Here is a 57,086-nt window from a genome sequence, read left to right on the forward strand (position 1 = left end):
GTCCAACTCGTCCTCCAACGTTGACTTGGCTCACGATGTCACCGGCCGCTTCTACTACATGAATCTCGGCCTCAGCTTCTAAGCCGCGAACAATCGCTGCAAAGTGATTGTGAAATCTGACCCCGCCTCATCGAGGCGGGGTTTTTCACATCTGGCGTGGATTAGTTTCTCTTGGCGAGGCCAATCGTGGGAAACTTCATCCGCCCTTAGAGACTGCAAGCAACCTCGTTCATGACCAGCAATGACCTAGATCGCAAATGTGCGGCGCTCGCTGCAACCTGGCATAGCTATCAGGTTCAGCCGCAATTCGAGCAGTTTGTGGAATTTGCCGTAACGCTTTCAAGCTTTGCGGAATTTCTCAACGGCAGAGGCATCTCCGGCTTGCATCAAAGGGCACACGAGCTGGAACAGCAGGCCCTTGCTGCCTTTGGCGATCAGGATACGCACCCTGTTCCGCCTCAGCTGATGCAGGAGCTAGGAGACCGCCTGGGGCATCTGGTCGCACGTGTGGGTGCCTATGTGGAGAGCGAGCCAGAACCCCTTGAGGATCGCCGCATGGGCACGGATGTCGCCCAAGCCATCAGCTTGCTACAGAGCCGCCGCGTCTGGTTTGTGGGCGGCGCCACACAGGGCTGGCAGGCGCTGATCGGCCAGCTTGGCTACTTTGGCATTGCGGCTGAAACCTACAACTGGCATGAGCTGCCTCCCCCGCCAGCCGAGCCCGGCGTGCTGCTGCTGGATACGCGCCAGCAGCCTGCCGAACAACTGACCAGTTCGATTGCGGTGCTGCGTGCGCGCTTTGAGGCTGCCACCCTGATCGCGGTGGATGTGGCCCCGGCCTTCCGCAATCTGCAACAATTGCTCGCAGCCGGCTGTGACCAGTGTCTGGTGGCGGGTACGCCAGCAGCCAACCTGCTGGGCCGTATCATTGAGCTATCGGGCAGCGAGGACGAGGACACCTATCGTGTACTGGTGGTCGAAGATTCCATTACCGCCAGCAAATTGATCCAGCGCACGCTGCGCGAAAACGGTATCGACAGTGAGGCCATCATCAACCCGGCCGAAGTGCTCGGGGCGTTGCAGCGTTACCAGCCCGATCTGATTCTCATGGATATGTACATGCCCGACTGCACGGGTGTGGAAGCGGCACGCGTGGTGCGCCAGCACCCAGAATTCCTGTCGATCCCGATCATTTATCTATCTGGCGAGACGGACGTTGCCTTGCAGATTGATGCACTGCGTCTCGGCGGCGACCAGTTCCTGACCAAACCGTTCAACCCGGTCATCCTGAATGCCGTTGTCAAGAGCAAGATCGAGCGTTACCGGCTCCTGCGCAGATCGATGTTCCACGACAGCCTGACCGGCCTGCTCAATCACACCAGTTCCAAGCAGCGCCTGGATGCGGCAGTGGCCATGGCGAGCGCGGCGGAAACCCCGCTGGCCGTGGCCATGATCGATATCGATCACTTCAAGCAGGTCAATGATCGCTATGGCCACCCTATCGGCGACCAGATCATCCGCAGCCTGGCGTGGCTGCTCAAGCAACGCTTGCGTAACAGCGATGTGATCGGCCGTTACGGTGGTGAGGAGTTTCTGGTGGGCTTGCCCGGTGCCACCACCGAGCAGGCGTTTGATGTGCTTGATCGTATCCGCCGCGACTTTGCGCAGATCCGCCATGCTTTTGGCGACAGCACGTTTACCTCCAGCTTTTCTGCCGGGGTTGCCGGATTCCCCAACCTGAACACAGGAGAAGCCTTGGTCAAAGACGCGGATGTGGCGCTTTACGAGGCCAAGCGTGGCGGTCGCAATCGCGTGGTTGCACATGGCTGAATGCGGGTAACCCTCGCCGACCCATTTCACCCGCGCAGTCAGGCAGGCCACGCCACAGTCATCGAGATGGATGGCTTGATCAGTCGAGCACCACCACTTCATCCCCCACACACACTTCGCCCAGCACACGGGGCACCAGATTGATGCCGAACATCGTGCCGTCCGCCGTGCGGCGGTAGTGGTTCAGCGTTGCCAGCGGCTGTCGGGCGGGGTGCAATTCGCCACTATCGGGGTTCACCGTCGTGAAGATGCACCGGGTGCAGGGCTTGAGATTCTCGAACTCGGCAGAGCCGATGCGAATACGCCTGAAACCATCTTCCATGAAAGCGGTGTGTGTCTCGATGACCAGATTGGGACGGAACTGGCGCATCTGCGCCGGCTCAGCAAGGCGCGCATTCAGATCCGCCAATGAGGCCGTGCCGATGAGCAACAGCGGATAACCATCGGCAAACGCAACAGGCACATTGGCATCGCGCCCTGTGCGTCGCGTACTTTCCGGACCCACGTAAACGAGCCGGCAGCTCATGCCCAGATAATCGGAGAACCAGAAGTCCGCTTCCATGGCGCCGGTGCGCGCACCCAGTCGGCTGCGCCAGATGCCGACCTCGATCACCTCTGTCAGCTCGGCAATCTCTACGCGTACTTCACCTGCGCCGGCAGCACGGAAAATTGCCCCCGTGTCGTCGGGCTGCACCGCAACCTGAACCAAGCGGGGCACCTGCCGACCGGTAATGAATGCACCCTGCTCGTCTACCAGCATCCAGCGGCGATCATGCTGCAGACCCATCAACTCGACCGTGGCCTGCGCCAGGCGGTTTCCCCGGCAGGATTTGAGCGGGTGCACATAGATATCGGTCAGTTGCATGGTGCGACTCCAGAGGCGGGACCATAGTCTGCTCCGCAGCCCCTGTCAGAGCAAGCCAGCGGTTCCCCGAAACCCTTATCCCCGTTAGACTTGGTGGCTAATTCGATTCAGCTGAAAGCAAGATCATGACGCAAGCCACGCAGCGCGTGCTGACCGGCATCACCACCACCGGCACGCCGCATCTGGGCAACTATGTGGGCGCCATCCGCCCGGCCATTGCCGCCAGCCGCGCGCCCAACACCGAGAGTTTTTTCTTTCTGGCCGATTACCACGCGCTGATCAAATGCGACGACCCGGCCCGCGTCGAGCGCTCGCGCATGGAAATCGCCGCGATCTGGCTGGCTGCAGGTCTCGATCCGGCCAAGGTCACCATCTACCGCCAGAGCGATGTACCTGAAGTCACGGAACTCAACTGGCTCATCACCTGTGTGACCGCCAAGGGCCTGATGAACCGCGCCCATGCCTACAAAGCAGCAACCGATATCAACGAGGCCGCAGGGGTAGATATTGATCACGGCATCACCATGGGCCTGTTCTGCTACCCGGTGCTAATGGCCGCCGACATCCTCATGTTCAACGCGCACAAGGTGCCCGTAGGCAAGGATCAGGTCCAGCACATCGAAATGGCACGCGACATCGCCCAGCGCTTCAACCACCTTTACGGCGCCGGCAAGGAACTGTTCGTGCTGCCCGAGGCGATTGTGGACGAGGATGTGCCGCTGCTGCCGGGACTCGATGGCCGCAAGATGAGCAAGAGCTACGACAATGTGATCCCGCTGTTCAACGGCGGCGCCAAGGGCCTCAAGGAAGCCGTGGCCCGCATCGTTACCGACTCGCGCCTGCCCGGCGAGCCCAAAGACCCGGACAGCAACTCGCTGATCGCCATCTTCAACGCCTTTGCCACACCAGAACAAACCGCCGCCTTCCGCGCCGAGCTGGTGGGTGGCTTGGGTTGGGGTGAGGCCAAGCAAAAGCTGCTGGCCGCCATCGAAGCCGAAATCGGCCCGATGCGTGCTGAGTACGACGCCCTGATGGCCGACCCGGCCCGTATCGAAGCCGCCATGCAAGTCGGCGCAGCGCGCGCACGGGCAATTGCCCAGCCGTTGCTGCAAGAATTGCGTGCAGCGGTGGGCCTGCGCTCGTTCCGCGCCCCGGTCGCCGCCAAGACGGTTGAATCAGCCAAGGCCGCGCTACCGGTCTTCAAGCAATACCGCGAAGCCGATGGCCGCTTCTACTTCAAGCTGACCGCCGCCGACGGCCGCGTGCTGCTGCAAAGCGAAGGCTTCGAGCAGGGCAAGGACGCGGGGCAATGGGTGGGCAAGCTCAAGCGCGAAGGGGCCGCGGCCTTGGCTGGCGCGCCGGTAACGCTGACTGACAGTGCCACACAGGATGAAGTCGCTACCGCGCTTGCTGCATTCGCGGAAGCGTGAGCCCTGTGGCCCGTTTGCTCTTGTGCCTGCTTGTCGCAGTATTTGCGACAGTCGGGTATGCGGGAGAGGTCAGTTGCGATGCCAATGCGCTGCGCTCGGATCTTGAGGCGGCATTCAAGCGCGATCAGCATGATCGCCTGTTAAGCCGGGAGTTGGCTGCCGCAGCCCGCAACAAGGAAACCGCCGTCAACGAATCCGAGCGACGCGCCCTATGGGACAAGATCAACCAGCTCGATCTTGCCAATCAGCAATTCCTAGATGAAGTCGTTGTTCGCTGTGGCTGGCCCAAATCCAGCCAAGTAGGGGCAAGGGCAGCTAGTGCTGCATTCCTGATTGTTCAGCACGCATCGCTTGGTTTCAAACTGAAGTATCTGCCGATCATGCGGGAGCTTGCGAAGGAGGGCGAGCTTCCCATGCATCAGCTTGCACTGCTGGAGGACCGGGTACGTACATCGCAGAAGCTTCCCCAGCTTTACGGATCGCAAGTCGACACCAAAGATGGAGTCACGCTACTACCTGTCGAGGACGAAGCCGGGCTCGACAAGCGTCGCGCTCAGGTTGGGTTACCGCCGATCTGCAAGTACCTTGAAGGCTTCGTCAAGTTCTACGGCTCGATACGCTACTCAAAATGCTTGGCAACGGAAAGCCGCTAGGTCGCCAACCCAGGCATCTGACAAGGACTTGGGTTCCATAATCGCTACAGAATCAGCCCCAGCAAGCCATAAGTCAGCGCAATGAACGGCAACATGATCTTGGTCAGCACACCTGTAAAGATCAGCGCGATCAGGATGAACATGCCATATGGCTCGATCCGCGAAACCGTATACGCCGCACGATTCGGCAACAGCGAGACCAGAATCCGCCCGCCATCCAGCGGCGGCAGCGGCAACAGGTTCAGCACCATCAGCACCACGTTGATCTGGATACCTGCCTGTGCCATGTAGGCCATCGGCATCTGGAAGCTGTTGCCGTCCAGACCGTGCGCCAGGTTCAGCATCAGTCCCCAAAAGAAGGCCATCGCCAGATTGGAAGCCGGGCCGGCAGCCGCCACCCACATCATGTCGCGCTTGGGTGAGCGGAGGTTGCGGAAGTCCACCGGCACGGGCTTGGCCCAGCCGAACAGGAAACCACCCAGCAGCAAAGCCAAGGCCGGCACAATGATGGTGCCGAACAGATCGATATGCCGCAGCGGATTCAGCGACAGGCGCCCTTCCATCTCGGCTGTGCGGTCACCGAAGTGCTTGGCCGCATAGCCGTGCGATGCTTCGTGCACCGTAATCGCAAACAGAACCGGGATCGCGTAGATCGCGATCTTCTGGATAATGTTCCAGTCTTCCAAAGCAACTCCTTGAACAAATCTAGGTAGGCACCAGTCCGCTGCGCTGCGCCCATTCTGTGCCCCAAGCCAGCAGATTGTGCAGCATATGCACCAGCACCACCGCTAGATAAGGCTGACCGTCCGGTTGCTCGGCGCGATACCAGTAAGCCGCGCAGAACATCAGTCCAACCACGAATGCATGCAGCATGCCCGATGCAGCCTGCTGATAGTGCAGACTGGCAAACACGCCGGCACAGATCGCAATCGGCCAGAACGGTTTGGCCGTGAGCCGGCGACCCAGCCATAGCGGAATGGCTTGATAGACCGCTGTTTCGAGGACCGGCGCCACGAGAACCGATGAAATGAAGATGGCCGTCAGGCCCACGGGGGCCAGTACATCGACATCGGGCAACGGTGCGCCGACGGCGCGGGCCGATTCGCTGATCAGCAGCATGACCACAATCTTGATGAGCAGCGAGCCGCCATAGACCGTCACCACAAAGTACCAGAACGGCAGCGCGGCCCAGCGCCGGCACAATGTGTCGATGCGCGCTGGCATATCACACCAGACCGGCGCGTGGCTCACAAGCCGAATACCGTGGCCTTGCCGGCGCCCTGGCGTAGCAGTACCGGCTCCTCGGTCAGGTCGATCACCGTGGTTGGCTCCGCACCGCAATGACCGCCATCAATGACCAGCTCGACTTCATGTTCAAGCCGGTCACGGATTTCCCAGGCTTCAGTGGGTGGCCACTCGTCACCGGGCAGCAGCAAGGTGGACGACAGCATGGGCTCGCCCAGCTCCTCCAGCAACGCCAGGGTGACCGGATGATCGGGCACGCGCAGACCGATGGTCGAACGCTTGGCCTGCATCACCCGCTTGGGTACCTCGCGCGTGGCTTGCAGGATCACCGTGTACGGGCCGGGCAACGCACTCTTGAGATAGCGGAACTGGCGGTTATCGACACGGGCATAGGTGCCCAGCTCGGAGAGATCACGGCACACCAGGGTGAAGTGATGCTTGTCATCAACCTGGCGGATGCGGCGGATGCGGTCCACCGCGTCCTTGTCGCCCAGGTGGCAACCGAGCGCATAGCAGGAGTCCGTGGGATACACGACCAGACCGCCATCGCGAATGATGGCAACGGCCTGCTTGATCAGGCGCGGCTGGGGATTATCGGGGTGGATGGCGAAAAATTGGGACATGCCGCGATTGTGCCAGCCCCCACGATGAAGGTGAACCGGCGCTTGCGCCGGACCCGTCTGCGACCAGTCCACAAACCCGGGGACTGGTCAGGCAACCTCCGCAAGCAGGTCAGCATCGGCATACCAGCGTCGCCACACCGGCACGGGTCCGGGCGGCAAATCAGGCAGGATACCCGGTTCACGGGCACCTTCACCGGTGGCGTGATAATCGCTGCCCAGCGAGGCATACAGGCCTTCGTCTTCAGCCAGCCGCGCAAAGCGGGAAACATCGATGGCTTGGTGGCTGCCGGAGACGACTTCAATCGCCTCGCCGCCCGCAGCCTTGAATTCGGCAATCAGCTCGCCCATCAGCATGCGCCCGAATTCATAGCGGCCCGGATGGGCGATGACCGCCAAACCGCCCGCCGCGCGTATCCAGCTCACCGCATCGGCGAGTGCAGCCCACTGGTGAGAGACATAACCGGGTTTGCCCTTGGCGAGGTACTTCTTGAACACGCCCTTCATGTCCTTGGCCAGACCGCGTTCGATCAGGTGGCGGGCGAAGTGGGCGCGGCCGATCATCTCGGGGTTGTCGGCAAACTTGCGCGCGCCAGCCAGCATATCGGGGATACCCAGTGCCGCCAGCGCGTCGCTCATGCGCACCGCCCGCTCGTCACGGCCCTGGCGCACGCTGGCCAAGCCTTGCTGCAGGGTCTCGTTGGCGGTGTCCACACCGAGTCCCACCACGTGGATCGTGTGCTTGCGCCAGGTGACCGATACCTCAACACCGGGCAGGAACTGCATGCCCAGCGTACGCGCCGTGTCGGCCGCGACGGCGAGGCCACGCAGATCATCATGGTCGGTCAGTGCGAACAGCTTGCAGCCGCGCTCGAAGGCGCGCGTCACCACCTCGGCGGGGGGGAGCATGCCGTCGGAGACATTGGAGTGGGCGTGGAGATCAATCGGTAACATGAACGAATAGTAGTCCCAAACGACGGGGGTTTCGACTGACTTCGCTGCGGCGCAGCAAGTGTGCTGGTCTGTCCACCTGCCCAGTTCATCGCGCCACGTCGCCTACTGTGCTTGGTGAGCCCGTCAACACTGGCTAAGCTGGCCGCTCATTCATCGTCACGACCACCGCCATGCCCGCTTTCCATCCCGATGCCGCCCTGCAAGGCTTCTTCCTCGGTGCCAGTCTGATCATGGCCATCGGCGCGCAAAATGCGTTCGTGCTGCGGCAAGGCCTACAAGGCGCGGCCCCCTTCCTCACCGCGCTGACCTGCGCCATCTGCGATGCCGTACTCATCGTTGCCGGCTTGTTGGGCTTGGGTAGCCTCATCAACGCGCACCCGGAAATCGCACGCTGGTTTGCCGTGTTCGGTGCCGTATTTCTGGCTTGGTATGGTCTGCGCGCGCTCAAAGCCGCGCTCAAGCCCGGTGCACTCAATGCCGAAGCCGGTAGCGGCGTGCGCGAATGGCGCAAGGTGGTGCTCACCACGCTGAGTTTCAGCCTGCTGAATCCGCATGTGTATCTCGATACGGTGGTACTGCTAGGCAGCGTGGGAGCCCAGTGGCCGGGACCGGCGCGGCTGTCGTTCGGCGTCGGTGCGGTCTCTGCTTCGTTTGCGTGGTTTTTTGGTCTGGCTTATGGCGCGGGCAAGCTGGCGCCGCTATTCGCCAAGCCGATTGCCTGGCGGGTGCTCGATTTCATCATCGCCGCGATCATGTTCTGGCTGGCCGTCATGCTAGCGCGGATGGCGCTCGGCGCCTGAGGCGAACAGCGCACTGTCCGGCTGCGGGGCAGCTCGCTTATCATGCGGTCCGCCGCCGATCCGGCGCCGCAAATCTCCCGGAGCACACCATGCCCCTGCGTCTTACCGCCCTGTTCGCCAGCCTGATGCTGTTTGTCGGCCATGGTGTCCATGCCCAGCCAGCCAACCAGGTCGGCACCACCACGGCGGGCAACCCGCTGCTGGACCCGAGCCCCCTGCCCTACCAGCTTCCCCCGTTCGACCAGATCCGCGATGAGCATTACGGCCCAGCCTTCGCCGCCGCCATGCGCGCCCAGCGCGACGCCGTGACACGCATCAAGGCGAATCCGGCGCGGCCCGATTTCGACAACACCATCGTGGCGCTGGAACATGCCGGCCGCCAGCTGGGCGATGTCTCGAATGTGTTCTTCAACCTGAGCGCCACCTATGGCAATCCACGCATGGATGCGCTGCGCGGCGAGCTGGCACCCAAGCTGGCCGCCCACCGCGATGCGATCATGCTCGATACGCGCCTGTACCTGCGTGTGGCCAGCGTTTACCGGCAACGCCACAAACTGAATCTGGATGCCGAATCGCTGCGGCTGGTCGAGCGCTACCATGCTGACTTCTTGCGAGCCGGTGCGCGCCTGCCTGCAGCCAGCAAGCAGCGCCTCAAGCAACTCAATGCCGAACTGGCGCGGCTGGAAAATGATTTCGGCCACAATGTGCAAAAAGACGGCGTGGCCCGAGCCCTGATCGTGGACGACAAGGCACGGCTGGCCGGTCTGAGCGAGGCCGAAGTCGCCACGGCCGCCGAGGCCGCCAAGGCCCGCGGCCTGCCGGGCAAGTACCTGCTGGCCCTGACCAACACCACTACCCAGCCCCTGGCCGAACAGCTGCAGGATCGCTCGCTGCGCGAGTCGCTGTACAAGGCCTCGATGGAGCGCGCCAGTGATGGGCTGCACGACAACCAGCCACTGATCCTCACCCTGGTCAAACTGCGTGCCGAGAAAGCTAAGCTGCTCGGCTTTGCCAACTATGCCGCCTACGCACTCAACGAGCAGATGGCCCAAACACCCGGTGCAGCCGAGGAGTTGCTGGTGGGCGTAGCCAAGGCTGCCGTGCAACGGGCCAGCGACGAGGCATCGGATCTGCAAGCCGAGATCCGCCGCGATGGTGGCAGCTTCAAACTGGCACCCTGGGACTGGGGCTACTACAGCGAAAAACTGCGCCGCCATCGTTACGACCTGGGCGAGAGCGATCTGAAGCCTTATTTCGAGCTGGATCGTGTACTCAAGGACGGTGTGTTCTACGCCGCCGAACGCCTGTTCGGCCTGCAGTTCAAGGCCCGGCCCGATCTGCCGGTCTATCAGCCCGATGTGCGCATCTATGAAGTAAGCGAGGCCGACGGCAGCCCGCTGGCCCTGGTCGTGTTCGATTTCTATGCCAGTGACAACAAGCGTGGCGGTGCATGGATGAACAGCTATGTCGAGCAGTCGACGCTGTTCGGTACCAAGCCGGTGGCCGGCTTCCACCTCAACATCCCCAAACCGCCCGCGGGTCAGCCTACGCTGCTGACGAGCGACGAGCTCGTGACCCTGTTCCACGAGTTCGGCCATGTGCTGCACGGCATCTTCTCCAACGTACGCTATCCGTACTTCTCGGGCACCAATGTGGCGCTGGACTTCGTTGAATACCCTTCGCAGCAGTTCGAGCTGTGGGCATTCTGGCCCGAGGTGCTGGATCGCTACGGTCGCCACTATCAGACCGGCGCAGCCATGCCGACCGAGCTGCGTAGCAAGCTGGTGGCCGTACGCAACTTCAACCAGGGTTTTGCCACGGCCGAATATGCCGCCGCAGCGCTGCTGGATCAGCGCTGGCATCGCCTGCCGGCCGGCTCGGCACCGGGCGATGTGCAGCGCTTCGAATCACAGGCACTGGCCTCGGCCGGATTCGCCGATAGCGCCATTCCGCCGCGTTACCGCAGCACCTACTTCCTGCATACCTTCGCCGGCGGGTACTCGGCTGGCTACTACGCCTATTTGTGGGCCGACGTGCTGGCGGCCGACACCAGCGCTTGGTTCGAATCCAGCGGAGGTCTTACCCGCGCCAATGGCGAGCGCTTCCGCAAGCACATCCTGTCTCGCGGTGGCAGCCAGGAACCTATGGCCCTGTATCGTGCCTTCCGTGGCGAGGCACCCAAGCTCGGCCATCTGCTGGAAAAACGCGGCCTGACGACCACAAGCGGCGCCTCACGGCGCCGCTTTTTTTGTCCTCCTGCATGCCGTCATGCGCGATTGCGCAGGACGCACTCGGGACTACACTCTGCCGCTACAGCCGCCGGCACAGGCGGAATAAACCACCGGCTTGACTACACTTCCAGCTGTGCTGCCCAACGCGACAGCTGTCCGATTGTTACTCAAGCCGGGGCTCGACTTGGTTCAACGCCTGCCTGACATTGCTCGCTGGTCCATCGCACTGCTGCTGATCGCGCTGCTTGCTGCCGCAATCTGGCATACGCAGCGCCAGCACCAGCGCAACCCCATCCGCATCGGCGTGCTTCACTCACTGACTGGCACCATGGTGATCAGCGAGCGGCCGCTGGTGGACGCAGTACGCATGGCGGTAGAAGAACTCAACGCAAGTGGCGGGGTGCTGGGGCGTCCGGTTGAAATGGTGGTGGTCGACGGCCGGTCCGACCCCGCCAGCTTTGCCCGTGGCGCAGAACAACTGCTCGCCCGGGAGGGGGTCAAGGCACTGTTCGGTTGCTGGACATCCGCGTCCCGCAAGGCCGTAATCCCGGTAGTGGAAAAACATGCGGGGCTGATGTTCTATCCGGTGCAATACGAAGGCATGGAACAGTCGCCTAACCTGATCTACCTCGGCTCGGCCCCTAACCAGCAGATCGTCCCTGGTGCGCGCTGGGCCATGCAACAGTTCGGCAAACGTGTTTACCTGCTGGGCTCCGACTATGTTTTCCCGCGCACGGCCAATTTGCTGATTCACGATCTGGTCCGGGCCAGTGGCGGCACGGTGGTGGGCGAGCAGTATCTGCCCCTGGGTAGCACGGATGTCGACGCTGTGCTGGCGGATATCGCTCGTCAGCAACCCGATGTGTTGCTCAACACCGTGAATGGCGACAGCAATGCCGCCGTTTTTGCCGGGCTGTTACGGCATGGGCTGGGTGCGATCCCGGTGCTGTCCTACAGCGTCACCGAGAACGAAATGCGCGCATTGGGTGGCGAAAAGCTGGGACGCCATTACGGGGTCTGGAGCTACTTTTCTTCCACGCCGGATGCGCGCAATCGCGCCTTCGTGAGCCGCTTCAAGGCACGCTTCGGCCCCGATCACAGCACCAGCGATCCCGTGGAGGCGGCCTATGTGGGCGTGCACCTCTGGGCGCAGGCCGTTGCCATGGTTGGATCGGCCGAGCCGGCGCGGGTCAATGGCCCGACCCTGCTGCGACAGAGCCTTAACGGCCCCTCATCCATCGTTTCCATCGAACCGGCCAACCGCCATGCCTGGAAAATGGTGCGTATCGGCAGGGTGACGCCCGATGGCGAGTTCGAGCAGGTCTTCTCATCAATCAGCCCGCTGCGGCCCTCGCCCTGGCCCCGGCATCGCAGCCGGGCCGAGTGGCAAGACCGGCTGGCGATGCAGCAACTGGACCCCACGCCATGATGTCACGCGGGATCTTGCCCCGGCTGCTCGCCGCATTTCTGCTGCTCTCGCCCATCCCGCTTACCGGACTGGCATGGCTGTTCCTGCAGGCCTACGAGCGCAGCCTGCAGGACACGGTGCTCGACCACCTCTCCTCGGTTGCCGACAAGAAGTCAGACCAGATCAACACCTACCTCAACGAGCGGATTGCCGATGTGCAATTGCTGGCCAATGCCCGCGAGACACACCAGGCCATGCAGCGCATGCGCGAACTGCAGCCACTGGGACTGCCTCATCCCAGCTACCTGGCCGAGGCGGCGAGATTCCGCAGCGATATGCGCAAACTGCTCGATGCCGTCAGCTACTACGATCTGCTACTGACCGATAGTGATGGCAATGTGGTGTTCTCGATCGCCGCCGAGGCCGATCTGGGCAGTAACCTCAATAGTGGCCCGTTCCATAACAGCGGACTTGCGCAGGCACACAGGGAGGCCCTGGCGGTGCTGGATGCTCAGGTCAAACTGGTGCAGACCTATACACCCTCCGCCGATCGCCCGGCCATTTTCATCGTCGCACCCGTGTTCGCCGCCGATGAGGTGATCGGCACCGTAGCACTCCAGCTCGATCTGGAAAACTTTACCCAAGTCACCAACGACAGCACCGGCCTGGGCAACACAGGCGAAACCACGCTGGCATTCCGTGATAACCAGACAGTCCTGTTCGCCAGCCCCTTGCAACGGATTCCCGACGCCGCCTTCAAGCATCGTGTCAGCCTGCGCGATGTGCCGGGCCCCATGGCCAAGGCGCTCAGTGGTGCCTACGGCGGCGGGGTGGTCAGGGATTACAGCGGCACCGAGGTCGTGGCCGCGTGGCGCTATCTGCCGGCGCTGCACTGGGGCATGGTGACCAAGATCGATGCCGCCGAAGCATTTGCGCCTGCACGCACCGTGTCACGCTATCTGCTGGCGGTGCTGGGGATCATGCTCTTGCTGGCAACCCTGGCAGCCTGGCGAATCGCCGTGGCCCTGGTCACCCCGATCCACCAGCTCACCGCCACCACCCGCCGCATCGCCGAGGGCGACCTGCATGATCGCGCGCCGCTGACCGGCTGGGCCGAACTACGCGATCTGGCACGCAGCTTCAACGAGATGCTGGAGCGTCTGGATCAGCAGCAACAGGCTCTGGATGAAACCCGACAGCAAGCCGAAGCAGCCAGTCAGGCGAAAAGCCGCTTTCTCGCCACCATGAGCCACGAACTGCGTACGCCACTCAACGCAATTCTGGGTTTTTCCAGCCTGCTGCAACGCGAGACGGGGCTCACTCCGCACCAGCAGGAACAGCTGCAGGTCATCAACCGCAGCGGGGAGCATTTGCTGGCCTTGATCAACGATGTACTCGACATGGCCAAGATCGAATCCGGTCGTCAGCAACTTCATCTGGCCGCTTTTGATTTGCCGGACCTGGTCGCCGACATCGTGGCCATGATGCAGGTCCGGGCGAACGAGCGGCAGCTGGGCTTGCTGGCCGAGCAGGAGGGACAGGTTCCCCGTTATGTGGTGGGTGATGCGGCCAAGCTGCGCCAGATCCTCATCAACCTGCTCGGCAACGCCATCAAACATACGCATGAGGGTGGCGTTGCCTTGCGGCTCGGCCTGGCCGGCGGGAACGATGACGGCAAAGTCCGGCTGCGGTTTGATATCGAAGACAGCGGTATCGGCATTCCTGAGCAGGAGCGCGAGCGGATATTCGATGCGTTCATCCAGACCGACGCAGGCGCGCAGCAAGGCGGAACCGGGCTGGGGCTCGCCATCAGCCGGGAGTTTGCCCGCATGATGGCGGGCGACATTACGGTGACCAGCACCCCGGGCCATGGCTCGACATTTCGCGTCGACATCATGGTCGGGCTGGCACAGCAGGCCGACCTGCCCATGCCCATCGGTGCACAGGCCAATCAGCCCCTGCTGGCCGCCGATGAGCCGCCGTGGCGCGTGCTGATCGTGGAAGACCAGTATGCGAATCAGGCACTGCTGGCCACGCTGTTGCGCCGCGCCGGCTTCGAGGTACGTATTGCCGCGGACGGCGAGGCGGGCGTCGCAATGTTCAGCGAATGGCAGCCCCAGTTCATCTGGATGGACCGACGCATGCCCCGACTGGATGGTCTTGCAGCCACCCGCCGCATCCGAGCCTTGCCCGGTGGCGACCAGGTCCGCATCGTCATGGTGTCTGCATCGGTATTTGGCGAGGATCGTGATGAGGTGATGACCGCAGGGCTGGATGACTTCCTGCGCAAACCCTATCGGGCTGACGAAATCTATACGCTGATGCAGCAGCATCTGGGCATCCGCTTTGTGTACCCCGAAGCGGATATCCAGACCAGCAAGCCAGACACCACCCCGCAAGATCTCGGCGCGCTGGCGAATCTGCCCGCCGATTTACAGACCACCCTGCGGCAGGCCTTGCTCAGCCTGAACGAAGACGACATCGCGCTCGCCATCACCGCAGTTGCACGCAGCGAACCCCTGCTGGCTCAACGTTTGCGCCACTTTGCAGAGCAGCTGGACTATGCTGCAATCTTGGCAGCCCTACCTACCTCATCCCTCGGGTAACGATGAACAGTCCCGGCACCATCCTGATTGTTGACGATACGCTGGCATCCTTGCAGTTGCTGGCGGACCTGCTCAAGGCAGAAGGCTACACCGTGCGTGCAGCACAAAGTGGTGAGCTGGCACTGCAAGCAGCACAGCACAACCCGCCCGAGCTGATCCTGCTGGATCTGCGCATGCCGGTCATGGATGGCTTCGAAGTCTGCCGCCGCCTCAAAGCCGACCCGGCCACCGCGGATATCCCTGTCATCTTCCTCAGTGCCGAGCACGATACCCCTGAGCGCGTACAAGGGCTGGCACTGGGTGCGGTCGACTATCTGGGTAAGCCCTTCCAGCGTGAGGAGCTGCTCGCCCGTGTGCACACTCATGTGCGCCTGCACCGCCTCAATCAGCAACTCGAAGCCATGGTGGAGGCACGCACCCGTGATCTGCGCGAGAGCGAGGCACGGGTACGCGTCCTGATCGAACATGCGCCCGAAGCCATTTTTGTCTTCGATGCAGACCAGAACTGTTATGTCGATGCCAATGCCGCGGCCGAGCAACTCACCGGGCGCACCCGCGAGCAGTTATGCGGCATGTACCCGGCCGAGCTGTACGCACTGCCCCAACCCGATGGCATGTACCCCGAAGTCAGCGTCAAGTTGAACGTGGAAAGGGCTTTGGCGGGCGAGGAAGTCATTACCGAGCGCGTCGTCCAGCGTCCTGATGGCCGCCGTGTCCGCTGCGAACTACGCATTGTGGCCCTGCCCGCATCGGGCAAGCGCCTGCTGCGATCCAGCTTTGTGGATATCAGTGACCGCAAGACCGCCGAGGAGCGCATTGCCTTCCTGGCCTACCACGACACGCTGACCGGGCTGGCCAACCAGTCGGGCATGTACGAAACCCTGCGCCGGATGATCGACGACGCCGAGCTCGACCAGCGTCGCCTCGCCGTTGTGCTGCTGGATCTCGACAACTTCAAGTTCATCAACGATGCCCATGGCCACCGTGTCGGCGACATCCTGCTGACCCAGGTCGCCGAACGGTTGAAGATGGCGCTGCCGGTGGGCACCTTCGTGGCGCGCCAGGGCGGGGACGAGTTCCTGTTTGCCGTGGAAGACTGTGGTAGCAGCGCCGATGTCCAGGCTTTGGCAGAACGCGTCGCCGCCGTCATCGCCGAGCCTTACCATATTCACGGCCAGTTACTCTCCACGTCGGCCAGCATCGGCATCAGCCTGTGCCCCGATGACGGCATCGAAACCAGCGAACTGCTGCGCTACAGCGATATGGCCATGTACAAGGCCAAAGCCAGTGGCGGCGGTGTGCGTTGCTTTGATGCGCAGATGAATCTGGCGCTGCTCAACCGCATCAGCATGGAGGCCGACCTGCGTCAGGCCATTGCCGGCGGGCAACTGCGCCTTGTGTACCAGCCTCAGCTGGATATCGCTTCCGATCAGGTTATCGGCCTGGAAGCGCTGGTGCGCTGGCAGCATCCCGACAAGGGCCTGATCTCCCCAGCCGAATTCATTCCCATTGCCGAGCAGACCGGCCTAATCGTTCCGCTGGGTCTGTGGACCCTCAAGGAAGCCTGCCGCCAGATCAAGCTGTGGCACGACGCTGGTCTGGACTGGCTACGTGTCGCCGTGAACCTTAGCGGTGCTCAATGCCAGGATGCCGGGCTAGTCCCACAGCTGCGCGACATTCTGGCCCATGCCGGCGTGGATGCACGGCACCTGGAACTCGAAATCACCGAATCGCACGCCATGGCCTCGCCCGACGAGGCGATTGCGCTGATGCATGCGCTGGTGGACCTGGGTATCTCGATCTCGATTGACGACTTCGGCACCGGCTATTCCTCCCTGGCCTACCTGAAGCGCTTCCCGATCAAGAAACTCAAGATCGACCGCTCCTTCGTCAAGGACATTGAAACCGACGAAAACGATGCTGCGCTGTGCGATATCACCACCCTGCTCGCTCACCGGCTCGGCCTCAAGGTAGTGGCCGAGGGCGTGGAAAACGAAGCCCAGCTGATCTATCTGCAAAGCACCGGTTGCGAGATGATTCAGGGCTACCACTTCTGCCGGCCGCTCTCGGCCAACGATGTGGAAGCCTTCATTCGCGGGCGTACGCCCAAACCCATCGAAACGGAAGTGACCTACTTCCCGGATACGAGCGACCACGGTCCCGTGATCTAGCGGGCAAGGCGCGCTGATCAGCGCCCTGTGTCGCCCGTGCCAACCAGGTCGTCAAGGTCCGCCACAATGCGGTTACGGCCACTTTGCTTGGCTTCGTACAGCAGCAGATCAGCCCGCTTGATGGCGGCGTCCACGCTTTCTCCAGACTGGATCACCACCAGCCCGGCACTCAACGTGATGGTCTTACCGGTCTCATCAATCCGGGCTTTCTGGGCTTCCTGGCGGATGCGTTCGGCCACGGCAGCGATCTCTTTGGCATCATCGATCATCAGCAGCACCACAAACTCCTCGCCACCCCATCGACAAACCAGATCAAACGGACGTCGTGCCTGCTGCAGATGCGCGCCGAGCTGCCTGAGTACGCTGTCGCCCACATCATGGCCGTGTACATCGTTGATCTTCTTGAAGAAATCGATATCCATCAGCATGAAGGCCACCGGGAAGTGCTTGCGCTGCCCCAGCGCCAGCAACGCCGGGACCTTGTCGTAGAATCCGCGGCGATTCAGCACCTTGGTCAGCGGGTCGATCTGGGTCATGCGCCTCACTTCGTCGCGAGAGAGCCTGAGCCGCCAGGCGGTGATCAGGGTCAGGCTGAGCAGTGCCAGACTGAGCCATTGCAAGAGGCTTTCGCGCGCCACAGCCAGATAGACCTCGCTGCGCTTGACGCGATGAACCAGCCACAACTCGTCCTCAACGATCTGGCTGCTTAGCCAGAGATCGCCGCTTTGATCAGACCGCCAGTCGATCAGCGTCGTACTCAGCGGAGGATGCAGCCTGGCCTTGGGGTCGTAAGCTGCCTTGCTGTCGATGAGGCGATCGTTTTCGCTCACCATCATGCTGTGGCCGGGCGCGTCACCCACGCGAGCCAGCTGTTGCAAGGTTTCCAGCCGGGTGTCGAGCCCGACAATACCCATCAGCCGCTCACCCGCGTAAACCGGTGCGGCAAACGTGATGATCCAGCCTTTACCGGCCATGTCCTGATACGGTCCGGCCATGACCATGCGCCGCGCGGGGTTCCGTGCTGGCTGGGCCTCAAGCCAGTAACGCTGCGTGTAGAGTTCGGGCGTGAAATGGAAGTCCTTGAAGGGTACATCCGGGGCCAGATAGATGAACTGGCTGGCCGACTGGTAATAGAGCCAGACCACCTCCGCATCAAACTGCCGAGCCGCCCGGATCTGAGCATCCATGCCAAAGGCTGCCCGGATCTCGCGGGCCTGTTCCGCACTCAGCGGCAAGGGCATCTTGCCGGTTACCGTGCCTGCCGCACCGGAAGTACCAGCACTGATGCTCCACACGTTTTCTGCCGGATGCTGCCGGATCTCGAACGCCTGCCCGCCTTGAGCCCCCTCTGCCTGATAACGTTCACTGATCAGGTTCTTCATCACCGTCACACGATCGCGATTGACGCCGATAAACCTGGTCAGCAACTCGCTGCGGCTGCGGAACGTATCCTCGATATCAGACCGGATCTGGAAGAAATGGTGGATGGTGGTCACGACGGCCAGCACCAGGGGCAGGCCGATCGCAATACCGACCACAAAAAGCAGGGACTTTCTCGACGTCATACCGGGTTCCAATGCGATACGGGGCGCCATTGCGGCTACCTTGAGCGGGTGCCTTGAGATTACACCCGGTCTTGCCTTTTACCCAGTAAGCCGGCAGCCCACCCGGACCAGCACCGCACGGGCAGCGAGGCCAGAAGCATGGCTTCAGTCGAGCGCGATATAACGGACTTCAAGTATTTCGATCTCCTCGCCACCCGCCGGGCCACGCAGGGTCACCGTGTCGCCCTCGCGGGCCTTGAGCAGACAACGCGCAAGCGGTGAAATCCAGCTGATATGGTTGAGGTCGAGATTGATCTCGTCCACCCCCACGATGCTGACGGTCTGCTCTTCGCCACTGCCGCGCAACACCGTGACGGTGGCAGAGAAAAATACCTGATCGGTCGCTTCGCGCGTGGCGGGATCGACCACCTCAGCGTTTTCAAGGCGCTTGGTCAGGAAGCGGATGCGTCGGTCAATCTCGCGCAGGCGCTTTTTGCCGTAGATGTAATCGCCGTTCTCGGAGCGGTCGCCATTGCCGGCCGCCCAGTTGATCAGCTGCGTCAGCGCAGGGCGTTCCTTGTGCACAAGCTCATGCAGCTCCACACGCATGCGGTTCCAGCCACCCGGTGTCATGTAGTTGCGGGTGGACTTGGGCAGCTGCAGGTGTTCGGGCAGATCCTCGTCTTCATCGCCGTCGCTCTCGCGGGTAAACGCCTTGTTCATGGATGCATCAACGCTCGTTGGTGCGCCCAGTCAGCCCCAGACCCGCCCACTTGAGCACGGCCAGCACCTCGGGTTCTTCGAGTTCGTAATATTGGCCACGCTTGAGACGCGAAGGCAGCGTCAGCATGCCGAAGCGCACGCGCATCAGACGCGATACGGTGAGTTCAAAGTGCTCGAACATGCGGCGCACCTCGCGATTACGGCCTTCCTTGAGGATGACGCGATACCAGTGGTTGGTACCCTCGCCGCCCTGGTCTTCGAGCATGTCGAATTTGGCGAGGCCATCCTCCAGCTCCAGGCCCGTGGTCAGCTGCTTCTTCTGCTCGTCGGTCAGCTGGCCATGCACACGCACGGCGTATTCGCGCTGGACTTCAAAGCGCGGGTGCATGAGCCGGTTGGCCAGATCGCCCGATGTCGTAAAGATCAGCAGGCCCGAGGTATTGAAGTCGAGACGCCCCACGGCCACCCAGGCCGAGCTCTGGATTTTGGGCAGACGCTCGAACACGGTGGTGCGGCCAGCCGGGTCATCGCGGCTGACCAGTTCACCTTCCTGCTTGTGATACAGCACGATGCGCGGCAGGCGGTCGGGCCATTTGATGGTGATCTGCTTGCCATCCACCAGTACGCGGTCGCCCATGGCGACACGCGCACCGGGCTGGCAGACCTGACCATTGATGCTGACGCGGCCTTCCGACACCCACAGATCACAATCACGGCGCGAACCCACGCCCGACAAGGCCAGCGCCTTCTGGATACGCAAGTCGCCAACATGGCGCGCTTCCACGCGCTTGTTGCGCAGCTCTTCGGCCACCTTCTGGTGCTTTTCGCTGCCGTGCCGCTGGCGCATCTTCTTGGCTGGCTCGACTGGCAGGCTGGAGATATCCACCGGCGGACGGCGCTGGCCGCGCGGTGCGGCCTCACCTTCAACGCGCGTGCGGTCTACCGGCTTGCGCTCGAAGACACGGTGTTCGCCCGCCTTGCTCTCTGCCGGCTTGCGTGCCGCCGGTTTGCGGGCAGTCGGCTTGTGCTCGACAGGTTTGCCATCGGCACTGCGACGCTCGGCTGGCTTGCGCGACTCGGTGGTTTGACGGGCGCCAGGGGCACGCTCATCGCGAATCACCGGCTTGCGTACGGCGGGGCGGGGGGTGGTCTTACGGGGCGGGGACGATGCCATGACAGGTACTCCAACAAAGCTCAGCACAGGGTCCGAGATTCAATGTCCAGCTCAACACCCGGCCAGGCCGGGCACTAACGGGAATAGCCATCATTGGATTATCGCTGATCTATTCCACGCCCCCCGCCCTCGCTGCCGCTCGATGTCCGGCGCACGCGGGGGTGCCTAAAAAGTAACGGCGGTGCACACACCGCCGTTGGATTAACCCTGATTATAGCGCGGCCAGCTGCTCTCCCGCCGCGACCTTTGCCAACCAGTGCCAGGCACGTTCATGCTGCATGTGCGCCATATTGAAGCGCAGCCAAGGCGAGGGCCCGTTGTCGGGGCAGAACAGCACGCCCGGCCCCAGCATCAAACCTTCGCCCAGTGCCGCTTGCGCCAAGGGCGCGGCATCGGCAATACCGGGTAACTTGGCATAGGCAAACATGCCGCCAGTGGGCTGCGCCCAGAATTCGAAGCCCAGTGATTCCAGCCGCGGCAGCGCCACATCCGCCGCCTGTTTGAGGCGCGTGCGCACGCGCTCCATATGTTTGCGGTAGGCACCTTCGGTCAGCATGGCGTGGATCACCCGCTCGCTGGCCTCAGATGTGGAGAGCCCCGTCAGCAGCTTGAGATCACACAAATCCTGCGCGCGCTTGGGATCGGCCGCAATGAAGCCAACGCGCAGATTGGCCGACAACGTCTTTGAAAAACTGCCGATGTAGATCACGCGATGCAGCTGATCCAGCGCGGCAAAACGCTCGCCAGGGCCAGTCTGGAAATCACTGTAGATATCGTCCTCGACGATGGTCAGATCGTACTTCTCGGCCAGCTGCAGGCAGCGGTGCGCGGTGGCGCGGTTCAAGCTGGTACCGGTGGGATTGTGCAGCACGCTGTTGGTGATGAAGAGCTTGGGCTTGTGTTCGGCAAGCAGCTTTTCCAGCACCACCACATCCGGGCCGTTGGCCGTTCGTGGCACGCCATAGAGCCGTGCGCCGTTGAGCTTCTGGTTGGCGAACACATTGAAGAAGCCGGGGTCATCCACCAGCACTGCGTCGCCTTCGTCCACAAAGTAGCGGGCGATCAGGTCCAGCGCCTGCATCGCGCCATGTGTCAGCACGATTTGCTCGGGTTGGGCTTCAATTTCCAGCTCAGCCAGCCGCACGCACAGCTGCTGGCGCAACGGCCGATACCCGAAGGGTTCGCCATACGCTGTCAGGCGCGGATTGGAACGTCGTGTCAGATCACGCAGCGCCTTTTCGAGTTCGGCCTGTGGCATCCAGTCGGCCGGCAACCAACCGCAACCGGGTTTGACGATATCGTTATCGGTGGTCAGTGCGTCCTGACGCAGCAACCATAAACTGTCCACGCAGCGGCGCAGCGGGGGCTCACGGCGTACCGGTGAATGGGTATGCGCTTCGAGCCGGGAGGCCACAAAAAAACCCGAACCACGGCGTGACTGCACATAGCCCAGCGCCACGAGGCGGTCATACGCCTCCACCACGGTGAACTTGGAGACATGATATTCCGCCGCAAAGCCACGTATCGACGGTAAACGGCTGCCGGCACGCAGGCTCTTGTCGCCAATGCGGGCGATGAACTGGTCGACAATCTGTTCAACCAGCGGGCGGGCGTGCTGATGATCTACCTGGAACGGGGTCACGGCGGGCTCCCGTGCGGAAAGTGTCCGCACTGTCCGGTGATTGTCTGCCGACACTTGCTGCACAGCAAGTACAAACGGCCCGTAGGGTGCGAAAGCTACGCGCATTGCACCCTACGCAAGGACAGACAGCGCGTTCAGCTATCGCGCCGCCGCACCACCGTCACACTGCACGCCGCCTCTGCGACCACGCGCGAAGAGGTACTGCCCAGATGCCGGCGCAACGCCGAGCTTTCGCGCGCGCCCATGATGAGGTGATCGACCTGATTCTGGCCGGCAAAATCAATGAGCGCCGCGGCTGGATCGGGCGAAGCCAGTACATGGAAAGTGATGCGCGCCTCGGGCAAACCGAGGCTGGCTGCCCAGTAACGCAAGGCCACCAGCCGTTTGACGCGCAGATTGCGGCCGGCTTCGTCCTCGTTGAATTCCATCGCGATGCGAGGCGTCTTGAGCACGCTCACGCAGGCGAGGCGGGCTTCGCCAGCTACCGTCATCAGCTGCTTCACCGCGCGCAGCAGGGCTTCGTTCAGCGCCTCCTGCCCCGGTGCAATCTCTACCGCCGCCATCACGATCGGCGCGCGATCGAGCCGCTCCGCCGTGTTATGCGTGACCTCCGGTTCACGGCCCAGGGCATGGAACCAGCGCTTGAACACGACCCACCGGCCATTGGCCTCGCGCTTGCGGGATAAATCCGTTAGCGCAATCTGGTCGGGGTGACGCAGCAGCATGGCCAGTTCAGCAGCCGTGGCGTAGCGCTGCTCGGGGTTCACGGCCAGGCAGCGCAGGATCACTTCCTGCAGCCAGGGTGGACAATCGGCCCGCAAGGCCAGGGGCGGCAGCGGGTCGCGCCATAGGCGGCGGCGTATGCCCACGGAGGAAGTCGGAAAACCAAAGGGCCGCTCGCCAGTCAGCAGGTAATAGAGCATCACGCCCAGCGCAAACAGGTCGGATCGCGGCTCGTTGCGATCATGCAGTACCTGCTCGGGCGATAGATACGGCCCCGTACCCAGCGGCAGGCGGAACTCCTCGGCCAGCAGATCGGGCAGGCGGTCATGTCGCGCCAGGCCAAAGTCCACCAGCACCACCGTGCCATCGGGGCGAAACAGGATGTTGCTGGGTTTGATATCGAGATGGATCACCTGCTGGCGGTGCAGATCATGCAAGGCCTCGGCCACGCGCGCGCCGATACTGGCCACCTCGTCAACGGGAAGCGGCAAGTCATCAAGTCGCTCGCGCAGCGACGGTCCGGCAATGCGCTCCATCACAAGATACGGCTGCGCGGTGAAATCACCGCTGGCAATGAAGGCCGGCACATGCACGCCATGCAGGCGCGGCAGGATCATCTGCTCGGTTTCAAAACCGACGATGGCCGTGGGGTCGTCCTCGCCGCGCAGCTTGGGCAGCTTCATCACCATCGGGCCCTTGTAGCGCGGATGGGTGACGCGCCAGATCGCGGCCATGCCGCCCTCGGCCAGCTTCTCTTCGAGCGTGAACTCGTCGATCTGCTGACCGACGACAAAATCAACGCGTGCCATGGTCAGCCGGCTCGCTCAAGGCGGCTGGCCAGCACCTCGGGCAAACCAGCCGCCCGCATGGCCGCCACCGCACCGGCCACGTCATAGGGCACGCGGCGATAAGTGAGTGTGAGCGTATCGGTATCAAACAGTGCATAGGCTGCCGCTGTATTGCCATCACGCGGCTGGCCGCAGGAGCCCGGAATCACCAGCCAGCGCCGCGGCCCGGCCAGCGGAATGCCCTGACCCGGCACAGGCAGGTAGTGGCCCAACTTTCCCACGCTGGATAGGTTGTACAGCGCAGGGTCATGCACGTGGCCACAAAAAATGACCTTATGCGGCACGCTGGCCAGCGCGTGGATCGCATCACCGCCAGTGAGCACATATTCCCAGTTCTCGGGCTGCCAAGGATTGGCGTGGGCGAAGTAGCAATCGCCCAGTTCGGCCGTCAAAGGCAGATCACGCAGGAAATCGCGCTGGATGGGCGTGAGCCGCGGGCGGGTCCAGTCGATCACGGTTTGTGCATCGGGCCGCATGCCGCTGGGGCCGTCCATCACCGCGGCGGCATCGTGGTTGCCCCGCACGGCAATCGCACCCCATTCGAGCACATGGTGCATAACGGTATCGACAACCCAGCCGGGCTCCGCACCGTAACCGACCAGATCCCCCAGGAATACGTACTGGTCCGGACTGTATTGTGCGGCGTCGTCGAGACAGGCGCTCACGGCGTGACGGTTGGCATGCAAATCGGTAATCAGGGCAAGCAGCATGATGGGCAAATCTGGCAGTAACCCTTCCAGCATAGCGCCGCGCGCGCCTACACTGTGGGCCTTTCGCGCCGAGCCAAGATCTATCGCCTATGGACTACGCCACCCGTATCGCCCACCTGCATGCTGAACTCGGCATCCCGGCCGATCATCCGCAACTGATCGCCCTGCCCTGTTGTGAGGAGGCCGTCTTACTGACCCCGCTGGGCCTGGATGCCTTTGGCCGCGACCAGTTCGCCGAGCCCGCCACGGCCCAAGCGTGGTTTGCGATGCGCGACGCAGCGGCGCTTGAGGGTATCGTGCTGCAAATTGCCTCGGCGTTTCGCGGCGTGGACTATCAGGCTGGTTTGATTCGCCGGAAACTGGCGCAGGGCCAACTGATCGATACCATCCTCACCGTCAGCGCGGCTCCGGGTCATAGCGAACATCACACTGGGCGGGCGCTGGATATCACCACGCCAGACAGCGAGGCCCTCGAAGAGGAGTTCGAAAACACCGAGGCTTTTGCCTGGCTCTTGGTGCATGCCGCCGCCTTCGGTTTCCGTCTCAGTTACCCGCGCGACAACCCGCACGGCATCATCTACGAACCCTGGCACTGGTTTCATGTACCGGCCACCGCCCCACTGACTGCCTGATAAGCCATGGCCAAAGCCAAAACCCATTATGTCTGCAGCGAATGCGGCGGCAGCAATCCCAAGTGGCAGGGGCAATGCCCCCATTGCAATGCCTGGAATTCGCTGAGCGAAACGGTCCTGGCCGAATCCCGGCCGGGCAATAGCCGCTATCAATCGCTCGCCGCAGGTGGCGGCGTACAGACGCTGGCCAGCGTGGAAACCGCCGAGGCGCCACGCATGCCCACCGGGGCCGAAGAGCTCGACCGGGTGCTCGGCGGCGGGCTCGTGCGGGGAGCCGTAGTCCTGATCGGCGGAGACCCCGGCATCGGCAAGTCCACGCTGCTGCTGCAGGCGCTCAGCCATATGGGAACAGCCCGCAAAGTGCTCTATGTCAGCGGGGAAGAATCGGCCCAGCAGATTGCCCTGCGGGCGCAGCGGCTGGCAGTGGATACCGCACCGGTGCGGCTGCTGGCTGAAATCCAGCTGGAAACGATCCTCGCCACACTGGCCCATGAAAAACCCGACGTCGTTGTCATTGACTCGATCCAGACCGTGTATTCGGATCAACTACAGTCAGCGCCGGGCAGCGTCGCGCAGGTGCGCGAATGTGCGGCACAGCTCACCCGCCACGCCAAGACCAGCGGCACCACCATCCTGCTGGTGGGCCATGTCACCAAGGAGGGCGCGCTGGCCGGCCCGCGCGTGCTGGAACATATCGTCGATGCCGTACTGTATTTCGAGGGCGATACGCATTCGAGCTTCCGCCTGATTCGCGCGCAGAAGAACCGTTTCGGGGCCGTAAACGAACTGGGCGTGTTTGCGATGACCGACAAGGGTCTGCGTGGTGTCAGCAACCCGTCCGCCCTGTTCCTGAGCCAGCATAGCGAACCCGTGCCCGGCACCTGCGTGCTGGTTACCCAGGAAGGCACGCGGCCACTGCTGGTAGAGATTCAGGCGCTCGTCGATGAGGCCCACGCCCCCAATCCCAAGCGACTGGCCGTGGGGCTGGAGCAGAACCGCCTGGCGCTGCTGCTGGCGGTGCTGCATCGCCATGCGGGCGTCGCGTGTTTTGATCAGGATGTCTTCATCAATGCGGTCGGGGGCGTGCGTATCAACGAACCCGCGGCTGATCTGGCGGTATTGCTGGCGATTGTTTCCTCGCTGCGCAACCGCGCACTGCCCGACAAGCTGGTGGTATTTGGCGAGGTCGGACTGGCCGGCGAGGTGCGCCCGGTACAGCGCGGCCAGGAACGGCTGAAGGAAGCCGCCAAACTGGGTTTTACCCGCGCCATCGTGCCCAAGGCCAATGCACCCAAAACGCCGATAGCCGGTCTGCGTATCGACGCAGTGGAGCGTCTGGACCAGGCCGTACAAGCGCTGCGCGAGACGTGAGCGTAGCGCCGGACACCTCTCGGCGTACGCCTCGCGGGCGCTGCGGAACACTTGAATCAGGCAACTATCGCCCCCATCAAAACAATCAATGGGCGTTTGCTTGGAGGGCAGCAATGCAATCGGTTAGGATTCGCCCATCGCGCCGGCCTGCCGGCATTCAGATCATCAACGGAGAATTCCCATGAGCAGCGAGCTGATCCACCACGTTTCCGATGCCGGTTTCGAAGCCGATGTACTGCAGGCCCAAGGTCCGGTACTGGTCGACTACTGGGCGGAATGGTGCGGCCCCTGCAAAATGATCGCCCCTATCCTTGATGAAGTGGCCAACGAATACAACGGCAAGCTCAAGGTCGCCAAGCTGAACATCGACGAGAACCAGGCCACCCCGCCCAAGTACGGCATCCGTGGCATCCCCACCCTGATGATCTTCAAGAATGGCGCGGTTGTCGCCACCAAGGTGGGTGCGCTGTCGAAGTCGCAGCTGACCACCTTCATCGAAGCCAATCTGTAATATTCAGGATTGATTTCGCTACAACGCCGCGCGCTTGCTACAACAAGCGCGCGGCGTTTGCATTTGCGCGTTGACATGTGCAAACGCGGCAACTAAGCTCCGCGCAACTCCTAGTTCTGTTAGTCGCCGCCCATCCTGCTTGTCTAGCACCCGGCGACCCCGGTACCAAACCGGCCTCAAGATTTCCTCCAGATACGTTTTCTCTCCTTCCCCCAGACTGGAAAGTCTAACCCCACATGCATTTGTCCGACCTCAAGCACAAGCACGTTTCCGAACTGCTGGAGATGGCGACCGATATTGAAGGCGCCAACCGGATGCGCAAGCAGGACTTGCTGTTCGCCATCCTGAAAAGTCAGGCCAAAAAAGGCGAAAGCATTTATGGCGACGGCACACTCGAAGTGCTGCCCGATGGCTTTGGCTTCTTGCGCAGCCCCGACACGAGCTACCTGGCCGGCCCGGATGACATCTATGTCAGCCCCAGCCAGATCCGCCGCTTCAACCTGCACACCGGCGATACCATTGAAGGCGAGATCCGTACGCCCAAGGATGGCGAGCGTTATTTCGCGCTGGTGAAGGTGGATCGTGTCAACAACGACACGCCCGAAGCTACCAAGAACAAGATCCTGTTCGAGAACCTGACGCCGCTGTTCCCGACCAAGCGGCTGCATCTTGAGCGCGACATCAAGGCCGAGGAAAACATCACCGGCCGCGTCATTGATCTGGTTGCACCGATCGGCAAGGGGCAGCGCGGTCTGCTGGTTGCCCCGCCCAAATCGGGCAAAACGGTGATGCTCACCCATATCGCCCACGCCATCACGGCCAATCACCCCGATGTGGTGCTGATCGTGCTGCTGATCGACGAGCGCCCCGAAGAAGTGACCGAAATGCTGCGCACGGTGCGTGGTGAAGTGGTGGCCTCGACATTTGATGAGCCGCCCACTCGCCACGTGCAGGTGGCCGAAATGGTCATTGAAAAAGCCAAGCGGCTGGTCGAGCACAAGAAGGATGTGGTGATCCTGCTCGATTCGATCACTCGTCTGGCCCGCGCCTACAACACCGTGATCCCCGCCTCGGGCAAGGTGCTCACGGGCGGTGTGGACGCCAACGCCCTGCAAAAGCCCAAGCGCTTCTTCGGTGCCGCACGGAATATCGAAGAAGGCGGCAGCCTGACCATCATCGCCACCGCGCTGACCGACACCGGCTCGCGCATGGACGATGTGATCTACGAAGAATTCAAGGGCACGGGCAATATGGAGCTGCATCTCGAACGCCGCATGGCCGAGAAGCGCATCTACCCCGCCATCAACGTCAACCGCTCGGGCACACGCCGCGAAGAGCTGCTGATCCCGCAAGACCAGCTGCAGAAAATCTGGGTGCTGCGCAAGCTGCTCTACCCGATGGACGAGCTGGAAGCGATGGACTTCCTGCTCGACAAGGTGCGTCAGACCAAGTCCAACAACGACTTCTTCGACTCGATGAGACGTTGAGGCAAGTCTGCCGCAAACCGCAACGGGTGCCTCGGCACCCGTTTTGCATGGCAAGTACGCTAAACCTGAATTTTTCCTTGCCGCATCAACCACCTATGCCGGATAATCGCGGACTTTTCTACGCAAGACCGGGTTCTGCACAATCCAGGCCCACCTTTAGCTAAGGGACCCCCGAAATGAAAGCTGACATCCATCCGCAATACCAAGGCGTGATCTTCATCGACGCCAGCGTGGACTTCAAGTTCCTGACCCGCACCACCATGGTGCCGCGCGGCGGCGAAACCATGAAGTGGACCGACGGTCAGGAGTACCCGGTTGTGCGTCTGGACGTGTCGTCCGAATCGCACCCGTTCTACACCGGCAAGCAGAAGATCGTCGACACCGCCGGCCGTATCGAGAAGTTCAACAACAAGTTCGCCATGTACAGCAAGAAGTAAGCTGCGCATCGAACCACGGAAAAGGCAGCCAAGGCTGCCTTTTTTGTTGCCCCGGCCATGTCGGCACCCATGGCGTCACCGGGACCAGCCAGGCTAGACTTCACCGATCAGACCCCAACGTGACCCGATGCTGACTTACACCCCGCCCCACGAGCAGGATCTCCCTCAAGCCACAGAAAAGCCTTGGGCGCTGCTACTGCTGTGTCTGGCATGGCTGCTCCCCGGCTTGCTGGGTCGCGAACCCCTCAAGCCCGACGAAACGCTGGTCGCCGATATCATTCGCCATATGGTCAGTGGCAATAGCTGGCTGCTGCCCAAGGTGGCGGGAGACGCTTGGGTAGACCGGATGCCGCTGTTCTACTGGGTCGCCGCCGGGCTCGGCTGGCTAGGCAGTCTGGCCGGACTAGCCCTGCATGAAGGTGCCCGGCTCGCGACCGGCGCCTTCATGGCACTCGCGTTCTGGGGCGTGGGCATGGCTGCGCGCGAGCTGATCGGGCGTCGCCATGGGCGCTCGGCGGTCATGATCATGCTGGGTTCAAGCGGCCTGCTGCTGGTGGGTCATTCGCTCACACCTTCGATTGCGGTACTTGCCGCCTGGTGTTGGGGCCTGTACGCACTGGCACTGGCACCGCGCATGCCCTTTGCCGCGGCACCGCTGCTCGGGATTGCCATTGCCGCCTGCGGTCTGGCGGGCAGTCTGGCCGAGCCCGCCTTGCTCATCACCATTGCCCTGATTCTGCCTCTGTTCCGGAGCTGGCGCTTCTACCGCTACCGCCATGTGCTGCTGATTGCGCTGGTGATTGCTCTGCCCCTGATCGTGGCCTGGCCCATGGCGCTGGCCAAGGCTTATCCGGAAGCCTATGCCCTCTGGCATGGCCACTACTCGCTGGGATTCTTCGGCGGGTTTGCACACTGGCAGGCCTGGCACCCATTTGGCTACTACCTGCGCCTGCTGCCTTGGTTTGCCTGGCCAGCCTGGTTTCTGGCCGGCGCCACCGTGTGGATGCAGCGTGACCGACTGATGCAGGCACGCTTCCAGCTGCCACTGCTGGCCGGGGGGCTGATCCTGCTTTGCCTGATTACCTCGCAAAGCGGGCGCAGCGGTTATGCCTTGCTCTTGTTGCCGCCGCTGGCGCTGATCGGCGCGGTCGGGCTGGATGTCTTGCGGCGCGGAGCCTCTGCCTTTGTAAACTGGTTTGGCGTGATGACCTTCGGCCTGCTGGCAGGCGCGTTCTGGCTGGTCTGGGTGGCCATGCAGTTCGGCGTACCCGCCAAGCTCGCCGAGCGGATCAGCACCCTCGCGCCCAGTTTCGAGTATCAGTTCAGCCTGTTCGGCCTGATGCTGTCGATCGGCCTCACGCTGGCCTGGCTGTGGGCCGTATCGCGCCGCCGCACCATGGGCAGGCAGGCGGTGACCAACTGGGCGGCTGGCATCACCCTTTGCTGGGGGCTCGCGGTGTTCATCGCCGGCGACTGGGTGGACGCCCGCACCAGCTACCGCGACTTTGCTGCGGCGATTGCCAGGGAGCTGCCACGCGAGGGTTGCGTTGCCAGCGACAATCTCCAGGCCAGCCAGCGGGCGGTACTGCACTACTATCTGGGCCTGCGTACCGAGCGTCGCGAACTACATCCGCAAACGCGCTGCGACTGGTTGCTGCGCCAATCAACCCGGCAGGCCAATGCGGTGCCTGCAGGCTGGCACGAAGTCTGGCAAGGCGCCCGACCGGGTGACCGCAATGAGCGCTACTACCTTTACCGGCGTGCACCATGAGCCAGCCCGGGAACCTTCCATCTGCATGATGCGTCCTAGGACTGCATAACCTTATCCGTCTGGGCTAAACTCTGCACATGCCAAAGCTGATTTCTTCCTTGCCACGCTGGATGCCGCTGTTCGCGCTGATGTGCCTTGTGCTCGTACCGGCTCAGGCTGAACCGCGCAATGCGCGCGCAGCAAGAGTGGATGCAGCCTCCCAGACGCGCCAGCCACAAGCCACCGACAGCAAGCTGGGTGCCTACAAAGCATTGCCCCAGGCCAAGGCCCGCCAGAGCGAGTGTGCCGGGGGCGACTGCAGCAGCAAGTGCTCGGGCCCGCAATGTGCCAAGTCCAGCCTTTTCGGTGCACTGATGGATCTATTCGACGGCCATCCCGGCTGCACGCCGCGCGCATCCGACAATCTTGGTGACAATGACGTCCCGACGCTGGATCGTCCGCCCAAGCTCATCTGAGCTGAATACCAAGCCAAGCGCAGTGCGCAGACAGTGCCCCTTACGGCATCTCGGCATCATCCCGGCCGCCAGGCCCAGCGGCCCACGCCCTCCTCATTCATCGAACGCTCATAGAATCCCCACCAACGTGCTGCCTCGATTGCCCCGCGTCATCTTGCTGGCCTGCCTGCCACTGTGCCTGAGTCTGCCGGCGCGCAGCGCCAGCGATACATCGGCCAGCCCGACCGGGGAGATCGCCGCACAGATTGCGGCGTTTGGCCGCCACACCCTCACCACCGACCAAGCCGTCCGTTTGGCACTCGTACAACATCCTGCCGCCAGAAAGCGCCTGCTGAGCTTGGGTATTTCACCGCGCTCACTGCTCGCTGCGGGCTGGCTGGAGCGGGAAACACTCGGGCTATGGGATGAACTGCTGGGCAGGCAGATACGCATGGATGACCCTCGCCTGCCGCAGGTAGACGCACTGATTCATGAGGTACAGGCAATACGCCGTAGCTGGTATGTTGCGGCCGCAGCCCGCCAGCTGGCACCCCATTACCTAGCCAGAATGGCCACGCTGGATGCTCAAGCCGAGCTGGCGCGTAGTCGGCGGGAGGCACAAACCCTCTCGCGCTTTGATGAAGCCAAGGCGCTCGCTGATATTGCCGAGGACAGGCAGGCAAGACGCGATGAACAGATCGAGACCGACCAGTCCGCCCTGGCGCTCCGACAGGCACTGGGGCTGCCGCCCGATGCCATCATGCAACTGGCCACCCTGCCGGACCCGTTATCAACAGTCAGCTCGCTGGCAGAGCTTGACGCCATTGCCCGCCAGCAACATATCGACCTGCGTCGTGCACTGGAGGCGGCGCCGTCCGAGCGCAGTGCGGTCGGCGCCCGCATGTCCAAACCCGTCAACGTGAGTCTGCCTGTACTGGAAGGCAAGGCCCCGACGACGGCGCTGGACGCACGGCTGGAAGCTCGGCTTCAGAGCGCGGAGCTGCTCCACAGGGTGTACGCGGAACTTGCCCAGCGCCGCTTTGTGCTGGCCCGAGCCTATGAGCGCTGGCATCGTCTCCAGCAAGAGATTCTGCCTCTGCGCGTTACCGCAACCGCAGAAGCCCTCAAACACTACAACGGCATGCTCAAGGGGGTGGATGTCCTGATCGATGCCAGGGCGCGCGAAGTTGCCACGCGCATTGACGAGATCAAAGCCCGTCGTGACTACTGGCTGGCGCGACTGGATCTGGAAACCACGGTTGGCGGCCAGCTCCCGGAGGGCAAGGAAAAACTGAGCGAGGCCTTGCCGCCGCTTCCGCCCACTCAGGCCCCGGCGGTGGAACAGCGCAAACACGGCCACGGCCATCCTCGGCACTGATGCGCTGACGAACCCACCAAGCAAGCTGCTCAGAGCAGAGGGCGATGTCCAAGAAAACGGGCCGGCCTGATAGCTGCCGACCCGCCTTGTAGCACTGCCTGGCTACGCTCAATGCGGCATCAAACGCACACCATAGCCACCACCCAGCACCTCCAGCGAGAACAGCCGGTCGATATTCGGGTGCTTGCCCGGGTGCTTGCGCGCATCCTCGGCGTGTTCGCCGTATAGCCACTGACCCAAGCGGGCGGCCTTGGGCGTGATCGCGCCGAAGTCGCGGAACAGTGCGTGGTACACCGCCAGCGAGCCCGCCTGACCGGGACGATTCTCGATGATGGCTTCGAGCTTGCCCTCGCGCCAGAGCTGGATGCCGCCCAGATGATCCACGCGTGGCAAGCAGGCCAGCACCTCGGCAAAGGCCAAGGCCGGTGCCTGTTGCAGCAATTGCTTGCTGGCTTCGCGGAACTGCGGCACGCGGCTGTCGCGCATCCATTCGAACAAGGCCATTTCCCGCGTCACGATCTGCACCCCGGCAGCGGCGGCGCGGGCGATGGCGGCTTGTTTGTCATCGTGGCTGCGCGAGCCGATGGCATCCTGGACCAGGAAGACCTGTTTGCCGGCAGCACGCAGCTCCAGCGCCGTCTGCAAGACGCACACATGGGCCTCCATGCCGCAAATGACCACCTGCTCGCGTACGGCGGCGGGCGTGCCCTTGAGGCAATCTGCCGCCACACAGGAGAACGAGGTTTTGTCGACGACGGGCGCATCGGGCACCACGGCACGCAAGGCGGCCACGGTATGGCCGAGACCTTGCGGGTACTGCTCGGACAGCACGATGGGTACACCATTCATGCGCGCGGCATCCATCAACCAGCGAACGGCGGCCACCAGACGCGGCGCTTCGGCCACAGCGGGGATCAGCTTGTCCTGAACATCCACCACCAGCAAGGTGCAGTTATCGGCGTGCATCAGCATGGGCAATCTCCTTATGTTTTTATGGGGTTGGCCTATGCTAACGCGGCTTGGTGTCCAGACCAAAGAGCCGAACCGCACTAAGACGGATCAGGACCGCCATAAATCCGCTTCCCCAAAGCATCAGGGACGCCGACCAGGCCCTTGCGCCCTGTCCTGCGTCCCTGCTTGCACGGCTGACCGGTTTGACCGGACAGACGACCTTACTCGGCTTCGTCGATCCAGCACATCTGGATGGCTTCGAGAATCTTCTCGCCGCAATGCTTGGGATCATCGTCGAAACCGTCGAGCGCCATCACCCACTGCATCAGGTCGGTAAAGCGCACGGCCTTGGGATCCTGATCGGGGAATTTGTCGGCCAGTTCAATGGCGATATCGCGCGAATCCGTCCACTTCATGGTTGTTGCTCCTGCTTGATGTCACATACGGGTGCGCCGGTTACGGCTTGCAGTTCGGCCGGCGTCAGGCGGAATACGCTATCGCTGGTGCCGCCGGCTGCCCAGACATGCTCGAACTGGAGCAGATCACGGTCAATCAGGATGGCCGGGGACTCCAGGTGACCCACCGGCGCCACGCCGCCAATCGCAAAGCCGGTCTTGCGGCGCACGAAATCGGCATCGGCGCGGCTGACCGGCTCGCCCAACAAGGCGGTGACTCGAGCCTCATCGACGCGATTGCTGCCGCTGGTCACCACCAGCACCACACGGTCGCTGGCCTTGGCTTGCAGCACGATGGACTTGGCGATCTCGGCCACAGTGCAACCTATCGCGGCAGCGGCATCGGCTGCAGTGCGCGTGCCCGCCGGGAAGACCTTCATCTCGATGGCAATACCGGCCGCAGCCAGTGCGGCCTCAACACGTTGCTGGCTGCTCAGTGGCTGGTTCATACATCCCAGTCCTTGTCGTAGTGCTCGCGGGCGTGGTTGATCGTGTACTTGGGGATTTCCACGGTCAGGTCTGCCTTGGCCACAATGGCCTGGCACGACAGGCGCGACACACTCGTCAGGCCCCAGGCCTTGTCGAGCAAGTCGTCTTCCTCTTCCTCGCTCGGGGTCAGGCTGTTGAAACCCTGACGCACGATCACATGGCAGGTGGTACACGCGCAGGACTTCTCGCAGGCGTGTTCGATGGCGATATCGTGTTGCAGCAACACGTCGCAGATCGATTCGCCTTCAGGTGCATCGATCTGTTTGCCCTGGGGGCAGAGTTCGGCGTGGGGAAGTACGGTGATGATGGGCATGTTTGCCTCTTGGGTTGCTTTGCTTGGGCCCACCCCTGTCCATAGGCAGTGAGCCATCTCGGGCGTACGGCGCTATGCGCCGCCCTCACCCCTCTCCCGCCTGCGGGCGAGGGGAACGGATTATCCCAGTTCGCTGAGCTTTTGCCCGGCCAACCCGCGTTTCACCGCCGCATCCATACGGCGCGCGGCAAACTCATTGCTAGCCTGGTTGAGCAGCTCGGTGGCATGGCGGATTGCAGCGGCATCATTACCCGCATGGGCCAAGCCCAGGGCGGCGATGGCGGCATCCACCTCGGCGCGTTCAGACGCATCAAGTAGCGCGCCATCGCTGGCCAGGGCGATCGCAATCGCATCCAGCAGCCCTTCGGCTTCGACACGAGCCTCGGTCAGGGCGCGGGCCTGCATGTCGGCGCTGGCGTATGTCATGCTCTCTTGCAGCATACGGGCGATTTCATCATCACCCAGGCCATAGGCCGGCTTCACGGCAATGCTGGCTTCGATGCCGGTGGACTGTTCGCGCGCAGACACGCTGAGCAGGCCATCGGCATCGACCTGGAAGGTCACACGGATACGCGCCGCGCCTGCCGCCATGGGCGGAATGCCGCGTAGCTCGAAGCGCGCGAGCGATCGGCAATCGGCCACCAGCTCGCGTTCGCCCTGCACCACGTGGATAGCCATGGCGGTCTGGCCTTCCTTGTAGGTAGTGAAATCCTGCGCCCGTGCGGTGGGAATCGTGCTGTTGCGCGGGATGACCTTTTCCGAGAGGCCGCCCATGGTTTCCAGCCCCAGCGAGAGCGGAATCACATCCAGCAGCAACCATTCATCATCGCTCTTGTTGCCGGCGAGCGCATTGGCCTGCATGGCCGCGCCAAGGGCGACCACCTTGTCGGGATCGAGATTGGTCAGCGGCTCACAGCCAAAGAACTCAGCCACGGCTCGGCGCACATGCGGCATACGGGTGGCACCGCCCACCATCACCACGCCCTTGATGTGCTCCACACCGAGGCGCGCATCTCGCAGCGCCTTGCGCACCGGGTTGATGGTTTTCTGCACCAGGGTCTTGGTGATGGTCTCGAAGGTTTCCACATCGAGTTCCAGATCAATCACCGTGCCGTTTTGCAGCTTGGCCGTAATGCGCGTGCTTTCGTGTTCGCTGAGCGCTTCCTTGGCCTCGCGCGCACGCGTGAGCAGCAGGCGCATGTCGTGGTCGCCAACCAGGCTCAGGCCGGCTTGCTCGGCAATCCAGCAATAGATGCGCTGGTCGAAGTCGTCGCCACCCAGCGCAGAATCTCCCGAAGTGGACAGCACCTCGAACACGCCGCGAGTCAGCTTGAGAATCGATACATCAAACGTGCCGCCGCCCAGGTCATACACCACATAGGTACCTTCCGCCGCATTGTCGAGCCCATAGGCCACGGCCGCTGCCGTGGGCTCATTGAGCAGGCGCAGCACGTTCAGGCCGGCCAGCGTGGCGGCGTCCTTGGTGGCCTGGCGTTGGGCGTCGTCAAAGTAAGCGGGCACGGTAATCACGGCGCCCACCAGTTCACCGCCCAGGCTGGCCTCCGCGCGCAGGCGTAGCGTACGCAGGATATCGGCCGATACTTCGACGGGGCTCTTCTCGCCCGCTACGGTTTTGAGTTTGAGCATGCCCGGCGCATCGACAAAGCGGTATGGCGTGGCTGCAGAATCTGGCAGATCCTTGACGCCGCGGCCCATGAAACGTTTGACCGAGACAATGGTATTGCGCGGGTCTTCCATCTGCCGCGCCTGGGCGCGATGACCCACGGTGATCGCGCCGTCCGCGGCGTAATGCACGACCGAGGGCAGCAGATTGCGGCCGCGCTCGTCGGGCAGTACGGTGGCAGAACCACTGCGCACGGTTGCGACCAGCGAATTGGTCGTGCCAAGGTCGATACCGACAGCAAGACGCTGCTGGTGCGGTGCGGGAGCTTCGCCGGGTTCGGCAATCTGGAACAGGGCCATAATCGAATCGAGTCTTTCAACGCCCGGTCATTGCTGCACACCGGGTCAAGCATTGCGAGGCGCGTACCGCTAGACGGTGCGCGCCGGTATACGGTGGTATCAACCGGCCTGTTTGCTGAGCAGCAAGGCCAGTGCATCGATCACTTCGGCCCAGTCGCCGTCGTCATCAAGCTCCTCGGCCAGAAAGGCGGCTTGCGAGGGGGTCCAGTAAGCGGCCTGCGCAATCGGCGTGTCGGCAGCAAGCGGGTGCGAGGCGATGAAAGCCTGTATCGCAGCCATATCGTTGGCGAGCCCGAGCTGGGCAAACAAACCGGCGAAATCGTGCTTGCTGGTATCCATTACGGCATCCTCTCCTTTAGCCCGCGCTCAATCGAGCAACACTTCTACCGCGTCGCCGATTTCCTGATCCAGCTTGGCCAGAAAGCGCAGCTTGCGCACGATAAGTGCCGCCGCAGCGTAGTCATGCCGCGTATCCAGCTCACGGGCCAGTGCGTGTTCGAGCACGCGGGTTTCGCCTGCCAGCTCGCCGGCAAGCTGATCCAGTGCGGCCATATCCTGCGCGGCGCGTGCATCCATCACCGCTTCGCGCCATTCCATCTGCTGCATCAGGAAGGCGGCGGGCATGCTGGTGTTGGTTTCTTCCTTTGTATCCACCCCGGCCAGCTGCAGCAGATAGCGCGCTCGGTTCAGTGGGGATTTCAGGGTCTGGAAGGCTTCGTTGACGCGCGTGGCGGCTTGCAGTGCCAGACGCTTGTCGGCATCGGCCAGCGCAGCGGCGCGGTCAGGGTGGTACAGGCTCTGCAGGGCGCGATATGCCGTTTCCAGTGCCGCACCATCCAGGCTGTAGCTGCGCGGCAGGCCGAACAGGGTGAAATGATCGTGGGAAAAATCAAGCATGGTGGTCAGGCACGATCAGCATCGCGGCAGCCTCAGGTATTGAAGCTCTCGCCGCAGCCGCACTCGTCCTTCACGTTCGGGTTATTGAACTTGAAGCCTTCGTTGAGGCCTTCCTTCACGAAATCCAGCTCGGTGCCGTCTAGATAGGGCAGGCTCTTCGCGTCAGTGAAGATTTTCACGCCAAAGCTCTCGAAGCTGAGGTCTTCGGCAGCGGGTACATCCACGAACTCCAGCTTGTAAGCCATACCCGAGCAACCCGAGGTGCGCACGGCCAGCCGCACGCCCACGCCCTTGCCGCGTTTGGCGATGTAGTTGCTGACGTGCTTCGCAGCGCTTTCAGAGAGAGTCAGTGCCATGTTCTACCTGCAAGACGTTAGGTTGGAGGGCTAAGGCAAAGGGGTGGCGCCAATCCGCCAGCCCCGCGTGCCTTACGCTTCGTGCTTGGCTTTGTAATCGGCCACCGCCGCCTTGATCGCGTCTTCGGCAAGGATCGAGCAGTGGATCTTCACGGGGGGCAGCGCCAGCTCTTCGGCGATCTGGGTGTTCTTGATCGCCATCGCCTCATCCAGCGTTTTGCCCTTGACCCACTCGGTGATCAGCGAGGACGAGGCAATGGCCGAGCCACAGCCGTAGGTCTTGAACTTGGCGTCCTCAATGGTGCCATCGGCGGCCACCTTGATCTGCAGCTTCATCACGTCGCCGCAGGCGGGAGCGCCCACCATGCCGGTGCCGACCGTATCGTCGCCCTTCTCGAACGAACCGACGTTGCGGGGATTTTCGTAGTGGTCGATGACCTTGTCGCTGTATGCCATTTTCGTGCTCCTTAAGCCTGTTGGCAGCCGGGCACCAGCCCGGCCTGCTTAATTAGTGTGCAGCCCACTGAACCGTGTTCAGGTCGATACCTTCCTTGAACATGTCCCACAACGGCGACAGTTCGCGCAGCTTGCCGATCTTTTCGTGGATCAGCTTGATCGCGTAATCGATGTCTTCCACCGTGGTGAAGCGGCCGATCGTGAAGCGGATCGAGCTATGCGCCAGTTCATCATTGCGGCCCAGGGCGCGCAGCACATAGCTGGGCTCGAGGCTGGCCGACGTACAGGCCGAGCCGCTGGAGACGGCCAAATCCTTGAGCGCCATGATCAGCGACTCGCCCTCGACATAATTGAAGCTGATGTTGAGGTTGTGCGGCACGCGCTGGTCCATGTCGCCGTTCAGGTACACCTCTTCCATGTTCGACACGCCGTTCCACAAACGATCACGCAGCATGCGGATGCGTTCGAGTTCGGTTGCCATGTCTTCACGGGCAATCTTGAATGCCTCGCCCATGCCGATGATCTGGTGCGTGGCCAGCGTGCCCGAACGCATGCCGCGCTCGTGGCCGCCACCGTGCATCTGCGCTTCCAGGCGCACGCGCGGCTTGCGGCGTACATACAGCGCGCCAATGCCCTTGGGCCCATAGGTCTTGTGGGCCGAGAAGCTCATCAGATCGACCTTGAGGGTGGCGAGGTCGATGGCAATCTTGCCGGTGGCTTGGGCAGCATCGACATGGAACAGGATGCCGCGTTCGCGCAGCATCTCGCCAATCTGGGCCATGGGCTGGATCACGCCGATTTCGTTGTTCACGGCCATGATGGAGACGAGGATGGTGTCGTCGCGCAGGGCGGCCTTGAGTTGATCCAGGTCGACCAGACCGTTTTCCAGCGGGCTCAGGTAGGTCACGTCGAAGCCCTCGCGCTCCAGTTCACGCATGGTGTCGAGCACGGCCTTGTGCTCGGTCTTCATGGTGATCAGGTGCTTGCCCTTGTCCTTGTAGAAGTGCGCTGCACCCTTGATGGCCAGGTTGTTCGACTCGGTCGCGCCCGATGTCCAGACGATTTCCTTGGCGTCGCAGTTGACCAGCTTGGCGACTTCTTCACGCGCGTTCTCGACCGCCTCTTCGGCTTCCCAGCCAAAGGCGTGCGAGCGGCTGGCCGGGTTGCCGAAATGTTCGGTCAGCCAGGGAATCATCGCAGCGGCTACGCGCGGGTCCACCGGCGTGGTGGCGGAGTAGTCGAGGTAGATGGGCAACTTCATGTGAGGCTCCGGTGCGGTCTTGCTGTGTCGATATTCGGTTCAGGCAACCTGTGGCTGGCGCTTTTCCAGCAACGCGCTGCACTCGATGGTGGCGCTGACGCCCTGGCAATGGCTGCGCTGCCTGGCGATCAGGGTTTCCAGCGTCACCGAGGCGAGGTATTCGTAGATGGTGCGATTGAGGTCAGTCCACAAGTCGTGCGTCATGCAGCGCTTGTTGTCCTCCAGGCAGTTTTCCTTGCCACCGCACTGGGTCGCATCCAGCGGCTCATCCACCGCCGTGATGATGTCGGCCACTGAAATCGCGTGGGTGGGACGTGCCAGGCAATAACCACCGCCAGGGCCGCGCACGCTATCCACCAAGGCATTGCGGCGCAACTTGCCGAACAATTGTTCAAGGTAGGACAAGGAAATCTGCTGCCGCTCGGAGATGCCCGCCAGCGTTACCGGGCCGTTCTGCGCGCGCAGGGCCAGATCGAGCATCGCGGTGACGGCGAATCGGCCTTTGGTGGTCAAGCGCATGGTGCGGCTCCGTGCCAGCGTGGGATCAAGAAAACGGACTCAAGGATAAAATACCCGACTTTTTTGGTCAAGATTTTACCCTACTGTTTTAGTCAACAATTCGGTTCAGATAGTTCGCATCAAAACGATCGGCGGTGGCGCGCTCCTCAGAGCAATCCACGCCCAGCTTTTCAAGCCGGCGCAGGATCAGTTCGATGCGCTCGTCGATATTGGCGCTGTGGTCCACCAGACCGTGAATTGCATGCACGATGGGGTCGTCCATCTTGGTCGAGATCGCATAGGCCGAGAAACCCATCTTCTCCGCATTGGCCTCGCGTGCCTGCGCCACATCATCAGCCACGATGCGTGCCGGGATGCCCACGGCCGTGGCATTGGGCGGCACATCTTTGACCACCACCGCGTTGGAGCCCACCTTGGCACCCGCATGCAGGGTGATGGGGCCGAGCACCTTGGCACCAGCCCCGATGATCACGCCGGCTTCGAGCGTGGGATGGCGCTTGCCCTTGTTCCAGCTGGTGCCCCCCAGCGTCACGCCGTGGTACAGCGTGCAATCGTCACCAATCACCGCGGTTTCGCCGATGACGATGCCCATGCCGTGGTCGATGAACACCCTGCGGCCTATCGTGGCGCCGGGATGGATTTCAATCCCGGTGAGGAAACGGCCGATGTGCGAGGTGAAGCGGCCCAGCCACTTGAAGTGGTGACGCCAGAAGAAGTTGGCAATCTGCTGGATGGTCAGCGCGTGCAGGCCCGGATAACAGGTGAGCACCTCCCAGGTGGAACGGGCGGCGGGGTCGCGATCAAACACGACGGCGATGTTTTCACGTAGGCGCGCAAACATGCAGGGCTCTGGGCAAATTGAAAGTCCGAGTATTTTACTCGACTACTCGTATTGACGGAATTGGCCTGGACACAAAAATGCAAAACGGCGAGTTGCCTCGCCGTTCTGTTCATGCCCAAGCCGCAAAGGCTTAGTGGTGGTGACCGTGTGCGCCGTGCACGTGGCCATGGGCAATTTCTTCCTTGCTGGCGGCACGCACTTCACCGACGGTGGCCACAAAACGCAGGCGCTTGCCGGCCAGTGGGTGGTTGCCATCGACCACGACCTTGCCATCGGCGATATCGGTAATCGTGAACAGCATCACATCGCCCGATTCAGGATCATCGGCTTCAAGCGTCATGCCGACTTCGATTTCCTTGGGGAAAATGTCCTGCGGTTCGATGCGGACGAGATCAGCATCGTATTCGCCGAAGGCATCATCGGGTTCCATGGTCACATCGATCTTGTCGCCACTCTTCTTGCCTTGCAGGGCTTCTTCAACCACCGGGAAGATGCCATCGTAGCCGCCATGCAGGTACACCATCGGCTCGTCGGCTTCGGTCTTGTCGAGCAGCTGGTTTTCCGCGTCGTACATTTCATATTGCAGGGCGACAACGGCGTTCTTGGCGATTTCCATGGGGTTTTCCTTCGGAGGGATGCGGCGGGAAATCCCTAGGCATCAAGTTGCTGAATGAGCTTGAGCACGTCGGCGGCATGGCCGCGCGGCATGACATTGTAGAGCGCGTGCCGCAGCACGCCATCTCGGTCGACAATGAATGTCGATCGGATCGTGCCGTATTTTACCACGCCGTTGCGCTCCATCTCCCGCAGTGTGCTGTAGCTGCGCGACACTTCGTAATCGGTATCCGATAACAAGCGCACCAGCAAACCATGCTTGTCGCGAAATTCCTCATGGCAGAACGGGTCATCCAGGCTCACACCCAGTACCACCGCATCCTGTTTCGCAAAGCGATCAGCCAGATCGGAAAACTCGATGGCTTCCACCGTACAGCCGGGATCATCATCACGATGATAGAAGTACAGCACTACGCGCTTCTTGCCGCGGTAATCGGAGAGTTTGACCGTTTCCATCGCGGCGTCGGGCAACTCGAAATCGGGTGCGGGTCCGCCGGGTTCCAGCATATATCGCCTCCTTCTGGGGCCAGCGGGCGTTGCTTGGCCATCGTGCGGGGATCGCGGCAAGCAAACGTCAGCAGACCCTAAACGTGCCGAGATGAGATAATCGCGGCCTTCACGATTTTCTATATAGCCCAGATGCCCAATCCGCCACTTGGCAATCTGACCGCTGAGCAGTTCCTCGCCGACTACTGGCAAAAGAAACCACTGCTGATCCGTCAGGCCGTCACCCGATTTGACTGGTTGCCCGAACTTGCCGACCTGATCGCCCTTGCGGGCGATGAGGAGGTGGAGTCGCGACTTATCGAACAACGCAAAGGCAAGTGGCTCTGCGAGTCTGGCCCCTTCAAGCCCGCTCGCTTCAAAAAACTGGGCGACAGCGACTGGACCGTGCTGGTACAGAACGTCAATCATCATCAGCGCTTCGCGGCAGAGTTGCTCTACCGATTCGACTTCATTCCGCATGTGCGGCTGGATGATCTGATGATCAGCTACGCCCCGCCCGGTGGCGGCGTCGGCCCGCACTTCGATAGTTATGACGTCTTTCTGTTACAGGTAGGCGGCAGCAAGCGCTGGCAGATTTCGGGGCAGACCGATCTGACGCTCGTCGACGGTGCGCCACTCAAGATCCTTGAGCGTTTCGAACCTGAGCAGGAATGGGTACTTGAGCACGGTGACATGCTCTACCTGCCACCCAAATATGCGCACAACGGCGTCGCCATCGAAGCGGGCCAGACCTGGTCCATCGGCTTTCGGGCGCCCACGGCCACCGAGCTGGGCGGCGCCTTTCTCGATTACCTGCGCGACCGTATCGATCTGGATGGCCTCTACGCCGACCCGGATCTGCAACGCCCGGCCGACCCCGCCAGAGTGCCCGATGATTTTATCCGTCGTGTCGCCGGCATGCTGGCGCAAATCCGCTGGGATGAAGCCGAGGTGCGCGACTTTGTCGGCCGCTACTTCAGCGAACCCAAATCGCATGTGTTCTACGACTCACCTGATGAGTTGCTGACAGAAAAGGCCTTTGCCAAGGCCGTCACCAAGCAGGGTGTGGCGCTGGATCTCAAATCGGTCATGCTGTTCGATAGCGAGCGGGTCTACATCAACGGCGACGCACTGGATGCCGACACCGCAGCCTTCCCTGCCCTGCACCAGCTTGCCAATCAGCGCAGCCTCCCCGCCGCCAGCTATCCGCCAGCGGTACTCGACGCCCTGTTTGCCTGCTACGAATACGGTTACCTGCACCTGGCAGAAGGCTGAGGGCAGCGGCCTCCCTGCCAGGCCGCCCCTTCCCCCAGCACCTTGCCCCTTACCTCAGACTCATTGCCTACCATGTCCAAACACGCCTTCCCCACCGATTGCCCCTGCGGCTCCGGCAAGCCTTACAAGGATTGCTGCTTCCTGTACCACATGGAAAAGGAAACCGCGCCAACGGCCGAAGCGCTGATGCGTTCGCGCTATGCCGCTTTTGTGCTCAAGAAGGCGGATTACCTGCTGTTCAGCTGGCACCCCGATACGCGCCCTCAGACACTGGACTTCGAGGGTGACACGGCCAAGTGGGTGGGCCTGAGCATCATCGCCACCGAAGGGGGCGGCGTACACGACAATGAAGGCACAGTGGAATACGTGGCGCGCTTCAAGATTGGCGGCAAAGCCGCCAAGGTAGCCGAGAAAAGCCGCTTCCAGCGCGTGAAGGGCTGGTGGAAATACGTGGACGGCGAGATGGAAGAGTAAGTACGCATCGCCCGGCGCCAAAGCAAGCATTTGCTTGGCACCGCATCCCCTGCTAGCTTGAAATCACCGGCCGCCGTCGCAGGTGCGGCCGGTCATCCCAACCGGAATCAAGATCGCAAGGGGAGCACCTATGGATTACGTAGCACAAGCCCGTTTTCCACAGAAGCATCCGGCCAGTCTGCTGATGGTCGGTCTGCTGCACGCAGGTATCGTGTACGGCCTGGTTTACGGCCTGCAGCATGGCAGCACGCTGGTCAGCACCGTACTTCAGCCCGTGACCCTGGTGCCGGATCAACCTAAACCCAAGGTTGAGCCCGCGCCAGTCAAGATGCCCCTGCCCACAACACGGGTCGATATCCGTATCGCACCGATTGACCCGCCACCCATCGCCCCCAGTGTACCTGTCATGCCGGACACCCTCCCGGCCACGCCGCCCGCAACCGGACAGGCCGCACCCATTGGTCAGGTCGACGCACGACCTGCCGGCCCACCGCTTACCCCTTCGGTGGCATGCAGCAATTACGGCGAGATCCAGACCATGCTTGGCGATAAGTTGCCCATCGTGGCCGACAAGGCGGATTTCGCCGCACGCGGCATCAGTCAGTTCGACATGCTGGTGCAGGTACTCGTCGGCGCCCATGGCGAGATCAAGTCCGCCCAGGTGCGCAGCACCACCCATGCCTACGCGAGCAGTGCCATGCAGGGCACGGTGCTGGCCAGCATGCGCAGACTCAAGTGCGCAGGTCAAGGCGTGGACATGAACATGCAGGTGCCGCTGAGCTTTTCGCTGATTGATTGACTTACCTTGATACCCGGTAGGACCGGTCCACGCCGTGCCTACCGGGTCTACCGCGTGATTCGCCAGAGCACACCGGGCTACGAATCGCTAAAATCCGCGCATTCCCCACCTTGCCGCAAGCCCCCCCTGATGGTCTTGCGGCCCGTCCGGACCTGCGCCATGCCCAAACTGCATATTTCCACCGCTTTTGATTCCGGTTCCATCGAGGTTGTCAGCCTTGACGATCACCGCGATATCCAGCTGCGTATCAAGCCTGATAACGCCAGCGAATTCGCCCAGTGGTTCCACTTCCGCCTGCAAGGCGCAGCCGGCCTGCCGGTGACCTTGCGTTTCCTCAATGCCGGCAGCAGTGCCTACCCGGACTGGCATGGCTACCGTGTGGTGGCCAGTTACGATCGCCAGCACTGGTTCCGCATCGATACCGAATTCGATGGCCAGGTCATGAGCGCTTCGCTCACGCCGTACACCAACAGCATTTACTTTGCGTACTTCGAGCCCTACTCCTGGGAACGCCATCTCGATCTGCTGGGCTTTGCCGCAGGTTCGGACAAGGTCGAGGTCGAGCACCTGGGCGCCACGCTCGATGGTCGCGACATGAACGTGCTGCGCATCACCAATGAAGAAAGCAGCGTGCCCGTGGAGCACCGCAAGCAGGTCTGGCTCATCGCACGCCAGCATCCTGGCGAAACCATGGCCGAGTGGTTCGTGGAAGGATTCCTCGAACGGCTGCTCGATGGCGATGATCCGGTCAGCCGCGTGTTGCTGGACAAATGTGTATTCCATGTCGTGCCCAACATGAATCCCGATGGCTCGGTGCGGGGCAATCTGCGCACCAACGCTGCTGGTGCCAACCTTAACCGCGAATGGGGTACCCCCACGCTGGCTCGCTCCCCCGAGGTCTATCTGGTACGCGAGAAGATGCGCGAGACCGGCGTCGATCTGTTTCTGGATGCCCACGGCGATGAGGCCCGTCCCTACAACTTTGTGGCAGGCTGCGAGGGCAACCCCGGCTACACGCCGCGCCTGCATCATCTGGAAGAAGCGTTCAAGGCGGCCTGGATTGCTGTCTCGCCCGATTTCCAGGACGTGCATGGTTACGACAAGGATGCACCGGGCGAAGCCAATCTGACCCTCGCGACCAACTGGGTCGGTCAGCATTTCGATTGCCTGAGCTACACCATCGAGATGCCGTTCAAGGACAACGCCAACCTGCCCGACGAGGAATACGGCTGGAGTGGCGAGCGCTCCAAGAAGCTGGGTGCAGGCGTGCTGAATGCGGTCTACAGCGTGATCGACACGGTGCGCTGACATGAGCCAGCCCAACGAAACGGTCCACTACTACCGCCATACCGATGGCGGCCTCTACAGCTTTGTGGCCCACGCAAGGTCGGCTGATACCACCGGCCCGCTGGTGGTCTACGAACATCTGTGGCCGTTTGACCAAGGCCTGTGGGTACGCGACCGCACCGAGTTCGAAACCCGCTTCACACCCTGTACCAAGGCTGAAGTCGATGCCGCCATGCAGGGCAAGCGCGACGAAGCCCAGGCAGCGGTCAATGCCGCCAAGGCCGCGCGCCGGGCAGCCAAAGGCGCATGAGCGCGTCGCTGTACCCGGCCGTTCAGGCCGCGATTGCCGAAACCGACCCCGAAGCCAAGGCAGCTGCTGCCACGGCGCTGTGGACGCAGTGGCAGCGCGGTGAGCTGAACGCCGGGCACGGCTGGTCGGCACCCGCTACGACGCCGGGCCGGCCAGCCCGGCCCGAGCTGGTGCACCCACAGCAGCTGTCGCACCGCAAACTCGGCTCGCCAGGTGGCCGCGCGGCGCTGATCCACGCGATTGCGCATATCGAGTTCAACGCCATCAATCTGGCCCTCGATCACGCCGCCCGCTTTGCCGGCATGCCCGCCGACTACTACGCAGACTGGTTGCGCGTGGCGGCCGAGGAAGCATTGCATTTCCGGCTGCTGCGCCAGCATCTGCACACACTGGATGCCGACTACGGCGACTTCCCGGCCCACAACGCGCTCTGGGAGATGGCCGAACGCACGGCGGATGATGTGCTGGCACGCATGGCGCTGGTACCGCGCCTGCTCGAAGCACGAGGACTGGATGTCACGCCCGGCATGCAGGCACGCCTGCTCGCCGCCGGGGATACCCAAGCCGCGGCCATACTCGACATCATCTTCCGCGACGAAGTCGGCCATGTGGCGGTAGGCAACCGCTGGTTCCGCCACCTTTGTCACGAACGTAACCTCGACCCGGTGGCCGAGTTCCGTCGCCTGCTGCGCAGGTACCGCGCCCCTCGGCAGATCGGGGAGCTGAATATCGAAGCCCGCCTGCGGGCGGGCTTCGAGACCAGTGAACTGGATGCACTACGGGATTACTCGGTCAACGGCTGAACCAGCGAATCCGGCGGGTCTAGCAGGGTGCCAATAAGGCTGCAGGCCGCATTGCACCAATGATGCTGGCGGCGCAATGCGCTGCGCTTATTGCACCCTAGGGGGCGGCTTGTTGCCCTACATGCAGCGCAAGTGCGCTGTTGCTGGGCAGACTCAGGCTGGCCATGCCATCGGCGGCGACGGTTACCGCTTGACCGGTACACACCCCGCTGGCCATCAGACCCGTCAGCACATCACAGTACTTGCCGGCGGGCAGCCCGGTCTGGAACGCGCGGCTCAGCGCCGAGGCTTCGCGGTTGATAGCCACAAAACCCTTGGTCCCGCGCGAGAATGCAATCGCATTGGCGCCGTTATCCCACCAGTTGGTCATTGACGTGCCGGCCACGGCACGACGGAAGCCCACCATATTGGCCACGGCGCGGTCGCGGTGCTCACACACCCATTGGCCTGTCGTCGCCGCTTCCACCGAGGCCGCACAGGCCAGCGCTCCTGCTGGCGGGCCCGCATCACGACCGGCCAGACTGCTACGGTCAAAACCGTAGCCCGACAGAATCGACGGGTAGCCATACGACTGCGCCAGCATCCAGACATTGGCCAAACGCCAGATGGCGCCATCGCGGTAACCCAAACCGGGGTTGCCCGTATCCCGCGCCGTATCGTGGTTTTCAAGGAATACCACCGCCTTGTCGGCCGGCATCAGCCCCCAGGCAGCGGCCGAGAACTGGGCGCCCGCCGGGCCGGCCGGATTGAGTTCGGCCAGTTTCTGGCTGCCCTTTTGCAGGAACTTGTCGCTGACGCCACGGAACTTGAACTCGGTAATATCCGAAGCCCCACCCGAGCCGTAGGCCAAACCAAAGTAGTCGGACTTCTGGACCGCCTCACCACCGTAATCGATCACTTCGGCAAAGTAGTACGGCAACGGCTTGCCCTCGGCCGCCAGCGTCTGGTTCACCTTGGCGAGAATCGCGTTGAGCTCCACGGGCTGGATATGCTTGGCCGCATCGATGCGGAAACCGGCCACGCCCAAACGGGCTAGCGCCAGCAGGTAATCCGCGAGCTTTTGCTGCACGCTGGCCGAGCCGGTGTCCAGGTCCGCCAGCCCGACCAGCTCGCAATCCTGCACATTGGCCACGCTCTGGTAATTGTTGACGCCACAAGTCGCGTGGAAATCTGCCTGGGCAAACAGGCCCGGATAGTTGTACTTGGTGTACGCCGTTCCCGCCGTGCCCGTTCCACTGCCCGCGGTCATATGGTTTATTACCGCATCGGCGTAGATCGCCACACCCGCCGCCTTGCACCGCCCCACCATATCGACAAACTCGGCGCGGGTACCAGAGCGGCTCTTGTCGAGGCTATGGCTGACGGGCTGGTAGCGGGTCCACCATGCACTGCCCGCAATATGTTCCTGAGGCGGAGAAATCTGTACTGCCTGGTAGCCACGCGGACCCAGCACAGTCTCGCACTCGGTGGCGATGTCCGCCCACTTCCATTCAAACAGATGCACCATCACATCACCGGCTGCAGCGTGGCCGCTGGCGCGATAGGTGGGGTCCAGTACCGGGCGGGTCGGTGGGGTCGGGTTGGGTGGCGGCGTCTGGGGCGGTGTAGTTCCACTCCCTCCAGCGCTACCTGATCCACCACCGCCTCCACAGGCGAATAGCAACGACAACAGGGCGATACTCGCCCAGCGGGTTTTGACTTGCATGGCTCACTCCGATTATCTGTAGTTTTGTTTCAAGCATCGGTTTGGCGATGATCAGCAGCTTGCACGGGGTAGTCAAACCGCATTCACTACATACGCCGCAACTGTGGCTGCTATGGTGAGTAGGGCCTCCATCGGCACCGTGGCTTGGCGTTATCCCGCGCCGACACCGTACGTTGATGCCGGGACGACCCGACGCCCAGACCCCGGCGGCCTGCGCGCCATGTTCATGACCCCTACATCGCCACGATCCCGACGCCATGCTCTATGTCATCTCACGCCTGCTGATGCTGGCCATGCTGACCGCGGTGGTTCAGGCCACCCCCATCCGGCTCTGCCACGATGACGAAACCGTCCGTAGCGACCCGTCCGCACACCTCATCCTGATGCGCGAACTCCAGCGGCAGTCGGGCCACGCTATCCAGCTGCATGGCCGCGCCTGGACCCGCTGCCTGGCAGAACTGCGCGCCGACGTCTGGGATGGCGCGGTGGGCGCCTCTTTCACGCCGGAGCGGGCGGAGATGGCGATCTACCCGATGAAGGCGGGTCAGCCCGATGCGGCGTTGAGCCTCAATATCGATAGTTACAGCCTGTATCGGCTGCGGGAGGGGACCGCCAGTTGGGATGGTCAGCGTTTCAGCGGCATCCACGGCCTGGTGGGTGTGCAGCGAGGCTATTCGATCATGAATGACCTGCAAGCCGCCCAGCTGACACTGGACCCCAGCGCCAGCTCAGCCGGGGACAATCTGCGCAAATTGCTGGCGGGCCGCCTTGTCGCGGCGGTGCTGCTATCCAGCGATGCGGAATATGCCATCCAGCAGCATCCCGATTTCCAGCAGCGCATCCTGCGCATCGACCCGCCGGTCGTCGTCAAGCCGTTCTATCTGGTTTTTTCACGCCGTTTCGCCCGCCAGCACCCTGATGTGGTCCAGCAACTCTGGCAAACCCTGCCCGCCGTGCGGGATTCGGCTGCCGTGCGCAAGGCCCAGATGGCACTGCGGCGCAAGTAGGCTCGCGGTTATAATCGACCTTCTCCTTCCGCCGCTTCCCCGGAGTCTTCCATGACCGCCATCCGTCAGCAGGATTTCATCGACAGCATTGCCGATGCGCTGCAATACATCTCCTACTACCACCCCAAGGACTACATCGACGCCTTGGGCAAGGCCTACGAGCTGGAGCAATCGCCGGCTGCCAAGGACGCCATCGCGCAGATCCTCACCAACAGCCGTATGTGCGCCGAAGGCCACCGCCCGATTTGCCAGGACACCGGCATCGTCTGCGCCTTCGTGAAGATCGGCATGGGCGTGAAGTGGGACGACGCCACGATGAGCATCGAGGACATGGTCAACGCCGGTACGCGCAAAGCCTATCTGCACCCCGACAACAAGCTGCGGGCTTCGGTGCTGGTGGACCCGGCCGGCAAGCGCCTGAATACCAAGGACAACACCCCCGCCGTCACCCATATCGAACTGGTGCCCGGCAACACGGTGGAAGTGCACATCGCCGCCAAGGGCGGTGGCTCGGAGAACAAATCCAAGTTTGCGATGCTTAACCCGTCCGACAGCATCGTGGACTGGGTGCTCAAGACCGTGCCGCTGATGGGCGCCGGCTGGTGCCCGCCAGGCATGCTGGGTATCGGCATTGGCGGCACCGCCGAGAAAGCCATGCTGCTGGCCAAGCGCTCGTTGATGGACCCGATCGACATCCAGGAACTGATCGCCCGCGGCCCCAACAACCGCGTCGAGGAGCTGCGTCTGGAGCTGTACGAGAAGGTCAATGCGCTGGGCATCGGCGCGCAGGGCTTGGGTGGTCTCGCCACCGTGCTCGACGTGAAGATCTACGACTACCCGACCCACGCCGCCAGCCTGCCGATTGCGATGATTCCGAACTGCGCGGCCACCCGCCATGTGCATTTCGAACTCGACGGCAGCGGCCCGGCCGAACTCGAAGCCCCCAAGCTCGAAGACTGGCCGCAAGTGACCTGGAAACCCGCAGCCGACGCTACCCGTGTGGACCTGAACAGCATCACCCAGGCACAGGTTGCCAGCTGGAAGCCGGGCCAGACCCTGCTGCTCAACGGCAAGCTGCTGACCGGCCGCGACGCCGCCCACAAGCGTATGGTCGACATGCTCAACAAGGGCGAAAAGCTGCCCGTCGATTTCGCTGGCCGGTTCATCTATTACGTCGGCCCGGTTGACCCGGTACGTGACGAAGTCGTCGGCCCGGCAGGCCCCACCACCGCCACGCGCATGGACAAGTTCACCGAGCAGGTGCTGGCGCAAACCGGTCTACTGGGCATGATCGGCAAGGCCGAACGCGGCCCGGCCGGCCTGGACGCCATCAAGAAACACCAGTCGGTGTACCTGATGGCCGTGGGCGGCGCGGCCTACCTGGTCTCCAAGGCCATCAAGGGCGCCAAGGTGGTGGGCTTTGAAGACCTGGGCATGGAAGCCATCTATGAGTTCGACGTGGTTGATATGCCTGTTACCGTCGCCGTCGATTCGCAAGGCACCTCGGTGCACAAGACCGGCCCTGCCGAGTGGCAGGCACGCATCGGCAAGATTCCGGTCGCCACGGTCTGATCCGGCAATGCCCCGAAAACCCGGCCTTGTGCCGGGTTTTTTTCATGCCACGCTAACGGGCACTCTGCCTTGTCTGCGCAGACCCGAGACAGATCACCAAGCAGCTAGGCCAGCCAGCCGCGCTAGTCTATAAATCAGCGGCCCGTTGGCGTTAGCACGCCACACGGCGCGCAAACGAGCCAAGTTGTCGCGTCGTGCATCGCCCATGCACTGCTACACTGGCCGCTGAGCGCGGTGTGACACAGCTGGAGGAAGCCGTGCACGCCAGAAACTCCCCGTCAGCCCGATCAAGCCACAAAGCGCCATGGACAAGAGCCCGCATATCCTGATTGCCGACGATTATCACCAGATGCGTCTGGCCGTTCAGCACGTGCTGAGCGAAATGCAATTACACAATGTACACGTTGCCACCCACGGTGCCGAAGCCCGGCAGATGCTGGAAACCGTACCGGTATCGCTGATCATTGCCGACTGGAACATGCCCGGCATGAACGGCTACGACTTGCTGTGCTGGTGCCGTAACGACCCGCATTACAAGGACATTCCGTTCATCCTGCTGACTGCGGAATCGGGACGCGAATCCCTCAAGCAAGCCATTGATGCCGGGGTCAGTGATTACCTGGTCAAGCCCTTTACGGCAGCCACCTTGCGCAGCCGGGTGTTGCGCCAGCTGGCGCCCCAGTCGCAAATGCGCCAGCGGGCTGTCATGCCCACTACGCCAGCCTCGGCCGAAGTACCAGTGCTGGGACTGGATGTGCCGCTGGATACGCGGACCCTGCGCGCCACCGTGCTGGTGGTGGATGATGTGCCGACGAATATCGAAGTGATGGCCGGCGTACTCAAGCAGGATTACGCCATCAAGGTGGCCACCAACGGTCCCAAGGCACTGGAAGTGGCACGGGGCGCGCAGCCGCCGGACATCATCCTGCTTGATGTGATGATGCCGGACATGGACGGCTACGAAGTCTGCCGCCAGCTCAAGGCTGACCGACGCACGCGGGATATTCCGGTGATTTTCCTGACCGCCAAGGATCAGACCGACGATATGGTCGATGGCTTTGCGCTGGGGGCTGTGGACTATGTGGTGAAGCCGGCGCAGCCCGAAGTCATGCGCGCACGCATCAATACCCATCTGCGGCTGAATCAGGCCTTGCACGAGTTGCGGCGGCAGAATCAGGTGCTGGCCGATAACGCCCGCCTGCGTGACGATATCGAACGCATTACCCATCACGATCTACGCAACCCGATCGCCGCCGTGGCGCAAACCGCCGAGTTGATGCAGCTGGATGCCGAGCTGCAACCGCAGCAGCGGGAGCGCCTGCAACTGATGGAGGGGGCGGCTAACCACGCCCTGGACCTGATCAACCTGTCGCTCACCCTGTACAAGATCGAGCAGGGCGACTACCAAGCCGAAACCCGGGCGACGGATTTGGGCAAGCTGCTGGAAACCGTGATCGAGGAGATTCGCCTTCAGTTCGCCTGGAAGCCCGTCGATATCCAGAGCGAGTGTCCGGTGCCGCAACAGGCGCTGGCCGAAGCCGCCTTGTTGCGCTCCGTGTTTGCCAATCTGCTCAAGAACGCCGTAGAAGCCTCGCCGGATGACGGCCTCGTCAAAGTGGCGGTATTGCGCGTCGCCGGTGAATGCGTCGTACAGGTCGTCAACCGGGGCGCCGTACCGCTGGCCATCCGGCCACGCTTTTTCGACAAGTACGCCACCCACGGCAAGGCCGATGGCACGGGGCTGGGTACCTATTCAGCGCGGCTGCTGACCGAAGCACAGGGCGGCCGGCTGGAAATGGATTGCAATGACACGCTGGACGAAACCCGCTTGACGCTTTTCTTGCCCGCAGCCTAAAAACGGCCCATGACCTCTCGTCAGCTTATCGTCCGCATCCTGATCGTCACTCTGCTGTACTGGCTGGCGGCTCAGCTCGGGCTGGCCTTCGCCAGAAACGGTTACCTGACGCCCGTTTGGCCCCCGGCCGCAGTCGCCTGTGCGGCGCTACTGATCTACGGTCCGCGCGCCCTGATCGGTGTGGTGGTGTATGTCTATCTGGACTACGCCACCGCAACCACCATTACCACCGAACGCCTGCTGCGTGGCCTGATCGAGCCCGTGTGCATCATGATCACCGCCTTCCTGCTCTATCAGGCGGGGCGACGGGCGCAGTTCGATCTGGCCTTGCGCAGCGTGCGCGCCAACCTGATGGTAACCGGCGTCGGCCTGATCTACGCGGCGCTCAACGGCTGGCTGGCAACGCTCGGTTACTGCGGTCTGGCACAGATTCCCCGCTGCGAGCAGGATGGCTGGCTGAGCCACTGGTTCCAGTTCAGCCTGGGCGATGTATTCGGTATCTGGATCTGTCTGCCGGCCCTGCTGTCCTGGACCTTGCGGCTGGACCCATACGCCCGCGCCCAGCTTCCCCACAGCGAAAACTACCGGCTGATCTCGCTGAAAATGACGCGCACCCAGCTGGTGTACATCACTTGCGGTCTGGTCTGTGCGCTGGTGGCCTGGTGGTACACCCGCCACGCCGCGTTGCCGGTGAATGTGGTGGGTTTCCTTGCCCTGCCCCTGCTGGTCTGGGCCGCTCTGCGCTTCCCGCCGCTGTTCGTGCATTCGGCCATCCTGATTACCGGCCTCATTACCATCAGCCTGCAGCTCACGGCCAACACGCCGGTGCCCACCGATCTCCCGGCGCATCTGGCGTCCCTGTGTCTGTTCCTGCTGAGTCTCTCCATGCTGACCTTGCTGGTCACCGTGGTGGTGCAGCAGCAGCGTGATCTCGCCACCACCATGGCCTATCGGGCCGAGCAGGAACGCACTGCCTTGATCCTGTCTGCAGCACCCGAGGCCATCGTCAGCATCGATGGTCGCGGCCTGATCAGTTACTGGAACCCGGCGGCCGAACGGATTTTTGGCTGGCGGGCCAGCGAAGTCATCGGCAAGCAGGTCCATGCCGTGCTGCCGCCCCCAAATCTGCGTGAAGTGGCTGACGTGGGTCTGGCGCGCTTCTTCCAGACGGGCCAGGGACCGCTGCTCGGCAATGTCGTCGAGGTCGAAGCCCGCCATCGGGATGGTCATATCGTACCCATCGAACTGGCCCTCACCGGCTACCGGGATGGCCGAGAGTGGCGGGCCACGGCCTTCGCGCGGGATATCAGCGAGCGCAAGCGCACCGAGGCCGCACTGGCCGCCGCCGAGGTCAAGGCACGCGAGCTGACCGACAGGTTGCCGCTGGCCGTATTCCAGCTTCGTTTTGTGGACGATGAGCCGCGGATTAGTTTTGCCAATGCGCAGTGGCAGGAATTCGGCCCCTCACCGGAATCCATCATCGCCGATCCGCAGCAGATTTTCGGGCTGATCGTCGACGGTGATCTGGCCAATGTGCGCGAGTCCATGCGTGCAGCCCTGCGTACCAACCACCCTTGGGAGCAGGCTTTCCGCATCCGCCGCTGCGACGGTGTACAGCGCTGGGTTTGGGGTGAGGCGCGCCCCAGCATCGGTTCGGGCGGCGAGATCGTCTGGAACGGCTTCTGGCAGGACATCACCGAGAACCAGCGCTCCGCAGCCGAGCTAGCCGCCGCCCGCGATCAGGCACAGGAATCCCGGCGGCGACTGATCGATCTGTCCGATGCCCTGCCGCTGGCCATCTACCAGCTGCGTCTGGAGCTGGATGGCCGGCTCAACTATGTGTTCGCCAGCGCCAAGGTCAAGGATATCCTCGGCGTGGATTTCCACGAGCTGCGCGATGACGTAACGGCCCGCTGGCGCAATGTGTTCGAGGGCGATCTCGAAGCCTCGCAGACCATCCTGCGCCGCGCCGTGGCCAACCGGACCGGCACCGATTTCGACCACCGGATCAAGATTGGCGACAGCATCCGCTGGGTTCATTCACGCGCGGTATGCAGCATGCAGCAGGATGGCAGCTGGGTCTGGAACGGCTTCTGGATGGATGTGACCGAAGCACGCGAACAGGCCGAAGACTTGCAGCTGGCCATGACCCAGGCCGAGGAGGCCACGCGCGCCAAATCCATGTTCCTCGCCAATATGAGCCATGAGATCCGCACCCCGATGAATGCGGTGATCGGCATGGCGCACCTGGCCCTCAAAACCGAACTGACGGCCAAGCAACGTGATTACATCGACAAGATCCACACGGCCGGCGTCTCGCTGCTGGGCATCATCAACGACATCCTCGACTTCTCCAAGATCGAGGCCGACAAACTGGATCTCGAACTGGTCGACTTCAATCTGGATGACGTGCTCGCGAATGTCTCGGTCGTCACGGCCCAGCGCGCGCAGGACAAGGGGCTGGAGTTCCTGTTCGAGATTCCGCCCAGCGTACCCCGCCGTCTCAGTGGCGATCCGCTGCGGCTGGGCCAGGTGCTGATCAATCTGGTCAATAACGCGGTGAAGTTCACCGAAGCAGGCACCGTCACCATCCGCGCCGCCTTGCTTGAACAGGATGAGCAATCCGTCCAGCTCGCTTTCAGCGTTAGCGATACCGGTATCGGCATGTCCCCCGAGCAGCAGGGCCGTCTGTTCCAGGCCTTCACGCAGGCCGATGGCACCACCACGCGGCGCTTTGGCGGCACGGGCCTTGGCCTCAGCATTTCACGCCGGCTGGTAGAGCTGATGGGTGGCCAGATCACGGTGGAAAGCACGCCGGGCCAAGGTTCATGCTTCCGCTTTACCGTGAAACTGGGACTCCCCAAGACCAGCGAACGCGGTTACATCCTCCCGACCATGCTCAACAACCTCCGCATCCTGGTGGTGGATGACAACGCAGCAGCACGCGATATGCTGGTCGGCGCACTCGATTCCATGCCCCTGCGCGTTGATGCGGTCGAATCCGGCATCCGGGCGCTGGCGGCAATCCGTCAAGCCGATGCACAGGACGACCCATACCGTATCGTGCTCACCGACTGGCAGATGCGCGATCTGGACGGCATCGAGCTGGTCCGCAAGATCAAGGTACCGGATCAGCTCGCGGTCTTGCCCCATATGGTGATGGTGACGGCATTCGGCCGCGAGGAAATCCGCCACCGCGCCGAAATGGCCGGGGTAGACGCCTTCCTGCTCAAGCCGGTCAATCGTTCCACCCTGATCGACACCCTGGTCACGCTGGTCGGCTGCGACGACGATCCGGGACACAGCGGCAATGCGCCCATCGGCGACATGCCGGCAGGCCAGCGCGTGCTGCTGGTGGAGGACAACGAAGTCAATCAGCAGATTGCCCGCGAGCTGCTGGAAAGCTTTGGTCTTGATGTCGATGTGGCCGGGAATGGCCGGGATGCCATCACCCGGCTCCACGGTGTGGCGCCCGATCATTACGCCCTGCTGTTCATGGACCTGCAGATGCCGGTCATGGATGGCCATGAGGCCACCTTGGCCATTCGTACCGATACCCGCTATGCCGCCTTGCCCATCGTGGCCATGACCGCACACGCCATGATTGAGGAGCGCGAGCGTTGCCTCGCCGAGGGCATGCAGGATCACATCAGCAAACCGATTGATCCCGAGCAGCTTCGCGCTTGCGTGCTGCGCTGGATCGGCGCCCGGCATGTCGAGACGCCGGCCACCGTGCTCCCGGCCGGCGACGAACTGAGCCATATCGCCGGACTGGATGCACGTGCCGGCATACGGCGCGTTTCGGGCAACACGGCGCTTTACCGCCGCCTGCTGGGCCAGTTCGCCAGCCGCTTTGCCACCAGTGCCGCAACAGTCCGCACCCAGTTGGCGAGCGACCGAACCGAAGCCGAGCGGGAAGCACACTCGCTGCGCGGTACTGCCGCCAATCTGGGTGCCGATGATCTGGCCGAGCTGGCCGGCGAAATCGAGGAAGCCATCCGCGACGGCGCCGCAGCTGAAGATCTGGAGGCCGGGCTGGTCAAGCTGGACTTGGCGCTATCTGCACTCTGCGGCGAAATCGCGACCCTGGATGCGCCCGATGCGGCCCAGGTCGATACCCGCGTCAGCCCAGCCAGCGCCGCCTCACGCCTGTCGCGCCTGCTGCAGGACAATGACGGC

53 protein-coding genes (2 of these 53 cut by a window edge) are annotated in these 57,086 nt (G+C 62.5%); 27 read left to right on the top strand and 26 right to left on the bottom strand.

From position 1 onward, the window contains the following. Both O9X62_RS15290 and O9X62_RS15295 read left to right on the top strand, forming a co-directional pair. Window positions 1–82, top strand: partial view of a TonB-dependent siderophore receptor gene (locus tag O9X62_RS15290; protein WP_269533818.1) — the end only. The gene continues 2,504 nt to the left of window position 1, outside the view; 82 of the gene's 2,586 nt are visible here — the last part of the coding sequence; the start codon falls outside the window, past its left edge; it ends in the stop codon at window positions 80–82. A gap of 149 nt (window positions 83–231) precedes the next feature. Beyond that, a complete protein-coding gene (locus tag O9X62_RS15295; protein ID WP_269533820.1) occupies window positions 232–1,830 on the top strand; it encodes a diguanylate cyclase in 1,599 nt (532 codons plus the stop codon). Window positions 1,831–1,909: 79 nt separating this feature from the next. On the opposite strand, the gene O9X62_RS15300 is transcribed toward O9X62_RS15295, so the two are convergent. Then, window positions 1,910–2,695: an MOSC domain-containing protein gene (locus tag O9X62_RS15300; RefSeq protein WP_269533821.1), complete on the bottom strand. Its 786-nt coding sequence runs from the start codon at window positions 2,693–2,695 to the stop codon at window positions 1,910–1,912. A gap of 125 nt (window positions 2,696–2,820) precedes the next feature. On the opposite strand from O9X62_RS15300, the gene O9X62_RS15305 reads away from it, so the two are divergent. Together O9X62_RS15305 and O9X62_RS15310 are read left to right on the top strand one after the other, a co-directional pair. Beyond that, window positions 2,821–4,125, top strand: coding sequence for a tryptophan--tRNA ligase (locus tag O9X62_RS15305; RefSeq protein WP_269533822.1), 1,305 nt, complete (start codon window positions 2,821–2,823; stop codon window positions 4,123–4,125). A 5-nt stretch (window positions 4,126–4,130) separates the two neighbouring features. Further along, the gene (locus tag O9X62_RS15310) at window positions 4,131–4,778 is read left to right on the top strand and encodes a DUF6624 domain-containing protein (RefSeq protein WP_269533823.1); all 648 of its coding nucleotides are present in this window, start codon (window positions 4,131–4,133) and stop codon (window positions 4,776–4,778) included. Window positions 4,779–4,822: 44 nt separating this feature from the next. Here O9X62_RS15310 and O9X62_RS15315 read toward each other — a convergent pair whose 3' ends face one another. From O9X62_RS15315 to O9X62_RS15330, 4 genes are all read right to left on the bottom strand, one after another. Beyond that, window positions 4,823–5,464: a site-2 protease family protein gene (locus O9X62_RS15315; protein ID WP_269533824.1), complete on the bottom strand. Its 642-nt coding sequence runs from the start codon at window positions 5,462–5,464 to the stop codon at window positions 4,823–4,825. Between the two features lie 19 nt (window positions 5,465–5,483). After that, the gene (locus tag O9X62_RS15320) at window positions 5,484–6,002 is read right to left on the bottom strand and encodes a CPBP family intramembrane glutamic endopeptidase (protein ID WP_269533825.1); all 519 of its coding nucleotides are present in this window, start codon (window positions 6,000–6,002) and stop codon (window positions 5,484–5,486) included. A gap of 23 nt (window positions 6,003–6,025) precedes the next feature. Then, on the bottom strand, window positions 6,026–6,646 hold the full coding sequence (locus O9X62_RS15325) for an L-threonylcarbamoyladenylate synthase (RefSeq protein WP_269533827.1): 621 nt from the start codon (window positions 6,644–6,646) through the stop codon (window positions 6,026–6,028). A gap of 87 nt (window positions 6,647–6,733) precedes the next feature. Then, a complete protein-coding gene (locus O9X62_RS15330; RefSeq protein WP_269533828.1) occupies window positions 6,734–7,597 on the bottom strand; it encodes a 3',5'-nucleoside bisphosphate phosphatase in 864 nt (287 codons plus the stop codon). A gap of 170 nt (window positions 7,598–7,767) precedes the next feature. Between O9X62_RS15330 and O9X62_RS15335 the strand changes: the two genes are divergently transcribed. From O9X62_RS15335 to O9X62_RS15355, 5 genes are all read left to right on the top strand, one after another. Further along, window positions 7,768–8,397: a LysE/ArgO family amino acid transporter gene (locus O9X62_RS15335; RefSeq protein ID WP_269533830.1), complete on the top strand. Its 630-nt coding sequence runs from the start codon at window positions 7,768–7,770 to the stop codon at window positions 8,395–8,397. Between the two features lie 89 nt (window positions 8,398–8,486). Then, on the top strand, window positions 8,487–10,832 hold the full coding sequence (locus tag O9X62_RS15340) for a M3 family metallopeptidase (RefSeq protein ID WP_269533831.1): 2,346 nt from the start codon (window positions 8,487–8,489) through the stop codon (window positions 10,830–10,832). After that, complete coding sequence (locus O9X62_RS15345) at window positions 10,813–12,057, top strand: urea ABC transporter substrate-binding protein (RefSeq protein ID WP_269533832.1); 1,245 nt, start codon at window positions 10,813–10,815, stop codon at window positions 12,055–12,057. The genes O9X62_RS15340 and O9X62_RS15345 overlap by 20 nt, the downstream gene beginning before the upstream one ends. Next, window positions 12,054–14,642: a hybrid sensor histidine kinase/response regulator gene (locus O9X62_RS15350; protein WP_269533833.1), complete on the top strand. Its 2,589-nt coding sequence runs from the start codon at window positions 12,054–12,056 to the stop codon at window positions 14,640–14,642. The genes O9X62_RS15345 and O9X62_RS15350 overlap by 4 nt, the downstream gene beginning before the upstream one ends. A 2-nt stretch (window positions 14,643–14,644) precedes the next feature. Beyond that, window positions 14,645–16,813: a bifunctional diguanylate cyclase/phosphodiesterase gene (locus O9X62_RS15355; protein WP_269533834.1), complete on the top strand. Its 2,169-nt coding sequence runs from the start codon at window positions 14,645–14,647 to the stop codon at window positions 16,811–16,813. A 17-nt stretch (window positions 16,814–16,830) separates the two neighbouring features. Here O9X62_RS15355 and O9X62_RS15360 read toward each other — a convergent pair whose 3' ends face one another. The 6 genes from O9X62_RS15360 to O9X62_RS15385 form a co-directional block, all read right to left on the bottom strand. Further along, entirely contained in the window at window positions 16,831–18,378 is a 1,548-nt protein-coding gene (locus O9X62_RS15360; RefSeq protein ID WP_269533835.1) for a diguanylate cyclase, read from the bottom strand. A gap of 144 nt (window positions 18,379–18,522) precedes the next feature. After that, window positions 18,523–18,990: a transcription elongation factor GreB gene (greB, locus tag O9X62_RS15365; RefSeq protein WP_374708407.1), complete on the bottom strand. Its 468-nt coding sequence runs from the start codon at window positions 18,988–18,990 to the stop codon at window positions 18,523–18,525. A gap of 97 nt (window positions 18,991–19,087) precedes the next feature. Then, on the bottom strand, window positions 19,088–20,254 hold the full coding sequence (locus tag O9X62_RS15370; RefSeq protein ID WP_269533837.1) for a pseudouridine synthase: 1,167 nt from the start codon (window positions 20,252–20,254) through the stop codon (window positions 19,088–19,090). A gap of 211 nt (window positions 20,255–20,465) precedes the next feature. Next, entirely contained in the window at window positions 20,466–21,896 is a 1,431-nt protein-coding gene (locus tag O9X62_RS15375) for a PLP-dependent aminotransferase family protein (protein WP_269533838.1), read from the bottom strand. A gap of 134 nt (window positions 21,897–22,030) precedes the next feature. Then, a complete protein-coding gene (locus tag O9X62_RS15380) occupies window positions 22,031–23,428 on the bottom strand; it encodes a bifunctional serine/threonine-protein kinase/universal stress protein (RefSeq protein ID WP_269533839.1) in 1,398 nt (465 codons plus the stop codon). 2 nt (window positions 23,429–23,430) lie between these two features. Beyond that, window positions 23,431–24,177: a metallophosphoesterase gene (locus O9X62_RS15385; protein WP_269533841.1), complete on the bottom strand. Its 747-nt coding sequence runs from the start codon at window positions 24,175–24,177 to the stop codon at window positions 23,431–23,433. Window positions 24,178–24,266: 89 nt separating this feature from the next. Here O9X62_RS15385 and O9X62_RS15390 point away from each other — a divergent pair, with 89 nt between their 5' ends. From O9X62_RS15390 to O9X62_RS15425, 8 genes are all read left to right on the top strand, one after another. After that, on the top strand, window positions 24,267–24,809 hold the full coding sequence (locus O9X62_RS15390) for a D-alanyl-D-alanine carboxypeptidase family protein (RefSeq protein WP_269533842.1): 543 nt from the start codon (window positions 24,267–24,269) through the stop codon (window positions 24,807–24,809). A 6-nt stretch (window positions 24,810–24,815) separates the two neighbouring features. Continuing rightward, window positions 24,816–26,180 carry a DNA repair protein RadA gene (radA, locus tag O9X62_RS15395; RefSeq protein WP_269533843.1) on the top strand — a complete coding sequence of 455 codons (1,365 nt, stop codon included), beginning with the start codon at window positions 24,816–24,818 and terminating at the stop codon, window positions 26,178–26,180. A gap of 181 nt (window positions 26,181–26,361) precedes the next feature. Next, window positions 26,362–26,691 (top strand): thioredoxin TrxA, encoded by a 330-nt coding sequence (gene trxA, locus O9X62_RS15400; protein WP_269533844.1) that lies wholly within the window; start codon window positions 26,362–26,364, stop codon window positions 26,689–26,691. Window positions 26,692–26,927: 236 nt separating this feature from the next. Continuing rightward, entirely contained in the window at window positions 26,928–28,178 is a 1,251-nt protein-coding gene (gene rho / locus O9X62_RS15405) for a transcription termination factor Rho (protein WP_269533845.1), read from the top strand. A gap of 176 nt (window positions 28,179–28,354) precedes the next feature. Further along, window positions 28,355–28,615 (top strand): type B 50S ribosomal protein L31, encoded by a 261-nt coding sequence (locus O9X62_RS15410; protein ID WP_269533846.1) that lies wholly within the window; start codon window positions 28,355–28,357, stop codon window positions 28,613–28,615. A 127-nt stretch (window positions 28,616–28,742) separates the two neighbouring features. Further along, window positions 28,743–30,386, top strand: a complete 1,644-nt coding sequence (locus O9X62_RS15415; protein ID WP_269533847.1) for a glycosyltransferase family 39 protein — start codon at window positions 28,743–28,745, stop codon at window positions 30,384–30,386. 77 nt (window positions 30,387–30,463) lie between these two features. Then, complete coding sequence (locus O9X62_RS15420; protein ID WP_269533849.1) at window positions 30,464–30,841, top strand: hypothetical protein; 378 nt, start codon at window positions 30,464–30,466, stop codon at window positions 30,839–30,841. A gap of 139 nt (window positions 30,842–30,980) precedes the next feature. After that, window positions 30,981–32,198 (top strand): TolC family protein, encoded by a 1,218-nt coding sequence (locus O9X62_RS15425; protein WP_269533850.1) that lies wholly within the window; start codon window positions 30,981–30,983, stop codon window positions 32,196–32,198. Window positions 32,199–32,306: 108 nt separating this feature from the next. Here O9X62_RS15425 and O9X62_RS15430 read toward each other — a convergent pair whose 3' ends face one another. The 14 genes from O9X62_RS15430 to O9X62_RS15495 form a co-directional block, all read right to left on the bottom strand. Next, window positions 32,307–33,170 carry an isochorismatase family protein gene (locus O9X62_RS15430; RefSeq protein WP_269533851.1) on the bottom strand — a complete coding sequence of 288 codons (864 nt, stop codon included), beginning with the start codon at window positions 33,168–33,170 and terminating at the stop codon, window positions 32,307–32,309. A 200-nt stretch (window positions 33,171–33,370) separates the two neighbouring features. Beyond that, complete coding sequence (iscX, locus tag O9X62_RS15435) at window positions 33,371–33,565, bottom strand: Fe-S cluster assembly protein IscX (protein ID WP_269533852.1); 195 nt, start codon at window positions 33,563–33,565, stop codon at window positions 33,371–33,373. Then, on the bottom strand, window positions 33,562–34,053 hold the full coding sequence (locus tag O9X62_RS15440) for a YbaK/EbsC family protein (RefSeq protein WP_269533853.1): 492 nt from the start codon (window positions 34,051–34,053) through the stop codon (window positions 33,562–33,564). Before O9X62_RS15440 ends, iscX begins: the two co-directional genes overlap by 4 nt. Then, a complete protein-coding gene (gene fdx, locus O9X62_RS15445; protein ID WP_269533854.1) occupies window positions 34,050–34,406 on the bottom strand; it encodes an ISC system 2Fe-2S type ferredoxin in 357 nt (118 codons plus the stop codon). Before fdx ends, O9X62_RS15440 begins: the two co-directional genes overlap by 4 nt. Before the next feature lie 120 nt (window positions 34,407–34,526). Next, window positions 34,527–36,389 carry a Fe-S protein assembly chaperone HscA gene (hscA, locus tag O9X62_RS15450; RefSeq protein ID WP_269533855.1) on the bottom strand — a complete coding sequence of 621 codons (1,863 nt, stop codon included), beginning with the start codon at window positions 36,387–36,389 and terminating at the stop codon, window positions 34,527–34,529. A 99-nt stretch (window positions 36,390–36,488) separates the two neighbouring features. Beyond that, window positions 36,489–36,728 (bottom strand): DUF2789 domain-containing protein, encoded by a 240-nt coding sequence (locus O9X62_RS15455; RefSeq protein ID WP_269533856.1) that lies wholly within the window; start codon window positions 36,726–36,728, stop codon window positions 36,489–36,491. Window positions 36,729–36,755: 27 nt separating this feature from the next. After that, window positions 36,756–37,286, bottom strand: a complete 531-nt coding sequence (hscB, locus tag O9X62_RS15460; protein ID WP_269533858.1) for a Fe-S protein assembly co-chaperone HscB — start codon at window positions 37,284–37,286, stop codon at window positions 36,756–36,758. Between the two features lie 32 nt (window positions 37,287–37,318). Then, window positions 37,319–37,642 (bottom strand): iron-sulfur cluster assembly protein IscA, encoded by a 324-nt coding sequence (iscA, locus tag O9X62_RS15465; protein WP_269533859.1) that lies wholly within the window; start codon window positions 37,640–37,642, stop codon window positions 37,319–37,321. Window positions 37,643–37,714: 72 nt separating this feature from the next. Then, a complete protein-coding gene (iscU, locus tag O9X62_RS15470; RefSeq protein WP_269533860.1) occupies window positions 37,715–38,098 on the bottom strand; it encodes a Fe-S cluster assembly scaffold IscU in 384 nt (127 codons plus the stop codon). A gap of 52 nt (window positions 38,099–38,150) precedes the next feature. Further along, window positions 38,151–39,359, bottom strand: a complete 1,209-nt coding sequence (locus O9X62_RS15475) for an IscS subfamily cysteine desulfurase (protein WP_269533862.1) — start codon at window positions 39,357–39,359, stop codon at window positions 38,151–38,153. Between the two features lie 39 nt (window positions 39,360–39,398). Further along, window positions 39,399–39,878: a Fe-S cluster assembly transcriptional regulator IscR gene (gene iscR / locus O9X62_RS15480; protein WP_269533863.1), complete on the bottom strand. Its 480-nt coding sequence runs from the start codon at window positions 39,876–39,878 to the stop codon at window positions 39,399–39,401. Between the two features lie 88 nt (window positions 39,879–39,966). Then, a complete protein-coding gene (cysE, locus tag O9X62_RS15485; protein WP_269533864.1) occupies window positions 39,967–40,719 on the bottom strand; it encodes a serine O-acetyltransferase in 753 nt (250 codons plus the stop codon). A 130-nt stretch (window positions 40,720–40,849) separates the two neighbouring features. Further along, window positions 40,850–41,335, bottom strand: coding sequence for a peptidylprolyl isomerase (locus tag O9X62_RS15490; protein ID WP_269533865.1), 486 nt, complete (start codon window positions 41,333–41,335; stop codon window positions 40,850–40,852). 35 nt (window positions 41,336–41,370) lie between these two features. Next, the gene (locus O9X62_RS15495) at window positions 41,371–41,841 is read right to left on the bottom strand and encodes a peroxiredoxin (RefSeq protein ID WP_269533866.1); all 471 of its coding nucleotides are present in this window, start codon (window positions 41,839–41,841) and stop codon (window positions 41,371–41,373) included. A 132-nt stretch (window positions 41,842–41,973) separates the two neighbouring features. Here O9X62_RS15495 and O9X62_RS15500 point away from each other — a divergent pair, with 132 nt between their 5' ends. From O9X62_RS15500 to O9X62_RS15525, 6 genes are all read left to right on the top strand, one after another. Further along, window positions 41,974–43,095, top strand: coding sequence for a cupin domain-containing protein (locus O9X62_RS15500; RefSeq protein WP_269533867.1), 1,122 nt, complete (start codon window positions 41,974–41,976; stop codon window positions 43,093–43,095). A gap of 72 nt (window positions 43,096–43,167) precedes the next feature. Next, window positions 43,168–43,569, top strand: coding sequence for a YchJ family protein (locus tag O9X62_RS15505; protein WP_269533868.1), 402 nt, complete (start codon window positions 43,168–43,170; stop codon window positions 43,567–43,569). 130 nt (window positions 43,570–43,699) lie between these two features. After that, window positions 43,700–44,368, top strand: a complete 669-nt coding sequence (locus O9X62_RS15510) for a hypothetical protein (protein WP_269533869.1) — start codon at window positions 43,700–43,702, stop codon at window positions 44,366–44,368. 159 nt (window positions 44,369–44,527) lie between these two features. Next, complete coding sequence (locus O9X62_RS15515) at window positions 44,528–45,676, top strand: M14-type cytosolic carboxypeptidase (RefSeq protein WP_269533870.1); 1,149 nt, start codon at window positions 44,528–44,530, stop codon at window positions 45,674–45,676. A 1-nt stretch (window position 45,677) separates the two neighbouring features. Then, on the top strand, window positions 45,678–45,965 hold the full coding sequence (locus O9X62_RS15520; RefSeq protein ID WP_269533871.1) for a DUF1653 domain-containing protein: 288 nt from the start codon (window positions 45,678–45,680) through the stop codon (window positions 45,963–45,965). Further along, window positions 45,962–46,768: a ferritin-like domain-containing protein gene (locus O9X62_RS15525; protein ID WP_269533872.1), complete on the top strand. Its 807-nt coding sequence runs from the start codon at window positions 45,962–45,964 to the stop codon at window positions 46,766–46,768. The genes O9X62_RS15520 and O9X62_RS15525 overlap by 4 nt, the downstream gene beginning before the upstream one ends. 97 nt (window positions 46,769–46,865) lie before the next feature. Here O9X62_RS15525 and O9X62_RS15530 read toward each other — a convergent pair whose 3' ends face one another. Next, window positions 46,866–48,473 (bottom strand): alpha-amylase family protein, encoded by a 1,608-nt coding sequence (locus O9X62_RS15530; RefSeq protein WP_269533873.1) that lies wholly within the window; start codon window positions 48,471–48,473, stop codon window positions 46,866–46,868. 257 nt (window positions 48,474–48,730) lie between these two features. Between O9X62_RS15530 and O9X62_RS15535 the strand changes: the two genes are divergently transcribed. From O9X62_RS15535 to O9X62_RS15550, 4 genes are all read left to right on the top strand, one after another. Next, the gene (locus O9X62_RS15535; RefSeq protein ID WP_269533874.1) at window positions 48,731–49,480 is read left to right on the top strand and encodes an ABC transporter substrate-binding protein; all 750 of its coding nucleotides are present in this window, start codon (window positions 48,731–48,733) and stop codon (window positions 49,478–49,480) included. A gap of 51 nt (window positions 49,481–49,531) precedes the next feature. Beyond that, window positions 49,532–51,052, top strand: coding sequence for a fumarate hydratase (locus O9X62_RS15540; RefSeq protein ID WP_269533875.1), 1,521 nt, complete (start codon window positions 49,532–49,534; stop codon window positions 51,050–51,052). A gap of 304 nt (window positions 51,053–51,356) precedes the next feature. Then, the gene (locus O9X62_RS15545; protein ID WP_269533876.1) at window positions 51,357–52,907 is read left to right on the top strand and encodes a response regulator; all 1,551 of its coding nucleotides are present in this window, start codon (window positions 51,357–51,359) and stop codon (window positions 52,905–52,907) included. Between the two features lie 9 nt (window positions 52,908–52,916). Continuing rightward, on the top strand, window positions 52,917–57,086 hold the 5' portion of the coding sequence (locus O9X62_RS15550; protein ID WP_269533877.1) for a response regulator. It continues 186 nt past the right edge of the window; only the first 4,170 of its 4,356 coding nucleotides appear in the window; its start codon is at window positions 52,917–52,919; the stop codon falls past the right edge of the window.

The sequence above is a fragment of the Chitinimonas sp. BJYL2 genome (assembly GCF_027257935.1).
Taxonomy (GTDB): domain Bacteria; phylum Pseudomonadota; class Gammaproteobacteria; order Burkholderiales; family Chitinimonadaceae; genus Chitinimonas.

What these genes read in the sequence shown, in the direction of transcription:
- O9X62_RS15325 (WP_269533827.1), bottom strand. Translation starts at nt 6,646, where the DNA reads ATGTCCCAATTTTTCGCCATCCACCCCGATAATCCCCAGCCGCGCCTG.
- O9X62_RS15540 (WP_269533875.1), top strand. Translation starts at nt 49,532, where the DNA reads ATGACCGCCATCCGTCAGCAGGATTTCATCGACAGCATTGCCGATGCG.
- O9X62_RS15350 (WP_269533833.1), top strand. Translation starts at nt 12,054, where the DNA reads ATGATGTCACGCGGGATCTTGCCCCGGCTGCTCGCCGCATTTCTGCTG.
- O9X62_RS15380 (WP_269533839.1), bottom strand. Translation starts at nt 23,428, where the DNA reads ATGGCACGCGTTGATTTTGTCGTCGGTCAGCAGATCGACGAGTTCACG.
- O9X62_RS15300 (WP_269533821.1), bottom strand. Translation starts at nt 2,695, where the DNA reads ATGCAACTGACCGATATCTATGTGCACCCGCTCAAATCCTGCCGGGGA.
- O9X62_RS15335 (WP_269533830.1), top strand. Translation starts at nt 7,768, where the DNA reads ATGCCCGCTTTCCATCCCGATGCCGCCCTGCAAGGCTTCTTCCTCGGT.
- O9X62_RS15515 (WP_269533870.1), top strand. Translation starts at nt 44,528, where the DNA reads ATGCCCAAACTGCATATTTCCACCGCTTTTGATTCCGGTTCCATCGAG.
- O9X62_RS15390 (WP_269533842.1), top strand. Translation starts at nt 24,267, where the DNA reads ATGGACTACGCCACCCGTATCGCCCACCTGCATGCTGAACTCGGCATC.
- O9X62_RS15370 (WP_269533837.1), bottom strand. Translation starts at nt 20,254, where the DNA reads ATGGCATCGTCCCCGCCCCGTAAGACCACCCCCCGCCCCGCCGTACGC.
- hscA (WP_269533855.1), bottom strand. Translation starts at nt 36,389, where the DNA reads ATGGCCCTGTTCCAGATTGCCGAACCCGGCGAAGCTCCCGCACCGCAC.
- O9X62_RS15495 (WP_269533866.1), bottom strand. Translation starts at nt 41,841, where the DNA reads ATGCTGGAACCCGGCGGACCCGCACCCGATTTCGAGTTGCCCGACGCC.
- O9X62_RS15490 (WP_269533865.1), bottom strand. Translation starts at nt 41,335, where the DNA reads ATGGAAATCGCCAAGAACGCCGTTGTCGCCCTGCAATATGAAATGTAC.
- O9X62_RS15505 (WP_269533868.1), top strand. Translation starts at nt 43,168, where the DNA reads ATGTCCAAACACGCCTTCCCCACCGATTGCCCCTGCGGCTCCGGCAAG.
- O9X62_RS15500 (WP_269533867.1), top strand. Translation starts at nt 41,974, where the DNA reads ATGCCCAATCCGCCACTTGGCAATCTGACCGCTGAGCAGTTCCTCGCC.
- fdx (WP_269533854.1), bottom strand. Translation starts at nt 34,406, where the DNA reads ATGCCCATCATCACCGTACTTCCCCACGCCGAACTCTGCCCCCAGGGC.
- O9X62_RS15545 (WP_269533876.1), top strand. Translation starts at nt 51,357, where the DNA reads ATGGACAAGAGCCCGCATATCCTGATTGCCGACGATTATCACCAGATG.
- iscA (WP_269533859.1), bottom strand. Translation starts at nt 37,642, where the DNA reads ATGGCACTGACTCTCTCTGAAAGCGCTGCGAAGCACGTCAGCAACTAC.
- O9X62_RS15475 (WP_269533862.1), bottom strand. Translation starts at nt 39,359, where the DNA reads ATGAAGTTGCCCATCTACCTCGACTACTCCGCCACCACGCCGGTGGAC.
- O9X62_RS15440 (WP_269533853.1), bottom strand. Translation starts at nt 34,053, where the DNA reads ATGAACCAGCCACTGAGCAGCCAGCAACGTGTTGAGGCCGCACTGGCT.
- O9X62_RS15320 (WP_269533825.1), bottom strand. Translation starts at nt 6,002, where the DNA reads ATGCCAGCGCGCATCGACACATTGTGCCGGCGCTGGGCCGCGCTGCCG.
- O9X62_RS15355 (WP_269533834.1), top strand. Translation starts at nt 14,645, where the DNA reads ATGAACAGTCCCGGCACCATCCTGATTGTTGACGATACGCTGGCATCC.
- O9X62_RS15385 (WP_269533841.1), bottom strand. Translation starts at nt 24,177, where the DNA reads ATGCTGCTTGCCCTGATTACCGATTTGCATGCCAACCGTCACGCCGTG.
- iscR (WP_269533863.1), bottom strand. Translation starts at nt 39,878, where the DNA reads ATGCGCTTGACCACCAAAGGCCGATTCGCCGTCACCGCGATGCTCGAT.
- O9X62_RS15340 (WP_269533831.1), top strand. Translation starts at nt 8,487, where the DNA reads ATGCCCCTGCGTCTTACCGCCCTGTTCGCCAGCCTGATGCTGTTTGTC.
- O9X62_RS15510 (WP_269533869.1), top strand. Translation starts at nt 43,700, where the DNA reads ATGGATTACGTAGCACAAGCCCGTTTTCCACAGAAGCATCCGGCCAGT.
- O9X62_RS15360 (WP_269533835.1), bottom strand. Translation starts at nt 18,378, where the DNA reads ATGACGTCGAGAAAGTCCCTGCTTTTTGTGGTCGGTATTGCGATCGGC.
- cysE (WP_269533864.1), bottom strand. Translation starts at nt 40,719, where the DNA reads ATGTTTGCGCGCCTACGTGAAAACATCGCCGTCGTGTTTGATCGCGAC.
- O9X62_RS15305 (WP_269533822.1), top strand. Translation starts at nt 2,821, where the DNA reads ATGACGCAAGCCACGCAGCGCGTGCTGACCGGCATCACCACCACCGGC.
- O9X62_RS15520 (WP_269533871.1), top strand. Translation starts at nt 45,678, where the DNA reads ATGAGCCAGCCCAACGAAACGGTCCACTACTACCGCCATACCGATGGC.
- O9X62_RS15295 (WP_269533820.1), top strand. Translation starts at nt 232, where the DNA reads ATGACCAGCAATGACCTAGATCGCAAATGTGCGGCGCTCGCTGCAACC.
- rho (WP_269533845.1), top strand. Translation starts at nt 26,928, where the DNA reads ATGCATTTGTCCGACCTCAAGCACAAGCACGTTTCCGAACTGCTGGAG.
- O9X62_RS15415 (WP_269533847.1), top strand. Translation starts at nt 28,743, where the DNA reads ATGCTGACTTACACCCCGCCCCACGAGCAGGATCTCCCTCAAGCCACA.
- O9X62_RS15530 (WP_269533873.1), bottom strand. Translation starts at nt 48,473, where the DNA reads ATGCAAGTCAAAACCCGCTGGGCGAGTATCGCCCTGTTGTCGTTGCTA.
- iscU (WP_269533860.1), bottom strand. Translation starts at nt 38,098, where the DNA reads ATGGCATACAGCGACAAGGTCATCGACCACTACGAAAATCCCCGCAAC.
- iscX (WP_269533852.1), bottom strand. Translation starts at nt 33,565, where the DNA reads ATGAAGTGGACGGATTCGCGCGATATCGCCATTGAACTGGCCGACAAA.
- O9X62_RS15525 (WP_269533872.1), top strand. Translation starts at nt 45,962, where the DNA reads ATGAGCGCGTCGCTGTACCCGGCCGTTCAGGCCGCGATTGCCGAAACC.
- greB (WP_374708407.1), bottom strand. Translation starts at nt 18,990, where the DNA reads ATGACACCGGGTGGCTGGAACCGCATGCGTGTGGAGCTGCATGAGCTT.
- radA (WP_269533843.1), top strand. Translation starts at nt 24,816, where the DNA reads ATGGCCAAAGCCAAAACCCATTATGTCTGCAGCGAATGCGGCGGCAGC.
- O9X62_RS15330 (WP_269533828.1), bottom strand. Translation starts at nt 7,597, where the DNA reads ATGTTACCGATTGATCTCCACGCCCACTCCAATGTCTCCGACGGCATG.
- trxA (WP_269533844.1), top strand. Translation starts at nt 26,362, where the DNA reads ATGAGCAGCGAGCTGATCCACCACGTTTCCGATGCCGGTTTCGAAGCC.
- O9X62_RS15420 (WP_269533849.1), top strand. Translation starts at nt 30,464, where the DNA reads ATGCCAAAGCTGATTTCTTCCTTGCCACGCTGGATGCCGCTGTTCGCG.
- O9X62_RS15535 (WP_269533874.1), top strand. Translation starts at nt 48,731, where the DNA reads ATGCTCTATGTCATCTCACGCCTGCTGATGCTGGCCATGCTGACCGCG.
- O9X62_RS15430 (WP_269533851.1), bottom strand. Translation starts at nt 33,170, where the DNA reads ATGCTGATGCACGCCGATAACTGCACCTTGCTGGTGGTGGATGTTCAG.
- hscB (WP_269533858.1), bottom strand. Translation starts at nt 37,286, where the DNA reads ATGCTTGATTTTTCCCACGATCATTTCACCCTGTTCGGCCTGCCGCGC.
- O9X62_RS15455 (WP_269533856.1), bottom strand. Translation starts at nt 36,728, where the DNA reads ATGGATACCAGCAAGCACGATTTCGCCGGTTTGTTTGCCCAGCTCGGG.
- O9X62_RS15410 (WP_269533846.1), top strand. Translation starts at nt 28,355, where the DNA reads ATGAAAGCTGACATCCATCCGCAATACCAAGGCGTGATCTTCATCGAC.